Origin of the sequence: Azoarcus indigens (assembly GCF_004361735.1) — a bacterium.
Classification (GTDB): domain Bacteria; phylum Pseudomonadota; class Gammaproteobacteria; order Burkholderiales; family Rhodocyclaceae; genus Azoarcus; species Azoarcus indigens.
Genome location: NZ_SNVV01000002.1, coordinates 113,699 through 169,734, shown reverse-complemented (window position 1 = coordinate 169,734; position 56,036 = coordinate 113,699). Strand labels below are relative to the sequence as shown.

General features: G+C 65.5%; 55 protein-coding genes (1 of these 55 cut by a window edge). 17 read left to right on the top strand and 38 right to left on the bottom strand.

Annotated elements, in window-relative coordinates; all coding sequences use genetic code 11:
• Positions 1–180: 180 nt before the first annotated feature.
• From C7389_RS03655 to C7389_RS03625, 7 genes are all read right to left on the bottom strand, one after another.
• The gene (locus tag C7389_RS03655; protein WP_133588473.1) at positions 181–375 is read right to left on the bottom strand and encodes a YjfB family protein; all 195 of its coding nucleotides are present in this window, start codon (positions 373–375) and stop codon (positions 181–183) included.
• A gap of 18 nt (positions 376–393) precedes the next feature.
• Positions 394–879: a YajQ family cyclic di-GMP-binding protein gene (locus C7389_RS03650; protein ID WP_133588471.1), complete on the bottom strand. Its 486-nt coding sequence runs from the start codon at positions 877–879 to the stop codon at positions 394–396.
• A 24-nt stretch (positions 880–903) separates the two neighbouring features.
• Positions 904–1,227 carry a pyrimidine/purine nucleoside phosphorylase gene (gene ppnP, locus C7389_RS03645; RefSeq protein ID WP_133588469.1) on the bottom strand — a complete coding sequence of 108 codons (324 nt, stop codon included), beginning with the start codon at positions 1,225–1,227 and terminating at the stop codon, positions 904–906.
• 10 nt (positions 1,228–1,237) lie between these two features.
• Complete coding sequence (locus tag C7389_RS03640) at positions 1,238–1,468, bottom strand: DUF2788 domain-containing protein (protein ID WP_133588467.1); 231 nt, start codon at positions 1,466–1,468, stop codon at positions 1,238–1,240.
• 11 nt (positions 1,469–1,479) lie between these two features.
• Positions 1,480–2,709 carry an argininosuccinate synthase gene (locus C7389_RS03635; protein ID WP_133588465.1) on the bottom strand — a complete coding sequence of 410 codons (1,230 nt, stop codon included), beginning with the start codon at positions 2,707–2,709 and terminating at the stop codon, positions 1,480–1,482.
• Positions 2,710–2,850: 141 nt separating this feature from the next.
• Positions 2,851–3,777, bottom strand: a complete 927-nt coding sequence (gene argF, locus C7389_RS03630) for an ornithine carbamoyltransferase (RefSeq protein ID WP_133588463.1) — start codon at positions 3,775–3,777, stop codon at positions 2,851–2,853.
• 14 nt (positions 3,778–3,791) lie between these two features.
• Positions 3,792–4,967: an aspartate aminotransferase family protein gene (locus C7389_RS03625; RefSeq protein WP_133588461.1), complete on the bottom strand. Its 1,176-nt coding sequence runs from the start codon at positions 4,965–4,967 to the stop codon at positions 3,792–3,794.
• A 219-nt stretch (positions 4,968–5,186) separates the two neighbouring features.
• Here C7389_RS03625 and C7389_RS03620 point away from each other — a divergent pair, with 219 nt between their 5' ends.
• The gene (locus tag C7389_RS03620) at positions 5,187–5,471 is read left to right on the top strand and encodes a DUF3579 domain-containing protein (protein ID WP_133588459.1); all 285 of its coding nucleotides are present in this window, start codon (positions 5,187–5,189) and stop codon (positions 5,469–5,471) included.
• Between the two features lie 81 nt (positions 5,472–5,552).
• Here the strand turns inward: C7389_RS03620 and rpsT are convergent, their stop codons facing one another.
• Complete coding sequence (rpsT, locus tag C7389_RS03615) at positions 5,553–5,819, bottom strand: 30S ribosomal protein S20 (RefSeq protein ID WP_004298664.1); 267 nt, start codon at positions 5,817–5,819, stop codon at positions 5,553–5,555.
• A 187-nt stretch (positions 5,820–6,006) separates the two neighbouring features.
• On the opposite strand from rpsT, the gene murJ reads away from it, so the two are divergent.
• Entirely contained in the window at positions 6,007–7,545 is a 1,539-nt protein-coding gene (gene murJ, locus C7389_RS03610; RefSeq protein WP_133588457.1) for a murein biosynthesis integral membrane protein MurJ, read from the top strand.
• A 79-nt stretch (positions 7,546–7,624) separates the two neighbouring features.
• Positions 7,625–8,254 carry a YbhB/YbcL family Raf kinase inhibitor-like protein gene (locus tag C7389_RS03605; RefSeq protein WP_133588455.1) on the top strand — a complete coding sequence of 210 codons (630 nt, stop codon included), beginning with the start codon at positions 7,625–7,627 and terminating at the stop codon, positions 8,252–8,254.
• 22 nt (positions 8,255–8,276) lie between these two features.
• Here C7389_RS03605 and C7389_RS03600 read toward each other — a convergent pair whose 3' ends face one another.
• From C7389_RS03600 to C7389_RS03570, 7 genes are all read right to left on the bottom strand, one after another.
• The gene (locus C7389_RS03600; RefSeq protein ID WP_133588454.1) at positions 8,277–9,533 is read right to left on the bottom strand and encodes a 6-phosphofructokinase; all 1,257 of its coding nucleotides are present in this window, start codon (positions 9,531–9,533) and stop codon (positions 8,277–8,279) included.
• An 85-nt stretch (positions 9,534–9,618) separates the two neighbouring features.
• Positions 9,619–10,272 carry an adenylate kinase gene (adk, locus tag C7389_RS03595; protein WP_133588451.1) on the bottom strand — a complete coding sequence of 218 codons (654 nt, stop codon included), beginning with the start codon at positions 10,270–10,272 and terminating at the stop codon, positions 9,619–9,621.
• Between the two features lie 111 nt (positions 10,273–10,383).
• Positions 10,384–11,154 (bottom strand): 3-deoxy-manno-octulosonate cytidylyltransferase, encoded by a 771-nt coding sequence (gene kdsB, locus C7389_RS03590; RefSeq protein WP_133588449.1) that lies wholly within the window; start codon positions 11,152–11,154, stop codon positions 10,384–10,386.
• A 13-nt stretch (positions 11,155–11,167) separates the two neighbouring features.
• The gene (locus C7389_RS03585) at positions 11,168–11,356 is read right to left on the bottom strand and encodes a Trm112 family protein (protein ID WP_133588447.1); all 189 of its coding nucleotides are present in this window, start codon (positions 11,354–11,356) and stop codon (positions 11,168–11,170) included.
• Positions 11,337–12,350 carry a tetraacyldisaccharide 4'-kinase gene (gene lpxK / locus C7389_RS03580; protein WP_133588445.1) on the bottom strand — a complete coding sequence of 338 codons (1,014 nt, stop codon included), beginning with the start codon at positions 12,348–12,350 and terminating at the stop codon, positions 11,337–11,339. The genes C7389_RS03585 and lpxK overlap by 20 nt, the downstream gene beginning before the upstream one ends.
• Before the next feature lie 6 nt (positions 12,351–12,356).
• Positions 12,357–12,779: an ExbD/TolR family protein gene (locus C7389_RS03575; RefSeq protein WP_133588443.1), complete on the bottom strand. Its 423-nt coding sequence runs from the start codon at positions 12,777–12,779 to the stop codon at positions 12,357–12,359.
• A gap of 9 nt (positions 12,780–12,788) precedes the next feature.
• Positions 12,789–13,397 carry a MotA/TolQ/ExbB proton channel family protein gene (locus C7389_RS03570; RefSeq protein WP_133588441.1) on the bottom strand — a complete coding sequence of 203 codons (609 nt, stop codon included), beginning with the start codon at positions 13,395–13,397 and terminating at the stop codon, positions 12,789–12,791.
• A gap of 314 nt (positions 13,398–13,711) precedes the next feature.
• On the opposite strand from C7389_RS03570, the gene xseA reads away from it, so the two are divergent.
• The 4 genes from xseA to tal all read left to right on the top strand — a co-directional run bounded on the left by xseA (position 13,712) and on the right by tal (position 17,842).
• The gene (gene xseA, locus C7389_RS03565) at positions 13,712–15,124 is read left to right on the top strand and encodes an exodeoxyribonuclease VII large subunit (protein WP_133588439.1); all 1,413 of its coding nucleotides are present in this window, start codon (positions 13,712–13,714) and stop codon (positions 15,122–15,124) included.
• Between the two features lie 166 nt (positions 15,125–15,290).
• On the top strand, positions 15,291–15,875 hold the full coding sequence (locus tag C7389_RS03560) for a superoxide dismutase (protein ID WP_133588437.1): 585 nt from the start codon (positions 15,291–15,293) through the stop codon (positions 15,873–15,875).
• A 95-nt stretch (positions 15,876–15,970) separates the two neighbouring features.
• Positions 15,971–16,720 (top strand): pseudouridine synthase, encoded by a 750-nt coding sequence (locus C7389_RS25320; RefSeq protein ID WP_246034613.1) that lies wholly within the window; start codon positions 15,971–15,973, stop codon positions 16,718–16,720.
• A gap of 42 nt (positions 16,721–16,762) precedes the next feature.
• Positions 16,763–17,842, top strand: coding sequence for a transaldolase (tal, locus tag C7389_RS25315; RefSeq protein WP_246034612.1), 1,080 nt, complete (start codon positions 16,763–16,765; stop codon positions 17,840–17,842).
• A 27-nt stretch (positions 17,843–17,869) separates the two neighbouring features.
• On the opposite strand, the gene C7389_RS03550 is transcribed toward tal, so the two are convergent.
• The 15 genes from C7389_RS03550 to C7389_RS03480 all read right to left on the bottom strand — a co-directional run bounded on the left by C7389_RS03550 (position 17,870) and on the right by C7389_RS03480 (position 34,636).
• Positions 17,870–18,178: a DUF3135 domain-containing protein gene (locus C7389_RS03550; RefSeq protein WP_162851652.1), complete on the bottom strand. Its 309-nt coding sequence runs from the start codon at positions 18,176–18,178 to the stop codon at positions 17,870–17,872.
• A gap of 150 nt (positions 18,179–18,328) precedes the next feature.
• The gene (locus C7389_RS03545; protein ID WP_133588433.1) at positions 18,329–20,224 is read right to left on the bottom strand and encodes a chemotaxis protein CheA; all 1,896 of its coding nucleotides are present in this window, start codon (positions 20,222–20,224) and stop codon (positions 18,329–18,331) included.
• Between the two features lie 65 nt (positions 20,225–20,289).
• On the bottom strand, positions 20,290–21,174 hold the full coding sequence (gene cheZ / locus C7389_RS03540) for a protein phosphatase CheZ (protein ID WP_133588431.1): 885 nt from the start codon (positions 21,172–21,174) through the stop codon (positions 20,290–20,292).
• A 33-nt stretch (positions 21,175–21,207) separates the two neighbouring features.
• Entirely contained in the window at positions 21,208–21,609 is a 402-nt protein-coding gene (cheY, locus tag C7389_RS03535; protein ID WP_133588429.1) for a chemotaxis response regulator CheY, read from the bottom strand.
• A 32-nt stretch (positions 21,610–21,641) separates the two neighbouring features.
• Positions 21,642–22,598, bottom strand: a complete 957-nt coding sequence (locus C7389_RS03530) for a chemotaxis protein (protein WP_133588427.1) — start codon at positions 22,596–22,598, stop codon at positions 21,642–21,644.
• Positions 22,599–22,632: 34 nt separating this feature from the next.
• Positions 22,633–23,598, bottom strand: coding sequence for a chemotaxis protein (locus tag C7389_RS03525; RefSeq protein ID WP_133588425.1), 966 nt, complete (start codon positions 23,596–23,598; stop codon positions 22,633–22,635).
• A gap of 156 nt (positions 23,599–23,754) precedes the next feature.
• Positions 23,755–25,371, bottom strand: a complete 1,617-nt coding sequence (locus C7389_RS03520) for a methyl-accepting chemotaxis protein (RefSeq protein WP_246034611.1) — start codon at positions 25,369–25,371, stop codon at positions 23,755–23,757.
• Between the two features lie 199 nt (positions 25,372–25,570).
• Complete coding sequence (locus C7389_RS03515; RefSeq protein ID WP_133588422.1) at positions 25,571–26,563, bottom strand: chemotaxis protein CheB; 993 nt, start codon at positions 26,561–26,563, stop codon at positions 25,571–25,573.
• 5 nt (positions 26,564–26,568) lie between these two features.
• Positions 26,569–27,534: a CheR family methyltransferase gene (locus C7389_RS03510; RefSeq protein ID WP_133588420.1), complete on the bottom strand. Its 966-nt coding sequence runs from the start codon at positions 27,532–27,534 to the stop codon at positions 26,569–26,571.
• 191 nt (positions 27,535–27,725) lie between these two features.
• On the bottom strand, positions 27,726–28,769 hold the full coding sequence (gene motB, locus C7389_RS03505) for a flagellar motor protein MotB (protein WP_133588418.1): 1,044 nt from the start codon (positions 28,767–28,769) through the stop codon (positions 27,726–27,728).
• A 70-nt stretch (positions 28,770–28,839) separates the two neighbouring features.
• Positions 28,840–29,694, bottom strand: coding sequence for a flagellar motor stator protein MotA (gene motA / locus C7389_RS03500; RefSeq protein ID WP_133588416.1), 855 nt, complete (start codon positions 29,692–29,694; stop codon positions 28,840–28,842).
• A gap of 168 nt (positions 29,695–29,862) precedes the next feature.
• Positions 29,863–30,420, bottom strand: coding sequence for a flagellar transcriptional regulator FlhC (gene flhC, locus C7389_RS03495; protein ID WP_133588414.1), 558 nt, complete (start codon positions 30,418–30,420; stop codon positions 29,863–29,865).
• Between the two features lie 9 nt (positions 30,421–30,429).
• Entirely contained in the window at positions 30,430–30,747 is a 318-nt protein-coding gene (gene flhD / locus C7389_RS03490; protein ID WP_133588412.1) for a flagellar transcriptional regulator FlhD, read from the bottom strand.
• 124 nt (positions 30,748–30,871) lie between these two features.
• Positions 30,872–32,605, bottom strand: coding sequence for a putative bifunctional diguanylate cyclase/phosphodiesterase (locus C7389_RS03485; protein ID WP_246034610.1), 1,734 nt, complete (start codon positions 32,603–32,605; stop codon positions 30,872–30,874).
• A 45-nt stretch (positions 32,606–32,650) separates the two neighbouring features.
• Positions 32,651–34,636, bottom strand: coding sequence for a GGDEF domain-containing response regulator (locus C7389_RS03480; RefSeq protein WP_133588776.1), 1,986 nt, complete (start codon positions 34,634–34,636; stop codon positions 32,651–32,653).
• A gap of 312 nt (positions 34,637–34,948) precedes the next feature.
• Between C7389_RS03480 and C7389_RS03475 the strand changes: the two genes are divergently transcribed.
• Positions 34,949–35,494 carry an NUDIX hydrolase gene (locus C7389_RS03475; protein WP_133588410.1) on the top strand — a complete coding sequence of 182 codons (546 nt, stop codon included), beginning with the start codon at positions 34,949–34,951 and terminating at the stop codon, positions 35,492–35,494.
• A gap of 148 nt (positions 35,495–35,642) precedes the next feature.
• The gene (locus C7389_RS03470; protein ID WP_246034609.1) at positions 35,643–36,275 is read left to right on the top strand and encodes an HNH endonuclease; all 633 of its coding nucleotides are present in this window, start codon (positions 35,643–35,645) and stop codon (positions 36,273–36,275) included.
• 24 nt (positions 36,276–36,299) lie between these two features.
• Here C7389_RS03470 and C7389_RS03465 read toward each other — a convergent pair whose 3' ends face one another.
• The gene (locus C7389_RS03465; protein ID WP_133588408.1) at positions 36,300–37,061 is read right to left on the bottom strand and encodes a GntR family transcriptional regulator; all 762 of its coding nucleotides are present in this window, start codon (positions 37,059–37,061) and stop codon (positions 36,300–36,302) included.
• Positions 37,062–37,387: 326 nt separating this feature from the next.
• Here C7389_RS03465 and xdhA point away from each other — a divergent pair, with 326 nt between their 5' ends.
• The 6 genes from xdhA to C7389_RS03435 all read left to right on the top strand — a co-directional run bounded on the left by xdhA (position 37,388) and on the right by C7389_RS03435 (position 46,043).
• Positions 37,388–38,902: a xanthine dehydrogenase small subunit gene (gene xdhA, locus C7389_RS03460; protein WP_133588406.1), complete on the top strand. Its 1,515-nt coding sequence runs from the start codon at positions 37,388–37,390 to the stop codon at positions 38,900–38,902.
• A complete protein-coding gene (gene xdhB / locus C7389_RS03455; protein WP_246034608.1) occupies positions 38,889–41,315 on the top strand; it encodes a xanthine dehydrogenase molybdopterin binding subunit in 2,427 nt (808 codons plus the stop codon). The genes xdhA and xdhB overlap by 14 nt, the downstream gene beginning before the upstream one ends.
• Entirely contained in the window at positions 41,312–42,343 is a 1,032-nt protein-coding gene (gene xdhC / locus C7389_RS03450) for a xanthine dehydrogenase accessory protein XdhC (RefSeq protein ID WP_133588404.1), read from the top strand. The genes xdhB and xdhC overlap by 4 nt, the downstream gene beginning before the upstream one ends.
• A gap of 91 nt (positions 42,344–42,434) precedes the next feature.
• On the top strand, positions 42,435–44,006 hold the full coding sequence (locus tag C7389_RS03445) for an ABC transporter ATP-binding protein (RefSeq protein ID WP_133588401.1): 1,572 nt from the start codon (positions 42,435–42,437) through the stop codon (positions 44,004–44,006).
• Positions 43,999–45,069: an ABC transporter permease gene (locus C7389_RS03440; RefSeq protein WP_133588399.1), complete on the top strand. Its 1,071-nt coding sequence runs from the start codon at positions 43,999–44,001 to the stop codon at positions 45,067–45,069. Before C7389_RS03445 ends, C7389_RS03440 begins: the two co-directional genes overlap by 8 nt.
• 41 nt (positions 45,070–45,110) lie before the next feature.
• Complete coding sequence (locus C7389_RS03435; protein ID WP_133588397.1) at positions 45,111–46,043, top strand: ABC transporter permease; 933 nt, start codon at positions 45,111–45,113, stop codon at positions 46,041–46,043.
• A gap of 104 nt (positions 46,044–46,147) precedes the next feature.
• Here the strand turns inward: C7389_RS03435 and C7389_RS03430 are convergent, their stop codons facing one another.
• The 4 genes from C7389_RS03430 to C7389_RS03415 all read right to left on the bottom strand — a co-directional run bounded on the left by C7389_RS03430 (position 46,148) and on the right by C7389_RS03415 (position 49,638).
• Entirely contained in the window at positions 46,148–46,471 is a 324-nt protein-coding gene (locus C7389_RS03430; RefSeq protein ID WP_133588395.1) for a DUF3325 domain-containing protein, read from the bottom strand.
• Positions 46,468–48,519, bottom strand: coding sequence for a PepSY-associated TM helix domain-containing protein (locus C7389_RS03425; protein ID WP_133588393.1), 2,052 nt, complete (start codon positions 48,517–48,519; stop codon positions 46,468–46,470). Before C7389_RS03425 ends, C7389_RS03430 begins: the two co-directional genes overlap by 4 nt.
• Positions 48,516–48,830, bottom strand: a complete 315-nt coding sequence (locus tag C7389_RS03420; protein ID WP_133588391.1) for a hypothetical protein — start codon at positions 48,828–48,830, stop codon at positions 48,516–48,518. Before C7389_RS03420 ends, C7389_RS03425 begins: the two co-directional genes overlap by 4 nt.
• A 244-nt stretch (positions 48,831–49,074) precedes the next feature.
• The gene (locus tag C7389_RS03415) at positions 49,075–49,638 is read right to left on the bottom strand and encodes a hypothetical protein (protein ID WP_133588389.1); all 564 of its coding nucleotides are present in this window, start codon (positions 49,636–49,638) and stop codon (positions 49,075–49,077) included.
• Positions 49,639–49,824: 186 nt separating this feature from the next.
• Between C7389_RS03415 and C7389_RS03410 the strand changes: the two genes are divergently transcribed.
• Both C7389_RS03410 and guaD read left to right on the top strand, forming a co-directional pair.
• Complete coding sequence (locus tag C7389_RS03410) at positions 49,825–51,468, top strand: methyl-accepting chemotaxis protein (RefSeq protein WP_133588387.1); 1,644 nt, start codon at positions 49,825–49,827, stop codon at positions 51,466–51,468.
• Between the two features lie 111 nt (positions 51,469–51,579).
• Positions 51,580–52,890, top strand: a complete 1,311-nt coding sequence (gene guaD, locus C7389_RS03405; RefSeq protein ID WP_211168166.1) for a guanine deaminase — start codon at positions 51,580–51,582, stop codon at positions 52,888–52,890.
• Positions 52,891–53,020: 130 nt separating this feature from the next.
• Here the strand turns inward: guaD and C7389_RS03400 are convergent, their stop codons facing one another.
• The 3 genes in view from C7389_RS03400 to C7389_RS03390 are tightly spaced (at most 31 nt apart) and all read right to left on the bottom strand, a layout consistent with a single transcriptional unit that may run on beyond the window.
• Positions 53,021–53,878 (bottom strand): glycerophosphodiester phosphodiesterase, encoded by an 858-nt coding sequence (locus tag C7389_RS03400; RefSeq protein ID WP_162851651.1) that lies wholly within the window; start codon positions 53,876–53,878, stop codon positions 53,021–53,023.
• A 31-nt stretch (positions 53,879–53,909) separates the two neighbouring features.
• Positions 53,910–55,664: a metallophosphoesterase family protein gene (locus C7389_RS03395; protein WP_133588381.1), complete on the bottom strand. Its 1,755-nt coding sequence runs from the start codon at positions 55,662–55,664 to the stop codon at positions 53,910–53,912.
• 21 nt (positions 55,665–55,685) lie between these two features.
• A protein-coding gene (locus C7389_RS03390; protein ID WP_133588379.1) for a methyl-accepting chemotaxis protein crosses the window boundary here: on the bottom strand, positions 55,686–56,036 show its 3' end. It continues 1,341 nt past the right edge of the window; 351 of the gene's 1,692 nt are visible here — the last part of the coding sequence; the start codon falls outside the window, past its right edge; it ends in the stop codon at positions 55,686–55,688.

Here is a 56,036-nt window from a genome sequence, read left to right as displayed (position 1 = left end):
GCGGAGACACCTTGGTGTGACATGAAAGCCCATCTCGAAAATATGCTATTAACATTAATAGACAAAATGCATATTTTTGCAAATGATTTTCATGAATTCGAGGATGCCTGCCTCGATTCCAGATGTCTCAAAACAAAAAGGCCCATCCTAAGATGGGCCTTCGAGAAAACGGGGGCCGGATCAAGCGTAGGTATCGATCACGCCCCCCGTAGCGCCCACCGGGCCAGAAGGCGTAGGTGGCAACGCCGCAAGCAGCTGCAGGGCATGGGTCTCCTGCACATCCATCGCCTTCTTGAGCACGGACACCGAGACCTGCGTCTGCAGCTGGGATGCCGAGTTCGCACTCGCGGCGGCCGCTATGGAAGAAACGTCCATCTCTCTCTCCTGCAATGATCAATCGCGAAAATTACCGAACTGCAGCGGAAAGTCCGTGACATCCTTCCTCACGATTGCGATCGCGTCCTGCAAGGTATCCCGCTTCGCCCCGGAAACACGGACGGCGTCTCCCTGGATGGCGGCCTGAACCTTCAGCTTGCTGTCCTTGAGTAACTTAACGACCTTTTTTGCCAATTCTTGATCGACACCCACGCGAACCTTGAGTTCCTGCTTCACCTTGTTACCACTGACCTTCTGCAGGTCGCAGTATTCCAGGCAGCGGATGTCAATCTTCTTGGCGGTCATCTCGGGGAGCAGGATGGCCTTCATCTGGTCCAACTGGAAGTCGCTGTCGCCAAAGAGTGTCAGCACCTTGTCGCCCTGCTCCACTCGAGCATCGGTTCCCTTGAAGTCATAGCGCCCGGATATCTTGCGGTTGGCCACATCTACCGCATTACGCAGCGCAACGAGGTCCACCTCGGACATGATGTCGAATGAGGGCATGGCGACTACTCCTGTGCGGCCTGCTCAGCCGAAATGGCAGATGTAGTGGTAAGGCTCACCCGCCACTTCGATATCGAAGCTGGAGTTGCCCGGCACATTGAAAGACTCGCCAGCGGCATAGCTCTTCCACTCGCTTTCACCCTTCAATCGCACACGGCAGCTTCCTGCCACCCCTTCCATTATTTCCGGTGCGCCGGTGTTGAAGGTCAACAACGCCGGGAGGATTACACCCACCGACTTCTGGGTGCCGTCGGCGAAGCGGATACCGTGGCTGACGCACCTGCCGTCGAAATACACGTTTGCCTTGGTGGTCACGGCCACACCGTCAATTTTCTCAGTGACGCTCATGAAGCCCTTCCTATTCAATGCCCATCAATTTCTGGATGATCCCCTTGGCGACGAACCCGACAAAACCGACACCCAGGGCGATGAACAGCCACATGGTGCCGTACTTGCCGGCCTTGGACTCCTTCGCCAGGTTGCCGATGATGAACAGCATGTAGAGGATCAGCGCGGTAAAGCAGATCTTGAGCGACAGATCCTCGAACTCCGCGACTGTCAGACCAAATATCAGCGGCTCGCCATTCATCCCGTCCTACCTCAGCCCCGTTTGGACTTGGCGTTCGCGGCGATGCGCATACGCAGGGCATTGAGGCGGATGAAGCCGTTCGCGTCTTTCTGGTTGTATGCGCCCTGGTCATCCTCGAAAGTGGCGATGGTGGGGTCGAACAGCGAATCCGTCTTGGAGTCGCGTGCGACCACGATCACGTTGCCCTTGTAGAGTTTGACCCGCACCCAGCCATTCACCGTCTGCTGCGTGGTATCGATCAGGGCCTGCAGCGCCCGCCGCTCCGGGCTCCACCAATAACCGGTGTAGATCAGACTCGCGTAGCGTGGCATCAAGTCGTCCTTGAGATGAGCGACTTCACGATCCAGCGTGATGGACTCGATGGCGCGGTGGGCCTTCAGCAGGATGGTGCCCCCCGGGGTTTCGTAGCAACCGCGGCTCTTCATGCCGACATAGCGGTTCTCGACGAGGTCCAGCCGGCCAATGCCATGCTTGCCGCCGAGCTCATTGAGCTTGGCAAGCAACTCGTGCGCCTTCATGCGAACACCATCGATCGCAACCAGGTCACCCTTTTCGAACTCCAGATCCACGTACTGCGCGGCATCCGGGGCAACTTCCGGCGAGACGGTCCAGCGCCACATGTCCTCTTCCGCTTCCGCTGACGGGTTTTCGAGGTGGCGGCCTTCGAAGGAAATGTGCAGCAGGTTCGCATCCATGGAATAGGGCGAACCCCCCTGTTTGTGCTTCATTTCGATGGGAATACCAGCCTTCTCAGCATAGGCAAGGAGCTTCTCGCGGGAGAGCAGATCCCATTCGCGCCACGGGGCGATCACCTTCACATTCGGCATCAGCGCGTAATAGCCGAGTTCGAAACGGACTTGGTCATTGCCCTTGCCGGTGGCACCGTGGGACACCGCGTCGGCGCCGCTTTCCCGTGCAATCTCGATCTGGCGCTTGGCGATCAGGGGGCGGGCGATGGACGTGCCCAGCAGATACTCGCCCTCATACACCGTGTTGCCGCGGAACATCGGGAAGACGAAATCGCGCACGAACTCTTCGCGCAGATCGTCGATGAAGATGTTCTCCGGCTTGATACCGAATTTCAGCGCCTTCTGGCGCGCTGGCTCCAACTCCTCGCCCTGGCCGAGGTCAGCGGTGAAGGTCACCACCTCACACTGGTAAGTGTCCTGCAGCCACTTGAGTATGACCGAGGTATCCAACCCGCCCGAATAGGCAAGTACCACTTTCTTGACGTCGCTCATTGTCCTGTCCAATCTTTGCATCCGGGCACCCTCGGCACACCGGCGGTTAGCAGCAGTTCCGCGTTGATTCGACTCCCCGCTCCGACGCGGCCGAAGCGGGGATGCTCCTCCAGGGCTCCGCCCTCGAAATACGTGGCCGGATCAGTCCGACTCCACCCGTCCTAGCACCAGATATTCCATCAATGCTTTCTGCACATGAAGGCGATTTTCCGCCTCGTCCCATACCACGGATTGCGATCCGTCGATGACTTCGGCGGTAACCTCCTCGCCGCGATGTGCCGGCAAACAATGCATGAAGAGCGCTCCCGGCCGGGCGACGGCCATCATCTCCGCATCCACGCACCAATCGGCGAAGTCCTTCATCCGGGCCTCGTTCTCAGCTTCAAAGCCCATGGAAGTCCACACATCGGTGGTGACGAGATCAGCGCCCCGGCAGGCTTCCATAGGATCCTCGAATTGCTCGAAGTGACCGGTGCCGTGCAAACCGGCGCGCTCCGGCTCCACCTCGTAGCCCGGCGGCGTGGAAACGCGGACGTTGAAGTCCAGCACTTCCGCGGCCTGCAGCCAGGTATTGCACATATTGTTGGAGTCGCCCACCCAGGCCACCGTTTTGCCCTGGATGCTGCCGCGATGCTCGATGAAGGTGAAGACATCCGCCAGGATCTGGCAAGGGTGGTACTCGTTGGTAAGGCCGTTGATGACGGGAACGCGAGAGGCCCCGGCGAAGCGCTCGATGATCTCTTGCTCGAAGGTCCGGATCATCACGATATCGCTCATGCGGGAGATGACCTGAGCCGCATCCTCCACCGGCTCGCCACGCCCTAGTTGAGAGTCGCGGGTGTTGAGGTAGATCGCGGAGCCGCCCAGTTGCTGCATGCCAGCTTCAAAGGAAAGACGGGTTCGGGTGCTGGCCTTCTCGAAAATCATCACCAGCGTGCGATCGAACAACGGATGGTAGGGCTCGTATTGCTTGAACTTGGACTTGATCCACGCGGTGCGGCTGAACAGGTACTCGTACTCCTCGCGGGAAAAATCCTTGAATTGCAGATAATGCTTGTTAGCAGTCATGTAGAGCGCCTTCCTTACCCCTGCGACAGGAAGTCGCGAATCAGCGGAGCCAGCCCTGTCACCAGGTTCTGCGCATCCTGAGAGGTGAATGTCAGCGGCGGCAGCAGTCTTACCACCCGCTCCGCCGTCACGTTGATCAATAGGCCGACCTCCAGACCGCGCGCAACCAGCACGCCGCAGGGCCGATCCAGTTCGATCCCTATCATCAGCCCCTGCCCCCGGATGTCGACGACTCCGGCAACACCTTTCAGAGCTTCTCCCAGCGTGCGGCGGATTTCCTGCCCGATGCGTTCCGCATTGGCGAGCAAGCCGTCGTCAGCAATCACGTCCAGAGTCGTCAGCGCAGCTGCGCAGGCCAGTGGATTACCACCGAACGTGGTGCCGTGATTCCCCGGCCCCCACAGGTCGGACGCAGGGCCTCCGGCCAGGCAGGCGCCGATCGCTACCCCGGAGCCCAGCCCCTTGGCCAGCGTCATCACGTCCGGCTGCACACCCGCCTGCTGCCAGCCAAACCAGGAGCCCGTACGCCCAACGCCACACTGAACTTCATCGCAGATCAGCAACCATCCGTGCTGATCACACACGCTTCGCAGCTCGCGCAGATAGCTCGCGTCGGCAATGCTGAGCCCGCCCTCGCCCTGGATTACCTCCAGCATCACTGCAACTACGCTGTGGTTATGCTCGGCGATCTGACGAACCGCATCGATATTCCGATATGGAACGCGGACAAAACCGCTCACCAGCGGCTCGAAGCCCGCCTGGGCCTTACGATTGCCGGTGGCGGACAGCGTTGCCAGCGTACGGCCATGGAAGGCGTTCTCCATGACCACTATCGTCGGCAGCTCCACGCCTTTCTTGTGCCCGTAAAAACGAGCGAGCTTGATCGCAGCCTCGTTGGCTTCGGCACCGGAATTGCAGAAAAAAACCTGCTTCATGCCTGAGAGTGCCGTAAGTCGCTCGGCCAGTTGCTCTTGCAAGGGAATCCGGTACAGGTTGGAAGTATGAAGAACCTTGCCGGCCTGGGCTGCGATGGCAGCCACCAGGCGCGGATGGTTGTGGCCAAGGGTGGAGACGGCAATGCCGGAAAGCGCGTCGAGATAGCGTTTTCCCGTCTCGTCGTATAGCCATGCGCCGTCGCCGTGCGTAAACGCGACCGGCAGGCGTGCATAGGTATTCATGACGTGGGACATGGAGGACCCCTATCGGGACGAAGCACAAAAAACGCACGGCGGCTGACGCCGCCGTTGGGGAAAATAGACGGAGATGGTAAGCCAAAAGCACGACCGAAGTACAGATCACCCCACTGCCGCAAGGCATTCGTACCTAGGCATTTCTGCTAGAATGCGTCCCGTTTTTCCGCGGAGCCCGCAAGGGGCGCCCTATTTTTCTGAAGCCACGATGCGTGACACATGAACCAGAAAATAGAAAGCTTTGTCATCATCGGGGTCACCTGCGAGGGGAAGAAGTTCCGCCCCAGCGACTGGGCCGACCGCCTCTGCGGCATCATGTCCGCATTCGGCTCGGACCACCGGATGCGTTACTCCCCCTATGTGCGTCCAGGCTGCACGCTCAAGGGCGACAAGACAGTCCTCGTCGACCGCCGCCTCTATGAAGTCGAGCCGCTGGCTTATAAATTCCTAATCAATTTCGCCAACGACAACGATTTGCAGATGGAGCCGCTGGAGCAGCTCTGAGCCCCGCCTCTTCAGGAAGTAGCGACAGGCAAAAAAAAGCGACCCGCAGGTCGCTTTTTCTACATCCATGCAGCAGCCGAATCAGGCAGCCATCGCCTTGACAGCGGCGGAAAGACGGCTCTTGTGACGAGCAGCCTTGTTCTTGTGGATGATCTTCTTGTCGGCGATGCTGTCGATGGTGCTCATCGAGGTGCGGAAGACCGACTGGGCAGCAGCCTTGTCTCCACCCACGATGGCCTTACGCACGGCCTTGATCGCAGTACGCAGACGCGAACGCAGGCTGGCGTTATGAGCGCGAGCCTTGGTCGCTTGACGAGCGCGCTTGCGAGCTTGTGCCGAGTTGGCCATAGATTCGATTCCCGTTGGTTGGTGGTTCTTGAAAGCCCGCGAGTCTATCCGCTTTCAAACGCCAATGCAATAGAGATTGCAGGTAGCCGCAAACGCGCAATTGGGGGCAGAGCAGCTATCATGCGCAGCGCTCCAGCCGCGGCCTCGCTGCGCGGCCAGCCTTTCGCGCCCGAACTCCAGAACACTTATGAACCTGCTTCGCGCCCTGGCCACCGTCAGCGGCATGACCTTGCTGTCCCGCATCCTCGGCTTCGTTCGCGACTTTGTCGTCGCCCGGGCCTTTGGCGCCGGCATGGCAACCGATGCTTTCTTCGTCGCCTTCCGGCTGCCCAACCTGCTGCGCCGCATGTTCGCGGAAGGCGCATTCTCGCAGGCCTTCGTACCCATCCTGGCGGAGTACCGCAACCGCCAAGGCCATGAAGCCACCCGCACACTGGTGGACAAGGTAGCCACCCTGCTGGGGCTGGTCGTTGCAGGGGTGGCGCTGCTCGGCATCCTCGCCTCCCCGCTGATCATTTACATCTCTGCGCCCGGCTTCTCGGACGACGCAGAAAAGTTTGCCCTTACCGTCGAGCTCACTCGCATCACTTTCCCCTACATCTTCTTCATGGCGCTGGTGGCGCTGGCGGGCGGAATCCTTAATACCTGGAGCAAGTTCTCCATCCCCGCCTTCACCCCCGTCCTGCTCAACCTGAGCTTCATCGGCATGGCGCTCCTCGCTGCGCCCTACTTCGATCCGCCAGTCCTGGCCCTCGCCTGGGCAGTCTTCATCGGCGGCCTGCTGCAACTGGCCTTGCAACTACGACCGCTTGCCAGGATCGGCATGCTGCCCCGCTTCCGCCTCGACCTCTCCGACCCAGGCGTACGGCGCATCCTCAAGCTGATGGCACCCGCCCTGCTCGGTGTCTCCGTCAGCCAGATATCGCTCCTCATCAATACGATATTCGCGTCCTTCCTCGAGAGCGGCAGTGTCTCCTGGCTCTACTACGCCGACCGCCTGATGGAATTTCCCTCCGGCCTGTTGGGCGTAGCCCTGGGAACCATCCTGCTGCCCAGCCTGGCCAAGCTGCATGCGGACGACAAGGCCGAAGCCTTTTCCTCGCTGCTCGACTGGGGGCTGCGCCTCACGCTGGTGCTCACCCTGCCCGCCGCGCTGGCGCTAGCACTGCTCTCCACGCCGCTGATCGCCACCCTATTCCACTACGGCGCCTTTTCCAGCGGGGACGTGCTGCAGACGCGCAACGCCCTCGTCGCCTACAGCGTCGGCCTCACCGGCCTGATTCTGGTGAAAGTGCTCGCCCCAGGCTTCTACGCCCGGCAGGACATCCGCACGCCAGTGAAGATCGCCGTCATCACCCTGCTGGCCACTCAGGCGATGAACCTGGCTTTCATCGGTCCGCTGCGGCACGCCGGGCTGGCACTCTCCATCGGCCTGGCCTCCTGCCTCAACGCCGGCCTGCTGTTCTACGGCTTGCGCCGGCGGCGCGTCTATATACCCCAGCCCGGCTGGGGCAGCTTCGCGGCCAAGCTCCTGGCGGCCCTGCTCACGATGGCGGCCATACTTTGGTTTGGCAGCGGCACCGAAACATCCTGGCTGGAGGAGACCGGTCAGCTGCGGATCATTCGCCTGGCAGCCATCGTACTTGCCGGCGCCGCGGGCTACTTCGGCATGCTCTTCTTGCTGGGATTCCGCCTGCGCGACTTCCGCAAGCGCAGTGCAAGCTGAACAGCCCAGACCGAAAACGACGCCCCTTTTCCGGGAAAGCTAGAATCAGTTTCCCCTGACGCAATCGAGGAGTACAGGCATGAAACTCAGCAGCCCGAATTTCGCCGACGGTGCCCCCATCCCGGAAGAATTCGCCTTTGGCCGCAAGCCGGCCGAGGGCCATGTGGAACTGAGCAGCAATCACAACCCGGCCCTCGCCTGGAGCGACCCGCCTCCGGGAACGCGCTCTTTCGCCCTCATCTGCCATGACCCGGACGTTCCCAGCCGCGGCGACGACGTAAATCAGGAAGGCCGCAGCGTGCCGCCAGATCTGCCGCGGGTGGACTTCTTCCACTGGGTCCTGGTCGACCTCCCGGCCGACCTGAGGGAGATCGCCGGTGGCAGCTTCTCCGACCGCGTTACCCCCAGCGGCAAGCCCGGCCCGGCGGCCCTTCTCGGCACGCGCCAGGGCGTGAACGACTACACCAGTTGGTTCGCCGGCGACGAGAAAATGGCGGGCGACTACTACGGCTACGATGGCCCCTGCCCACCCTGGAACGATCTGCTTCGCCATCGCTACGTCTTCACGCTGTATGCGCTTGACCTGGAGCGCTGTCCGGTCGAGGGACGCTTCGACGGCGCGGACGTGCGCAAGGCGATCAGCGGCCATATCCTGGCCGAGGCCAGCCTCACCGGCCTATACACCCTCAACCCGGCAGTGAAGCTGTGAGGCGCATTCGCCGGGAACGCCCTCAGGCCGGATAAGGCGGCAAGAGCCGGGGAACCATCGGCAGCGCAGGCAGACGGTAATCCGGCAACCCACCCAAGGTCGTCGGCGGCAATTCACCCTCGATCAGAGGCCGCAGGTGGCGCAGCCCCTCCGCGGAAACATGCAGACCGTCCGCCCGCAGGAATCCGGCGGGCAGGCGACGCTCCAGATTGGCGATGGCGGCCACATCCACCACCTGGATATCCCAGCGATAGGGCCGATCGCTCAGCCGGCGGATCGCCGGCATCACGCCATCCCGTCCTTTCAGCGCATAGCCCACTGCCGCCTCGCCCACCGCGAGCGCCTGAGCGTGATCGGTGGCAGAACGCCAGTGCCCGGCGGCCCGCTGCAGATAGTCCGGGATAGACCAGTGGTACTTGTAACCCAGCCGCTCCCCCACCAGCCGAGCGATGCACTGCCCTGCCCCGCCCAGCTGGATGTGGCCGCCCGCATCCTGCCCCTGCTCCATCACCAGGCTGCCATCCGCTCGCTTCAACCCTTCGGCCACGGTCACCGCGCAGTAACCGATGCGCTCGACCACAAGCCGGACCTCGGCGAGAAAAGCCACCTCGTCGAATGGCACTTCCGGGACCAGTATGAGGTGAGGCGCCTGGTCCGGCCCCTGCGCCGCCAGCGCAGTCGCCGCCGCCAGCCAGCCGGCATTGCGCCCCATGACCTCCATAACGAACACCCGCCCCCGCCGGCTGCTCATTGCCGCGAGATCCAACCCGGCCTCCAGCATGGAGGTGGCCAGATATTTGGCCGCCGAGCCGAAACCGGGCGAGCAGTCGCTGCCCTCCAGGTCATTGTCCACCGTCTTGGGCACGCCGATGGCCCGCAGGGGATAGGCCCGGGCCCGTGCGGCGGCGGATATCTTGGCCACCGTCTCCATCGAGCCGTTGCCACCGTTGTATAGAAAGGCACCGATGCGGTGAGCGGCAAACACGTCGAACAGGCGGTCGTACTGGGCAGGGTTATCAGCCAGCGCATCCAGATCGAACCGGCAGGAACCGAAGGCGCCGCCCGGGGCCTGCGCCAGGCGGGAAAGGTCGTCATCCGACCAGCCGGCGGTATCCACCAGATCTTCGCCCAAGGCGCCGAGCACCCCATGGCGAGCCGCCAGCACCCGGCCTATCCGGGGCCCTGCGGCCCTCGCCGCCCGGATGGCCCCGGCCGCACTGGCGTTGATCACGGCGGTAACACCGCCTGCCTGGGCATAAAGAAGATTGAACGCGCTCACTTCACCGTCCGCACCAATGAAAACGGCCGGCACCCGTCAGGAACCGGCCGTCGAAAACTCCCGCCTACTCAGGCGGGAGCCGGAATCACTTCAAGGCATCCAGCGCACGGGCGGTGATCTCTTCCACCGAACCCAGGCCAGAAATCTTGCGAACCTTGGGCGCCGCCTTGTCGCCCGAGGCTTCCCACTTGGTGTAGTAGTCCACCAGCGGCTTGGTCTGAGCATGATAGACCTCCAGCCGCTTCTTCACCGTCTCTTCACGGTCGTCGTCGCGCTGGATCAGCTCTTCGCCGCTCACGTCGTCCTTGCCGGCCACCTTGGGCGGGTTGTACTTGACGTGGTAGGTGCGGCCGGAAGCCAGGTGCACCCGGCGGCCACTCATGCGCTCGACGATCTCGCTGTCCGGCACGTCGATCTCCAGCACGATGTCGATCGGCACGCCTGCGTCCTTCATCGCATCTGCCTGTGGAATGGTGCGCGGGAAGCCATCGAACATGTAGCCGCCCTTGCAGTCGTCCTGCTGCAAGCGATCCTTCACCAGGCCGATGATGATGTCGTCGGAAACCAGACCGCCCGCATCCATCACCTTCTTGGCCTCCACGCCCAGGGGCGTGCCAGCCTTTACCGCCGCGCGCAGCATGTCCCCGGTGGAAATCTGGGGAATACCGAACTTCTCCTTGATGAAATTCGCTTGCGTACCCTTGCCGGCTCCCGGCGGTCCCAACAGAATCAAACGCATACATCCTCCAGGTGCTTGAATGGGCCCCACACGGGGCCACTCGTTATGAATTTCAGGAGGCCGAAACTTAACCGAGCCGTTTCAACCGGTCAAACAGAATTCCGCACTTTTTCAAGCATTTGCGGCAAAGATCTGACGCACCCGCGCCAGGTCCTCCACGGTATCCACACCCGCCGCCGGCGCTTCATCCAGCACTACCACACCAATGCCGTGGCCATGCCAGAGCGCCCGCAATTGCTCCAGCGCCTCCCACTGCTCAAGCGGAGACGGCACCAGTTGCGCGTATTGCTTCAGGAAACCCACTCGATAAGCGTAAAGTCCGACATGTCGCAGCATCGGCAGCCCCGGCGGCAGCGCCGAGCGATCGGCCAACCAGGCATCCCTCGCCCACGGGATAGGCGCACGTGAAAAATACAGCGCGCGGCCACGGCCGTCGCATACGACTTTCACCACATTGGGATTGAAGGCCTCGGCTACATCTTTCAGCGGATGGGCAGCGGTGGCGATCGACGCCCCCGAATCCGCCGCCAGCGCCTGGGCCACTGCGACAATCAGTTCAGGAGCGATCAGCGGCTCATCACCCTGAACATTGACCACGATATCCCCGTCGTCCCAGCCCTGCAGCAGGGCCACTTCTGCGAGGCGGTCGGTTCCACTGGGATGATCCGGTCGGGTCATGATCGCCTGCCCGCCCTCGGCCCGAACCGCTGCATAGATGCCTTCGTGGTCGGTGGCGACCCAGATTTCGGCGGCGCCGGCCTGCCGAGCACGCTCCAGCACCCGCACCACCATCGGCTTGCCCGCGATATCCAGCAAGGGCTTTCCGGGGAGGCGCATCGACGAATGACGGGCAGGGATCACCACCCGGAAGGAGGTCGTCATGGCCAGCCCTTCTTCAGCGCAGCGCGTCTACTTCTTCGGCGGAAAGGCTGCGTGCTTCGTCTTCCAGCATGACAGGAATGCCGTCACGGATGGGGAAGCCCAGACGGTCAGCCTTGCAGACCAGTTCCTGCTTGTCCTTCAGGTAATCAAGGGGGCCCTTGCAAACCGGGCAGACAAGAATCTCAAGCAGTCTGGCGTCCATTACTCAGCTTCTCCAGGATTCGGTCGGCGGCACCCGAACCGATGCGGGCCTGCACCGGAAACTCCCAGCAGTCCGCGATAGCGAAAGGCGCGCATTTTACCGCATCCTTGCTGGTCATAATCTTCACATCGCCGGGGGCGAAAGCCAGATCTGCCGGCACAAAGGCATGATGGTCGGGAAAGGGGTGGCGCACTACGTCCAGCCCCATGCTCTCCAGTTGGGAGAAGAACCGCTCGGGGCGACCGATACCTGCCAGGGCGTGGATCACTCGCCCCTGGAAATGCGCGGCAGAAACCCAATACCCTGTGTCATCCAGAGCACGGAAACGCTCACCTGAAAGTTCCATCGGAAAGACGTTTCCAATGCCAATCCGCGCGCGTAAACCGTCAGAAAGCACACCGTGGGCGATGACCAGATCCACCTCCCGCAGGCGGGACAAACCCTCGCGCAGCGGCCCCGCCGGCAGCGGCCAGCAATTGCCCAGCACCACTTCGTCCACCACCGCAATCTCGACATCACGCGCAAGGCGATAGTGCTGCATGCCATCGTCCGAAACGATCACATCGCAGCCAGGGTGGGCTTGCAGCAGCAGGGCCCCGGCAGCAGGCCGATCCCTGCCAATGGCGACGGGGCACCCGGTAAGACGCGACAGCAGCAACGGCTCGTCACCGTACCGTTGCGCCGCTCCATCAGTCGGCACCAAACAGGGCCCCTCCTCCGTTCCCCCGTACCCCCGGCTGACGATGCCCGGCCGGTATCCGTGCCGCCGCAGCACGCCGACCAGCCATTCGACCACCGGCGTCTTGCCACTGCCGCCCACAGCGATATTTCCCACCACCACGACGGGCACCGGCAATCGCACCTCCGCCGTGAGACCACGGCTGAAGGCGAAACGACGCAATGCGGAAAGGCCGGAAAACAGCGTGGCCAGTGGCAGCAAGCAAGCACCCGCCACGCCGCGCTCTTGCCAGAATGCGGGAGAGGCCGCTGGCATGCCGATTTATTGGGGAGGGTTCTGGGTTGCGAAAGTGATGTGCGCCAACCCTACGCGCTGGGCTGCCTGCATGATGTCGATCACGCTCTGATGAGCCGCCTTGGCATCGGCACTGATGACCACGATGGGCTCCTTGCCGGGCGGCACCGCTTTGCCCAGCGCCCCAGCAATGGCATCGATGTCGCGCCCGACCACTGGCTGTCGATTGACCAGCACATCACCGCTGGCGGTCACCGCCACCGCAATCTCGTTGGCTACGGTGTCACTACCCTCGGAGGCTGCGGAAGGCAGATTGATTTCCAGCCCGGACACCTTGGAGAAAGTCGTCGTCAGCATCAGGAAGATGATGATCACCAGCACCACATCGATCAGCGGGATGAGGTTGATTTCTGGCTCCTCCTGCCGACGGCCCAGGCGGCGGAATTTCATCGCCCTGCCTCACGCCTTGCGGTCGCCATGGGCTACCTCGACCAGTTTGACCGCCTGTTGCTCCATGTCCACCACGAAGTCGTCGATCAGACGGCGGAAGTGACGCCAGAAGATCATCGCCGGGATGGCGATCACCAGCCCGAAGCCGGTGGTATAGAGCGCGATGGAGATGCCCTGGGCCAGTTGCGCCGGGTTGGCGCCGCTGGAGCCCTGAGAGGCAAAGATCTCGATCATGCCGACGATGGTGCCGAACAGGCCAAGCAAAGGGCTGATGGAAGCGATGGTTCCCAGCGTGGTAAGGAAACGTTCCAGGTCGTGCACCACCGCCTGGCCGGTCTCCTCTATGGCCTCCTTCATGACTTCGCGGGAGCTGTTGATGTTCCGCAGCCCCGCAGCCAGCACACGACCGAAAGGAGAATGCGCCGACACGCGCTCCACCATTTCCGGCGACACGCCACGCTGACGGAAATCAGCCAGAACGTTATCCAGCAGGCCCGGGGGCACGACCCGCGCCCGGCGCAGCGAGATGGAACGCTCTATGATCAATGCAACAGCTACGACGGACGCAAGCAGCAGCGGCCAGATAGGCCAGCCGACGGCCTGGATGATCGCGAACACGCGGAAAAACCTCGCTGAGGGAAAGGCGGAACTCTAGCGCCCTTGGCTCCGTGCCGGCAAGCGAGCCCGTCATAGCGAACGTGAAACGAACTCCCGCATCAATCCACAAAAGCTGTGGATAACTTTGTGGGTTATTTCCGAAATCTTCCCCAACTCCCCGTCGCACCAAACACCTGCCTCCTCTGCCAAAAAATAAGCAAGGGATTAATCCATATATTTCATGCACTTAAAAATCATCCCTGTGCCATCAAGGACTTGCAGATTACGGCTTGACAGGCAGACTTCCCTGTGGATTCCGCTACAATCCGCCGCCTATGTCGAACGACCTCCTTCTCACGGACAGTGCCGGTTTTGCCCCACGACCACAGGTCCTTAGCGTCGCCGCGCTGAACCGCCTGGCGCGCGAGACCCTGGAAGCCTCGATTCCACTCCTGTGGGTGGCGGGCGAGATTTCCAACCTCACCCGCGCCTCGTCTGGCCACCTCTATTTCACCCTGAAAGATGAACAGGCCCAGGTGCGTTGCACCATGTGGCGCAACCGCGCGCAACTGCTCGCTTTCCGGCCGGAGAACGGCATGCGGGTGGAAGCGCGTGCGCTGGTCACGCTGTACGAGGTACGTGGCGACTACCAGCTGAGCATCGAAGCGCTGCGGCCGGCTGGCGTCGGCAATCTGTACGAAGCGTTCAACCGGCTGAAGGACAAGCTTGCGAACGAAGGCCTGTTCGATCCGGCCACTCGCCGGCCCCTGCCCCGCCACCCACGCGGCGTGGGCATCGTGACGTCGCCGGCGGCGGCCGCGCTGCAGGACGTGCTCTCCACGCTGCGCCGGCGCGCAGCGCATCTCGATGTGGTTCTTTACCCCAGCCCGGTCCAGGGCGCTGACGCCGCTGCACGGCTGACCGCGGCCGTGATCCAGGCCGGCGCCCGTGCAATGGCGGACGGGGTGGATGTCCTGCTGCTGGTTCGCGGCGGCGGCAGCATCGAGGATCTCTGGAGCTTCAACGATGAAGCTCTCGCCCGCGCCATCCGGGCCTGCCCGGTACCGGTGATCAGCGGTGTCGGTCATGAAACGGACTTCACCATTGCAGACTTTGCCTCCGATCTGCGTGCCCCGACGCCCACCGGTGCGGCCGAACTTGTCACTTCCGGCTACGTGGCCGCCCAGCAGACGGTTACGGCTTTGGCCCCGCGGTTGCAACGCGCGGTCGGGCGCAAACTGGAAACCCTGTCGCAGCGGCTGGACCGCAGCGCCCTTCGCCTCACTCACCCGCAAGACCGGCTGCGTCGCGCTGCCACCGACCTCAGCAGTCTGTCCCAACGCCTGTGGGCGGCCCTGCAGCGCTCGGTGGAGAAAAAACGCGAACGGCACGCCCAACTCCAGCTGAGACTGACGTCCCGCCAGCCTGAGATCGCACTAGCAAGGGAACGCTGCGAGCGCCTCGCTCAACGCCTGCTGCTCAGCGCTGAAGTACTGCAACGCCGGCGCCGGGAGCAGCTGGCGGCCCTGTCGGCCCACCTCCTGCACCTCGCTCCGGAAGCGGTGCTGGCCCGCGGATACAGCATCGCGCGGGATGGAAAGGGGAACATTCTCCGCTCAGTCGGAAAGCTGACGCCAGGCGACGCGATCGAGATAGAACTTGCGCATGGCAAGGTCGATGCCAAGGTCCTCGCAGCCAGGCCGGACATTGGCTCTCCACCTTGCCCGGAGCCTCCCACGGGTCCATGAAGAAAGAGCGGCATAGCAGCGGAGCGCATATGCTTTTGCTGCCATGCGGGTTTCGGAAACCCGCGCTTGCGCTTAACATCGGCGCCTGTCGGGATTGTCACGCTGGCTCAATCCTGACTAGAATCGTCGGACTTTCCACCCCCGAATCAAAAAACAGGAGAGATCAATGGAACACACATTGCCCCCGCTGCCTTACGCCAAGGATGCCCTCGCTCCGCACATTTCGGCCGAGACGCTGGAGTTCCACTACGGCAAGCACCATCAGGCCTATGTCACCAACCTGAACAACCTGATCAAGGGCACCGAATACGAGAATCTGGATCTCGAAGCCATCATCAAGAAGGCTCCGGCCGGCGGCGTGTTCAACAACGCGGCCCAGATCTGGAACCACACCTTCTTCTGGAGCAGCCTGAAACCGAACGGCGGCGGCGAACCCACTGGTGCCCTGGCCGATGCCATCAAGGCCAAGTGGGGCTCCTTTGATGACTTCAAGAAGGCTTTCTCCGCCTCCGCCGCCGGTAACTTCGGCTCTGGCTGGACCTGGCTGGTGAAAAAGGCTGACGGCTCCGTCGATATCGTGAACACCACTGGCGCCGGCTGTCCCCTCACCACCGCTGACAAGCCTCTGCTGACGCTGGACGTGTGGGAACACGCCTACTACATCGACTACCGCAACCGTCGCCCGGACTTCATCGCCACCTTCCTGGCGAGCCTTGCGAACTGGGAATTCGCGGCGAAGAACTTCGCCTGATCCGCACCCGGCGGCGATTTGCCGCCCGTTGCCCAGAAGCGACCGGAACACCGGTCGCTTTTTTATTTTCCGCACTCACCGCCGAGCTCCGCGCCATGCTGGAAATCCTCTACCAAGACGACGGGTTGGTCGCCATACACAAACCCTCCGGCCTGCTGGTGCATCGCAGCGCCCTGGACGCCCATGAGGAGCGTTTTGCGGTCCAATTGCTTCGAGACCAACTGGGCCGCAGGGTGCATCCGGTGCATCGGCTGGACAAAGGCACGTCCGGTGTCCTGCTGTTCGCATTGGACAAGGAGAGCGCCAGCGCCCTTAGCCGTTGCTTCGAACTCGGCGAGGTAGAGAAGCGCTATACCGCCATCGTGCGTGGCCATCCCGCAGAACAAGGCTGCATAGACCACGCACTCAGCCGCCGGCACGACCCTGCTGAGCGACTGCCAGCCGGCGCCAGCGACACTCCGCAGCAGGCGGTGACCCGCTACCGCAGGCTGGCGACAGCCGAACTGCCCTACCGGGTGGACCGCTATCCCAGCAGCCGTTACGCCTTGTTGGAACTATGGCCGTTGACCGGCCGGCGTCACCAGATCCGGCGCCATCTCAAGCACATCGCCCACCCCATCATCGGCGACTCCACCTTCGGCAAGGGCCAGCACAACCGTTTGTTCCAGCAGCTCTTCGGCAGCCAGCGTCTGCTGCTGGCCTGCACCCGCATGGCCCTTACACATCCTCACACAGGTGTCTACCTCTCCATCCAGGCAGCACCAGCGGCAAATTTCGCCTCGGTCGCCCGCGCACTGGGTTGGGATAAAGCGCTCGCCTCGCTTTCGGCGGGCCCGGATTCGTAGCAGAATCGATGCTTCCGTCCAAACAGCCTGTTCGACAACGTCATGAATCCCCTGCTTCAAGTCCGTCAGCACGGCCAGCAGATCTGGCTGGACAACCTCTCCCGCACCCTGCTCAACGAGGGCCAGCTCGCCCGGCTGCTGAGCGACGACGGGGTGGCTGGCATCACCACCAATCCGGCGATCTTCCAGAAAGCAATTGCCGGCGGCCGCTATTACGAGGACGACCTCACCGCCTTAAAGAAGGAAGCGCTGAGCGCGGAACAACGTTACGAGCGACTGGTGGTTCCCGACGTGCAGCGCGCCTGCGACATGCTGCTGCCCTTGTTCCGCGACAGCGGGGGCGCGGCGGGCTACGTCAGTCTGGAAGTTTCGCCCGGGCTGGCAGCGGACGCCCCCGGCACCGTGGCTGCCGGCCTGCGTCTGGCGAAGGAAGTGGCGCGCCCCAACCTGCTGATCAAGGTGCCAGCCACCCCGGCCGGCCTGGAGGCCATTGAGGCACTCGTCGGTCACGGCGTCAGCGTGAACGTCACCCTGATGTTCTCGCTGGCTCATGTGGACGCTGTAGCGCTCGCCTACATCCGGGGGCTGGAACGGCTGCGCGCGAGTGGAGGAGATCCCGGCAGCGTCATGTCTGTCGCCAGTCTTTTCCTGTCGCGGGTAGATACGCTGGTGGATCGCCAACTGGAAACCAAAGGCAGCGCCGAGGCCCTGGCGCTACGCGGGACCAGCGCAGTGGCCACCGCCAAGCTGGCCTATGCGCGCTACCGCGAGCGTTTCCACGGTCCGGAGTTCGCTGCCTTGCGGGCTGCCGGAGCACGCCCCCAGTACATGCTGTGGGCCAGCACCGGCACCAAGAACCCGGCCTACAGCGATCTGCTCTACGTCGAGCCACTGATCGGGCCGGAAACCGTCAATACCCTTCCGGACGGCACGCTGGACGCGTTACGGGATCACGGCAAGGTGGCCTCCACGCTGGCCGAGGGGATCGAGGAGGCCCGCGCCCACCATGCTGCGCTAGCCGGCTGCGGTATAGATTTGACCGCCGCAGGAGAACAACTGCAGAAAGAAGGGCTTGCCCAGTTCGATGAGGCCTTCGCCAAGCTGCTTGCGGTAACCGCCTGAGAGCCCCTGACTCAGCCGTCCGCAGCCTCAACGGCATTCGTCCAGCTGCGCCATCACCTCGCGCAGGCGGGCGGTTGCAAAGTCCAGTTCCAGACTTTTCCGGCTTAGTGTTTCCACCCTGTCCTTCATCAGGCAGGTGATTCCGCGTACTGCACGCATGGGGGAGCCGGACGACATCCGCACACAGTCGATGAAGCGCTGCATCTCGCGCAAACGCTTTGCCTGCGGAACAGGGTGCTCGGAGATGAAGCGATCTATCGTGCGCCGGCGCGCCTGGAAGAAGGCAGCCGGGTCATTCTTCGCCAGCTCGCTCCATTGATCGAAATCGAACTCCACGATGTCTCCTCCCCTGCGGGCCGGCCGCGAACCGGCCTGCTCTGCTTTCATCGTAGGCAAGGGGTGGAGCAGGAACAAGCGCCAGCATTGCTGGCGCGATAAGGAAAAAAGGCGCCTCCAGGCGCCTCTCTCCCTTATCGCAAAGCCAGTTCAGGCAAATGCCGCCACCGACTGCCGCATCAGTGCGGCCCGCGCGACACCGCGCTGCTCGCCAGCGCCGCCCAGCAGTTCCTTCATGTCGAGGATGAGCACGATCTGACCATTGGACAGTGTCGTCACGCCTGCCACACCCTTGGGACGGAAGTCGTCCAGAGACTTGATCACCGCATCTTCCCGGCCGGCGAAACTGTCTATGGCGAGGATGAAAGACAACTCCGCCGTCTGCATGAGAACGCCATACTCCGGCGTGCGCTCCTGGCTCCAGCCCAGCAGGCTGGACAGCGGCAGGATAGGCAGGACTTCGCCGCGCACCACCATGGTTGCCCGCCCGCCAACTTCCTGGACCTCCTTGGGATCGACCGGCAGGATCTCGCGCACCATGGACAACGGCACCGCAAAAGGCTGTTCACCCAGGCGCACCAGCAGTACCGGCAGAATGGCTAACGTCAGCGGCAGGCTGATGACGAAGGTGGTGCCCTTGCCCTGCTGCGAGCGGATATCGATGGAGCCGTTAAGCTTCTGGATGTTGGTGCGGACCACATCCATACCCACGCCACGGCCAGATACGTCGGAAACCTTGGCCGCCATGGAAAAGCCCGGGAGGAACACCAGGTTGTAGCTCTGGCGCTCGTCCATGGTGTTGGCTTCCTCGTCGGTGATCAGCCCTTTCTCCACCGCTTTGGCCCGCAGGCGTTCGGCGTTCATCCCGCGGCCATCGTCCGCCACCATGATCACGATATGGTCGCCTTCCTGGCGGGCTTCCAATCGAACGATGGACTTCGTCGGCTTGCCGTTGGCCACGCGTTCCGAAGACTCTTCCACACCATGGTCTACCGCATTGCGGATGAGGTGGATGATGGGGTCCGACAAGTCCTCGATCATGGTCTTGTCGATCTCGGTTTCCTCCCCGGCGAGCACCAGTTCCACATCCTTGCCAAGATTGCGGGCCAGATCGCGGGCAATCCGCGGATACTTCTGGAACAGGCGGCCAATGGGCTGCATACGCGTCTTCATGACTGCGTTCTGCAGATCGGAGACCAACAGGTCGAGCTGGCTCACTGCCAGATCCAGCGCATGCAGCGTCTCGGTGTCGTTGCGGCCGCTGAGGATGTCGCTGCGCAGGGCGTTCAGGCGATTCTTGGTCAAGCCGATTTCGCCGGAGAGATTCAGCACCTGGTCCAGTCGCGCAGTATCCACCCGGATGGAGTTGTCGCGCTGGCGCTCACCTTCACGGCGGCCGGCAGGCGGCGCAGCTGCAGTAGGCTTGTCGCTGGCACGCCGCCCCAGCGCCGATTGCACGACCTCCTCCAGCGGCTTTTCCATGACCGCCTGCACAGGGTCCGGCGCCCGCACTTCGGCAACCGGTACCGGCAGACCGGTCACCGCGTTATAGAGCAGATTCCAGTCGGGTTCGTTGGCCGTGCCGCTGGCGCGGGGGGCCGCAGGGGGCGGTGTGATCGCCGGTTTGGCCGGCGCCGGAACAGGGGCTGCAGCCTCACCCGAGATCGTTGCCTTCAGGCCTTCGATCAGGGCGGCGTCGGCGGCGGGTGGCTGCGAGCCGCGCTCAAGGTAGCCGAACATGTCGCGTACCGCCGCGGTGGCAGCCAGGATCACGTCCATGCCCTCGGGCGTGACCGAGAGCTCACCGTTGCGCAGCTTGTCGAACAGGTTCTCGGTCAGGTGGCAGAGGGTGACGAGCTCCGTCGCATTCAGAAAGCCCGCGCCGCCCTTGATGGTGTGAAACCCGCGGAAGATGTCGTTGAGCAGGCCTCTATCGTCCGGCGAACGCTCCAGGTCGACAAGCTTGTTGTCAACCCCGGACAGCAGATCTCCGGCTTCGATCAGGAAGTCCTGCAGCAAGTCTTCCATCCCGGCAAAGTCACTCATGGCTCTCAGGCTCCAATTCTCGTTCGGGGGCGGCCGCCGATCCCGGGTGATTCCGCGTGGCAGGCTCAGAAGCCCAGGCTCTCGAGCAGGTCATCTACCTGTTCCTGGCTGGTCACCACGTCGTCGCGGCCTTCGCTGTTGATCACAGGCCCGTTCATCAGGCCGGTGTGCGCATCGGTGCGCTTTTCGTTGGGTGTGATCTCCAGCAGGACCTGGAGCAGTTGGCTCTCCAGGGTCTGGGCCATGTCGACCACTTTCTTGATGACTTGGCCGGTGAGGTCCTGGAAATCTTGCGCCATCATGATTTCCATCAACTGCGCATTGGTCTGGCGGCTGCCATCGGCGACGCCACCGATGAAATCACGGGTTTCGGCAGCCAGCGACTTGAACTCGTCTACCGACAATTCGTTCGCGTAGAGGCGATCCCACTGGGCCCGCAAGCTCTCGGCATTCGCGCCGAGGCGCTCCTGGATCGGCTGGGCGATGTCTGTAGCATTGAGCACACGGCTCGCCGCCTGCTCGGTCATTTGCGCGATGTAGCTCAGACGCTGGCGGGCGTCGGGAATCGCTTCCGCCACCTCCTGCAGGGCATGATCGAAACCAAGTTGACGCAGGGTGTCGTGGACTTGCCGGGTCATCTGTCCAATCCGGGTGAAAACGCCCTCGATCTTGTCGGCGCCGTCTTCCTCCTCCGTCCCGGCGACGACGCTGGCAACGGCGGCCCCGGCAGCCGGCTTGACGGCCGGTGCTGCGGGAGCGGTGAACTCCGCGGCAACGGAGTCGAACAGCGCTTGCAGATCATCGCTGTCGCCAGTGTCGCCGCCCGCGGGCGCGGCCACCGGGGCAGGCGTCGGCGCAGGCTTCACCGCCGGCGTGGAGGCAATGCTGTCGAACAGGGCTTGGAGATCGTCCGAATCACCGGACTCGTCGAATTTTGCTTTCTTCACCATCTTCGGGCTCCCTTGTCGATGCGGCCAGCCCGTTCAGGCCACGGCACTCTTGCCGAGCTTCTCGAAGATCTTCTCAAGCTTCTCCGCCAGCGTCGCCGCGGTGAAAGGCTTGACGATGTAGCCGCTGGCACCCGCCTGGGCGGCAGCGATGATGTTCTCCTTCTTCGCCTCGGCGGTAATCATCAGCACCGGCAGATGCTTCAGGTGCGGGGTCTGGCGTATCGTCTGCAACAGGGTCAGCCCGTCCATGTTGGGCATGTTCCAGTCGGTCACGACGAACTCGAACTGCGAACTGTTGAGCTTCTGCAGCGCAACCGCGCCGTCCTCAGCCTCCTCCACGTTGGTGTAACCCAGTTCCTTCAGGAGGTTGCGGACGATGCGCCGCATGGTTGAAAAGTCATCGACGACGAGAAATCGCATTTTGGGGTCGGCCATCTTGTTTCTCCGGTTTCCTCAGGCTGCCGCGGTCAAACCTGCCGCGCCTTCAAGAGAAGGGGGCGCAGGGTATCCGCAAGCACATCGGCGTCGAATTTTGCCACGTACGAATCGACTCCGACCCGTTTTCCCATGGCGCGGTTGGCCTCGGAGGACAGGGAGGAGTGCATCACCACCGGGATCCCCTCGAAGCGCGCATCGTGCTTGATGTTGCGGGTCAGCACATAGCCATCCATCTCCGGCATCTCGGCATCCACCAGGATGAGATCGATCTCTTCACCGACATGCCGCCCCATCTGTTGAGCATGACTGGCCATGCCTTCCAGCCGCGTCCAGGCCTCCAGGCCATTCTGCGCGTGCTTGTGGCGTACCCCCAGCTTGTCCAGGACTTCGGCGATCTTGCGACGTGCCACGGCGGAGTCGTCGACGAAAAACACATTCACCTCGTGGCCGTTGCCCAGCGGGGCGATGTTGCCGACCACTGCTTCACCGAAGGTATTGGCGAGAATGGTCTCCACATCGAGGATGGACACCAGCTTGCCGTCGCCCAGTTCAGTGATCGCGGTAATGAAGCTATGGACGTTGGAAGAGACGTTGTCCGGCGTACGTACCTTGTCCCACTCCACGCGGATGATGCGATCGACCTCGTCCACCAGGAAACCCAGCGTGCGCTTGCTGTACTCGGTGACCATCATCGAGCCGCCGAGCGGGTCGCCGGCCTCTCCTAGGCCGAGGATCTTGGCCAGCGAGAGCACCGGGATGACATTGCCGCGCAGGGAGATCAAGCCTTCGACACCAGCCGGCATGTTGGGCGCCTTGGTGATGAAAGGCGTCTTCGACACCTCGCGCACCTTGAACACGTTGATGCCGAAAGTTTCGCTGGTTCCCAGGGAGAACAGCAGGATCTCCATGCGGTTGGAGCCGGCAAGCATGGTGCGGCCATCGACCGTGTCCAGCAGGGCGGGATCCTTGCGATCCAGGTTGAGCATGAGCGTTACCTCGTTATTGTCGGACGCCGTTTTTTCAGGCGTCTTCGGCGCCGCCGCGATTGAGCAGGCGGCGCAGGGTCACTGCCAGGCGTTGGGGTTCGAATTTCGGGACGTACTCGTCCACACCGACGGAGCGGCCGAGTTGCTGGTTGGACATGCCGGAGAGCGAGGAATGCATGATGACCGGCACACCTTCGAAGCGCGGGTCGGACTTGATCTGCTTGGTGAGGATGTAGCCATCCATTTCCGGCATCTCGACGTCGGTCAGCACCATGCTGACCAAGTCCTTGACCTTGCGGCCAGTGGTCTCGGCATGGGCAGCGACCTTCTTCAACTCCTCCCAGGCCTGCCGGCCATTCACCGCGCCGACGTACTTCACCCCGAGCGCATCCAGCGTCTGGGTGATCTGCCGACGCGCCACCGAGGAGTCGTCGGCGAAGAACACCGTATGCTCGCTGCCGCGATCCATCGGCTCGATGTCCTTGAACATGAAGGCGTCGTCGTAGCGGGTGGTCTCGGACAGCACCTTCTCCACGTCCAGCATCATCACCAGCTTGTTGCCCGGGAGTTCGGTTACCGCGGTAACCAGGCCGCCCATATTGGCAGTGAGCATGTCGGGCGGTACCCGCATCTGTGCCCAGTCCAGCCGCAGGATGGTATCCACCGCCTCCACGAGAAAGCCCTGCGTATGGCCGTTGTACTCGGTGACGATCATGATTTCCCGCGGTGACTCGGCACCGATGCCTACATACTTCGCGAGATCCACCACCGGCACCAGCACGCCGCGCAGACTCACCATGCCCTCCACGGAGGAAGGCATCTCCGGGGCGGCGGTGATGGTCGGCGTGCGCATCACCTCGCGGACCTTGAAGACGTTGATGCCGAAGGTTTCCCTCCGGCCGGTTCGGTTGTCCGTCCCGAGGGTGAACAGCAGGATTTCCAGTTTGTTGGTACCCGCGAGGCGGGTACGGGCATCGATGTTCTTCAGCAGATCGGACATTTCACTCTCCGCATTGGGCGGCTTTTATCTCGCGACCCGCAAATCGCGAGCAGCTTGGGCAGTTTATCGACCGGCGCGGCGCGGACTTGAGAAATCCTTCGCGTCCCAGCTTCGGAGTCGCATTCTCGCACCTTAAATTGGGCATGGTCAGCCATCTCATGCACGGTAACCGATGCGGAAACCGCCCCAGTGACGTCCATTTACATAAACCGGGGCGGAAATGTCGTGCATGATTTCGCCGGTATCCCGCCGGTAGGTCTGGATCAGGAACTGCAGCTGGTGGGCACCGCACTGTTTTCCCACCGGGTCATCGAATATGCGTTTGGATCGATTGCCGACGAAGTCTTTGTCGTAATCACCGGTCAACGGCTGCGAAAAGCGCGTGTTGTGGGTTGGCACGTAGCCCTTGTGGTCGCAGCCTATCGCATAAACCACCTGCGGATTTTCCTGCAGCACCGCCTCTTGCAGACGCGGAAAGACACGGTCCGTCAGGGCGTCGAAACCAGTGTTGTATTTCTGCGGTCGGGTTGAGGGAATCGCCCGGTACTCCGGCTCGAACAAGGCCTGTTCGGTGACTTGTCCGGCGGCGAGCGCCTCTTCCAGGATTTTCCCCATCTCCTTCGCAGCCCGCACAGCCATGTCCGGCATGCGGCGGTGTACCTGCATGGCCTGCTCGCCAGCCGCACCCAGCTTGAACACCTTGCTGATCTCGTGGAGGTTTACCGCCAGGCTTTCCAGTTCCTTCGCCTCGCCTAGCGTGCGTTCGGCCCCACTCGAGTTGCGGTCGGCCATCTCGACGATGTCGCGCACGTGCTCCGCCACGCCGCTGGCTTCCCGCCCCTGCTGGGCGATGGCGATGGCGATCTCGTCTATCCGCTCCATGGTGCGCTGGGCGCCCAGGTTGATGCGCTCCAGCGCCTGGGCTGCCTGCTGCGCCAACTCCGCGCCCGCCTCCGCCTGCTGGCTGCCGGAGCGAATGGAAGCGATGGCGCTGCGGGTTTCCTCCTGTATGGCCCCTATCATCGTGGTGATCTCACCGGTGGCCGCAGAAGTGCGCTCCGCCAGCTTGCGTACCTCGTCGGCAACGACTGCGAAGCCGCGCCCCTGCTCGCCCGCGCGGGCCGCTTCGATGGCCGCATTAAGCGCGAGCAGATTGGTCTGATCGGCAATCTCGCGGATGACCTTGACGATGCCGCTGATGGCTTCCGAGCGCTGGCCCAGCGCGTCGATCACATGCGCCGAGGCATCCACCGAGCGGGCGATGCTGGCGATCTCGGACGAAGCATCCCCGACAATGCGCGCCCCTTCACGCGACAACTCCCGCGCCTCCTGGGCATTACCCGCCGTCTTGCCGGCACTTTCGGCGACTGCGGTCACGCCGGCCGTCATCTCCTGGATCGCCTGCCCCATGCTCTCCGAGGCCTGGCGCTGCGCGGAAGAACCTTCGGCAACGCTGCGCGCATGCCCGGACAGCGAATCGGCCGCGTCGGCAACCCGCTGGGCGTCGAAGATCACCTTGCCGACGATAGCCTGGAAACTTTCGATGAGAAGGTTGAAGCGGGCAGCGCAATCTCCGACCTCGCCCCCGGAGACAGGGGCACGGCGGGACAGATCGCCATCGCGCTGCATGCTGCTCAAGGTGTCGGAGAACGCCTCCAGCGGCCTTCCCCAGCGCCCTTTCGCCATCAACCAGACAATGCCCCCGGTCAGCGTACCGACCAGAACCAAGGCCATGACCGCCATGACATCCAGCGTGGCCGCCACAGCAAGCACGGCCACGCCTCCGAGGCAGGACAGAACGCCTGCCAGAACCGCTATCCTGACAAAACCCATCTCGCAAGCCCCCTCACCACGGTCATCGCCGCGTTCTCGTTCAGCCGCCCTCCCTCACCGGAATGCGGCCCCTCTTCCTACCAGCGTCTATCGGCGTCGACATCTTCTTCTTGAGCCGCCCTTCGCCCATTCATCCTAGTCAATCTGTATGAAGAGGCGAGGCCAGGCGTTGCATCAGATGGTGGGCAATAGCGTTCAATGGCAGAACTTCCCGGGCGGCACCCAGCGCCACCGCCTCCCGCGGCATACCGTAGACCACACAGGACTGTTGATCCTGCGCAATCGTCCACGCTCCGGCATGTTTCATCCGCAGCAGCCCCTCTGCGCCGTCCTTGCCCATGCCGGTGAGCAGGACGCCGATGGCGGCCGCCCCCACCTCGGCCGCGGCTGACCGGAACAGCACATCCACCGATGGCCGGTGACGGTTCACCGGCTCAGACCTCGCCAGTTCGCACTGGTAGCCACCGCCGCTGCGGGCGATGGAGAGATGGGAGTGCCCGGGCGCGAGATAGACGGTTCCAGGCTGCAGGCGCTCGCCGTGTGCGGCTTCCTTCACATGCAAGGCGCACAGGTCATCCAGGCGCTTGGCGAAGGAGGGCGTGAACATCTCGGGCATGTGTTGCACCATCAGTACCGGCGGCATCTGGGCCGGCAGCCCCAGCAATACATCCTTGATCGCCTCGGTACCGCCGGTGGAGGCACCGATGAAAACAATGCGGCCCGGATAAGCGCCAAGCCGCCGGGGCAATGAGGGCCCCGCCGTCGGCCCGCCCCCAACGGCTCCCACGTTGCGCGAAGCCTCTCTCAAGCGCTCCGCCAACAGGCGGCCGTACTCCGACAGTTCGGCAGGGGAACGCGCGCCTGGACGCGGCACATGGAAGGCGCCCGTTTCCCCCAGGGTCAGCACGGCGATGCCACGCACCGCTGCCGCCCGGGTCTGCGCCTTGCCGGGCAAACCCTCTCCAACCAGCAACACATCCACCTGCCGGCGTTGCGCCTCCGTTGCGGTTATCAGCTCCGCCGCGCTGCCGACCAGCCGCAGGCCTGCCTGCTTGCCGATCAGGTCCGCAAGCTGCGTCCGGGTGATGGCTGAGCCCTCGCAGATGAATATCCGAGTCGGCCTGCCTTCCATGGAACTCAGCGCAGCGGCGCGTCTGCCCGCTGATAGACGGTGCGTCCCCGCGACCGGAACAGGTCCGCGGCATGCATGAAGCTCTCGGAATGGCCGGCGAACAGCTGCCCGTCGGGCCGCAACAAGGGCTGAAAACGCTTGAGGATGCCGTACTGGGTAGGCTTGTCGAAGTAGATCATCACGTTGCGGCAGAAGATGGCGTCCAGCGGCCCCTGCACCGCCCAGTTCGCCTCCAGCAGATTGATGCGGCGGAAGGTGATGAGCCTGCGCAGTTCCGGCCTTACCTTGACCACGCCGTCCTGGTCCCCGGTCCCGCGCAGGAAGAATTTGCGCAGACGTTCGGGCGACAGTCGCTCCACCCGCTCCTGCCGGTAAGAGCCGGCCTCGCCATGAGCCAGCACCGCGGTGTCGATATCGGTCGCCAGGATCTGTACCGGCGGATTCAGGCTGTCGAAGGCCTCGCAGGCGGTGATGGCCAGGGAATACGGTTCCTCTCCGGTCGAAGCCGCGCAACACCAGATCTTGATGGTCCGCTTCTCCGCCACCTTCTTCAGTTGCTCGGCCAGGATGTCGAAATGGTGGGCCTCACGGAAGAAGGAGGTGAGGTTGGTCGTCAGCGAATTGACGAAGGTCTCCCACTCGCTGCGATCGCGCTCCAGCCGGGTGAGGTACTGGGCGAAAGTGCGATCACCGCAGGCGCGCAGACGCCGCGCCAGCCGGCTGTAGACCATGTCCTGCTTGGCCGGCGACAGGGCGATACCGGCATGCTGATGGATGAGCTTGCGCACCTTCTCGAAATCCGAGGCGGTGAACTCGAACTCCCGCTCCCGACCCGCCCCGAGCGCAGGAGGGAAGCCGGGTGCCGCCGCGCCCAGCGGCTTGTGTGCTGCGGCGCTGGGCGTACTACTGCCAGATGCGATGCCGGACGGCGATCGCGGCGGCAGGCGTGAGGAACCACCGGATGTGGTCATGCTGGGCACTCCCTGGATACATTCTTTTTGCCGCGGTCGTCGGGCCCCGACAGGCACACCGGTCGCCGTCCGAAGCATCCGGCCGATGCCGGGCGCGGTATTTCGGGCCAACGCGGCATGCCCTGCGGCCCCTTCAAGATAGCTTCGAACCGGCCGTAACGCTTCGGGCTGCGAGACTTCGGTCAAGGCGCTCAGCGCATGCCGCCCAGCGGCGGATCAAGACGCGAAGTCCGCGCCCCGTTCCCCAAGGGGCCTGCCGGAGCCGGCGCCTGCTGCTCGATGTTCTGCCGCAGGGCGCCACCATCGACAGGCGCCCCGCTATTTACCTCCACCTGGCCGCCTTCCGTGCGCAAGGACTCCTCGGTACGCTTATTCAGCACAACGATGCTGATGCGGCGGTTCATCGGGTCCAGCAGGTTCTCTTTGTTCAACGGGATGGTGTCGGCCAGGCCGACCACTCGGACCACCTTGCCCATCTCCAGGCCGCCGACGATCAGCTCCCGGCGCGCAGCGTTGGCGCGGTTGGATGACAATTCCCAGTTGGAGAAGCCACGGTCGCCGCCGGCGTATTGCGCGGAGTCGGTATGGCCGGACAGCGAAATGCGGTGATTGACGTCGTTCAGCGCCCGGCCGATGTCGCGCAGCAGATCGCGCGTGTAGGGCCGCAGATCGGCGCTCGCGGTGTTGAACATCGGCCGGTTCTGCTCATCCACCAGTTGTATACGCAAGCCTTCCGTGGTGATGTCCATCAGGATCTGATTCTTGAACTGGCGCAGCAGCGGATCCGCCTCGATGATGGCCTCTATGCGTCCCTTCAGGTCCAGCAGTCGCACCCGCTCACGCCGGGTTTCGGTTTCCTCGGCCGGCACCTCGGCGGTCGGCGTTTCGCGGCCGCGGGCAGCGTCCAGGTTGATTGTCCTGCGGCCTTCGAAATCGCCCCGCTTGACCTGGCCCAAGGAGCGCGTGAGGTCCTCGCCGCCGCCCTTGATGATGCTGGAACTGTCGCCGGAGCCTTCGCCGCCATCCATCGCCAGCTTCAGCGGGTTCTGGAAGTAGTCCGCAATGCCGACCAGATCGCCCTTGGCGGTGGAGCCGAGCAACCACATCAGCAGGAAGAAGGCCATCATCGCCGTCACGAAGTCGGCGTAGGCGATCTTCCAGGCGCCGCCGTGGTGACCGCCGCCGCCCTTCTTGATGCGTTTTACGACTATGGGCTGCTGGGTATCGTCGCTCATGCCTCATCCCGTCCAGGCGCGCCACAAGAATGCAAACGGTTCGAAAAACGAATCGCCATTGCCTGACGCCTCAACCCTTGCGGTTCTTGAGTTCCTGTTCCAGCTCGGTGAAACCCGGCCGCTCCGTGGAGTACAACACCTTGCGTCCGAACTCGATAGCCACCTGCGGCGCGTAGCCATTCATGCTGGCCAGCAGCACCACCTTCATGCACTGGTAGATCTTGCCGCCCTCTTCCACCTTCTGCTCAAGCTGGCTGGCAATGGGGGCAACGAAACCATAGGAAAGCAGAATGCCGAGGAAGGTACCTACGAGCGCGCCGCCGATCATTTTCCCCAGCACCGCCGGCGGCTCGCCCACCGAGCCCATCACGTTCACCACCCCCATCACCGCCACGACGATACCGAAGGCGGGCAGCCCATCTGCCATCTTGGATACGGTGTGAGGCGCCAGATGCGCTTCCTGGTGGTGAGTCTCGATCTCCATGTCCATCAGGTTCTCGATCTCGAAGGCGTTGAGGTTGCCGCCCACCATCATGCGCAGGTAATCGGTGAGGAACTCGACCACGTGGTGATCGGAAGTGACACTGGGATACTTGGAGAAAATCGGGCTGGAATCCGGGTTCTCGATATCGTTCTCGATCGACATCAACCCTTCCTTGCGGACCTTGGCCAGCAGTTCGTAGAGCATGGACAGCAGGTCCACATACAGCGCCTTGTTGTAGGGCGATCCCTTTACCGCCCCCCCCAGGGATCCCAGCGTCGCCTTGATCGTCTTTCCGCTATTGCCGGAAACGAAACCGCCAATCATCAAACCGATGATGGCGAGGTACTCCATCGGCACCCACAACGCCCCCAGGCTGCCGTGCACAGCATAGGTGCCGACCGAGGCGGCAAGGATGATGACGTAGCCAATGATGAGAAACACCGCGAACTCCAGGAAAACGCCGCGAAAGAGTGGGCACTGCGTCGCATTGTATCGGTCCGGATAACGGAAACTTGAAGCAATCCGACAAAAGAAAACGGGCTGTCCGCTACGTTCGGACAGCCCGTGTGGAGAATCTCACGCCGGCCCCTGTCGCCAGCGTGGGGCGCCTCAGACCGAAGCAGCTTTTACCCGGGTCTTGCGGGTCGGCACCGCGCGCTTGCTCTTGCCGGCACGCGAGGGCATGTTGCACAGGCCGCAGACGAAGTTGGCAGTGGGATCGTAGGCGTGCGCCACATAGTGGCCGCCACAGCAACTGCACGGCGCCATCTGCAGCAGGTCCGCATCGAAGAAGCGCACCAGGGTCCAGGCGCGGGTCAGGCTAAGCGCCGGCTCCATCTGCTCCGCTTCGATGTGGTCCAGGTAGAGGTGGTAGGACTTGATGATGGCATCCAGCCCTTTCAGCCCGGCGGCCTCGGCGAAATAGCGATGGAAACCCATGAACAGCGACGAATGCACGTTCGGCTGCCAAGTCATGAACCAGTCGGTGGAAAAGGGCAGCATGCCTTTTGGGGGCGAAACGCCGCGCACTTCCTTATAGATTTTCAACAGCTTTTCACGGCTGAGGCGGGTTTCCACCTCCAGCATCTGCATGCGCGCGCCTAGCTGGACCATCTCAACCGCACGGCGGATGTCTTCGGCCTCGTCGATGATGCGCTTGTTCTTCATTGCTCTCTCCTAGGCCGTCTCACCCAGCGTCTTGCCGGCGGCGATGATGGCCGCATGCAGGCTGGAGGTAGCCGGATCCCGCCCTTCCCCCGCCATCAGACGAAGCAACTGGGCATCGTCGAAGCGGAAGCTGGGCATCAACATCTGACTGTTTGCCATCCGCACCAGCTTGGCGGCGGACAGGCTTTCGATCAGGTCGGCGACCTCCTTGGTCACGCCCAATCTGAACATCGCAGTCTCCCTGTCGCTACGCAGCATCTGCTGGGCCAGCATCAGGTAGGCAAGATTCAATTCGCGTATTTCGGCCTGAAAATCGGGGCGATCCATCGTTTCCTGCTCCCTTTCAGGTAGAAGTGCTCAGAACTTAAAGTAAATTGTGAGCAATCGCAAGCGCGGAGCAAGGAAAAGCCCGTCTGCCCGTGTGGTCGAAAAACAACAGACGGGGCCTTACTCAGTCCGCAACACCCTGGAGCAGGAAGGGGAAAGACTCCGGCGGCACCGGCCTGCCGTAGCGAAAACCCTGGAAACTGTCGCAGCGCTCATCGCGCAGCATCACTTCCTGCTCCCGGGTTTCCACGCCTTCCGCCACCGTGGCGAGATGCAGGCTGCGCGCCAGCACAATGATGGCGCGCACGATGGCTGCGTCTTCCTCGTCATGGCTGACGTCGCGCACGAAAGATTTGTCGATCTTGATGACGTCTATCGGCAAGCGTTTCAGGTAGGAGAGCGAGGAGTAACCGGTCCCGAAGTCGTCTACCGCCACCTGCACGCCCATGTTCTTCAGGGCACGCAACATGCCGGCCGCGGATTCGACGTCGCTCATCAACGAGCTCTCGGTAATCTCCAATGTCAGGCAAGCGGGCGGAAAACCGCTGGCGTTCAAGGCCTCGCTGACCGTCTCGAGCAGGCGCGGTTGGCCGAACTGGACAGCCGACACGTTCACCGATACCCGGAACGCAGCATGGCCGGCGTCCTGCCAGGCCTTGCCCTGCCGGCAGGCCTCGAACAGCACCTGGCTGCCGACCTCGGTGATCAGCCCTGTCTCATCGGCCAGCGGAATGAAGCGATCCGGCGTCAGCAGGCCCTGCTGCGGATGCTGCCAGCGCACCAGCGCCTCGGCGCCCACCACTGCACCATCGGTGGCACGTACCAGCGGCTGATAGAAAAGGCGCAGCTCATTCCTCACCAACGCATGGCGCAAGTCCGCCTCCAGCGCCAGGCGCTCCACCGAGGCGGTATTCATCGCCCGGTCAAAAAAACGCAGGCCCTTGCCGCCCTTGCGCTTGGTCTGAGCCACCGCGGTTTCGGCGTTCATCAGCAAGGTGTAAACCGAGTCGCCATCGCGCGGCACCATCGCGATGCCGATGCTGGCTGTCAGGAACAGTTCCACCTTGTCTTTCAGGAAGGGCTGTTCAAAGGCGGTGAGTATCCAGCGCGCGGTGACCTCTATCTGCGCCGGATCGCCGACGCCGGGCAGGAATACGCCGAACTTGTCGCCCCCCAGCCGCGCCAGTGTGACTTCTGGCGCCAACCCCTGGGCGAGGCGCTCTCCCACCTGGCGCAGGATGGCGCTGCCGACCTCGTAGCCAAAGCTGGCGTTGATCCGCATGAAGCGGTCCACATCGACGACGAATACCGCCCCCACCGGCGCACGGGCGCGCTGGCGGCAATCGCCCAGCCAGTCGGTGACCTTGCTGCAGAACAGATGATGGTTGGGCAACGCAGAGAGGCCGTCGAAATTGACCAGCTCACGAATTCGGTTGTCGGCGGTGCGCACCGCGCGCCGGGCACTCACGCCGCGCAGTTCCCGTTCTATCACCGGCACCAGGCGCTCATAGTCGCCCTTGGCGATGAAATCATCCACGCCTTCGTACATCGCCGACACCGCCTGACGGTCGGATATCTGGCCGGAGTGGATGATGAAGGGCACATCCTGGCCGCTGCGCTTGAGCACCTCGAGCGCAGCCAGCGAGTCGAAGCCAGGCATGTCGTGATCGGCAAGGATCACGTCCCAGCTATCCGAAGCCAGGGCCGCGGCCATGTCCAGCTCGCAGTCCACCCGGCGGTAGTCGATCCTCACCCCCCGCCGACCCAGTTCGGCGCGCACGAGGAAGGCGTCGTCATCAGAATCGTCCACGATCAGGACCCGTACCGGCTCGTCCTGACGCAGCAGGCGCTCATCCATGCGGTCCATCCGTCTTCCCTGTTTCGTCATTGCATTGGCCAGCTGTTACACCGCCAAGCCGGCCGTGCCGGCAGAAGACTCGTCGGAACCTGCGCCCTGCATCGACGCCACCAGGTTCCGTCCCCGCTGTTTCGCCTTGTAGGCGCCCTGATCTGCGCGCTTTATCAGCGCATCCACATCTTCCATCGATGCATCCCGCACCGCGACGCCGACGCTGATGGTCAGCTTCAGGCGCGGACCACCGGTTTCCACCACCAACGCCTCCACCGCCTCGCGCAGCCGCTCGCCGCATACCATCGCGGCGTCCAGTTCGGTGTCCGGGCAGATGACGATGAACTCGTCGCCACCGGTTCGGCAGATCACATCCTGCCCGCGCAATGCCACCCTCAACGCGTCGGCCGCCTGGCGCAGCACCATGTCACCGACATCGTGACCGTGGCTGTCGTTGATCTGCTTGAAGCCGTCCAGGTCGATCAACATGCAGGAAAGCGGCCGGCGGTTGCGGGTGGAGGCGATCCACTCCTGCTGGATGCGATCGATCGCATAGCGCCGGTTGGGGAAGCCGGTGAGCGCGTCGGTCAACGCGGCTTCCTGCAGGCGGCGGTTGGTGATGGCCAGTTCGGCAGCGAAGTGGCGGATCTCTTCACGGTCGCGCTCCAGCTCCTGCTGCAGGCGCACCACCCGCTGGCCGGCGCGCAGTCGCGCATTCAGCACCCGCGGGCGCACCGGCTTGACGACGAAATCGTCGGCGCCGGCCTCGAAGGCCTCTACCAGACGCTCGTCATCTTCCACCTGGGTAAGCAGCAACACATAGATGCCGCGCCCCATCTTCGTGGCCCGCAACGCCCGCACCAGTTCGAGTCCATCCATTTCCGGCATGGCCCAGTCCAGCACCATCATGTGCGGCTGAACTTCGAGCGCCAGTTCCATGCCTTCCCGCCCGTTGCCGGCCTCCACGACCAGATGGCCGGCGGCCTCCAGCAGACCGCGCAGTTCGCGACGGACGGCCGGCTCGGCGTCCACCACCATGACCCGCATCCCGCTCTCGACCAAGGGCGTCGCCACCGGCTGGACAGGCTGCGGCGCTTCGTTGCGGGCCTGCGCGGCGGCCGCCCCTTTCTGTACCAGGCTGCCGAAAGCCGGCGGCGCCACCGACTCCAACTGCAGCAGCTTGCTCCACTCCAGCCATTCCCGGCCGATGCGCTCGCAGGCCGCAGCGAAGTCGTCGCGGCCCAGGCCCAGACGGGTCGCGAGTTTGAGCACCGGCGGCATCAAGGCCGCCTGGTCTACCTCGGAGGCCAGGCAAATCTCCGTCAGAGCCCGCGAAAGCACCAGGCATTGCAGCAGCCCCTCCTCCCTGCCGCCCGCGGCAAAACCTGCACGTTCGGCCTGCTCGAAGTAGAGCACCGGCTCGGTGAACACGACCGGTAGCCCCCAGTCCGCGAGCATGGCAGCGCTCAACTCGTTATGGGTGAGCGCGAAGGATTGCTGTTCCAGGTCGCTGAGCCGCAGTTCCGGGAAGCGCTGGGACTCCAGCAGCAGGCGGCCGTAGTCGGTGGGATAAAGCGTAGCCAGCGCCAGTTCCCCCACCCGGGCGAGCAGCCCCAGGCTGAAGGCCTCATCAGCCGCAATCACCCGCAAGCGCTGGGCAACGACTTGCATGGACAGAGCCATCAGCAGAGAGGAAGACCAGAAGCGCGCGTAATCGAAACCCACGCAACCGCCCTTGCGATAGCTGGACAAGAGCGAGAAACCCAGCGCCATCGTCCGCACCGCCGGAAGCCCCAGCACCATCAAGGCTTCTTGAACCGAAACCACGGCACGGCGGTGGAAGGAGACCACGCCATTGGCGGCCTTGATGAGGCGGCCGACAAAAGCAGGGTCGCTCTTTATGACCCGCGCCAGTTCGGCCATGGAAACTTCTTCCGCCTGAGTGAGGCGGATGATTGCCAAAGCAACGCCCCGCGGCGACGGCAGATCGCCGGTCGCCTTCAGTTGCTCGAACCGATTCATGTCGATCGGAGGCGGCATGGATTCCTTTATTGCGCGATTGTCTTCATGACTATTGGGATTCTGCCTGGGCTCTAAACAGGGGCCATCGCAGTCGCCGCGGCACTTTACCTTGGCAATACGCAGGCCGTCGAGCCGTGTTGGCCGCAAGCTTTCGAAGAGCGCGGGTGGCGACTTCCGGCTTGGCACCAATAAAGCGCATTCACTAAGCCAAAAGGCACGGCAAGGAGCGCACTTCCGCATGGCGGTTCGCCGCGCATAGCCTGGGTTGCACAGACGGGTGCGCCCCGTTCCGGCTAAAATCCCACCTTACTCCACGCAAGCAGCCCGACGATGAAGTTCTGTTCCACCTGCGGCGCCACCGTCGAATTCCGCGTTCCCCAGGGCGACTCCCTTCCCCGCCATGTCTGCGGCAGTTGCGGCGACATCCATTACCAGAACCCCAAGATCGTCGTCGGCGCACTGCCCGAATGGGAAGACCGCATCCTGCTGTGCCGCCGGGCGATAGAACCGCGGCTGGGCAAATGGACGCTGCCGGCCGGCTTCATGGAAAACGCCGAGAGCACCGCTCAGGGTGCCGCGCGGGAAACGCTGGAAGAGGCCTGCGCCCGCATCGAGGTCGGCGACATCTATACCTTGATCGACGTGCCGCACATCAACCAGGTGCACATCATCTATCGCGCCCGCCTGCTGGATCTGGATTTCCGCCCCGGCGAGGAATCGCTCGAGGTGGCTCTGTTCCGGGAAGCCGACATCCCCTGGAACGAGATCGCATTCCGCACCATCGCAATGACCATGCGCCACTATTTCGAGGACAGGCGCAGCGGGCGCTGGAGCTTCCACACCGGCATCGTGACGCCGGACATGCCGCTGCCCTGAGTGCTGCAGCACCAATCCGATCCTGTCCCGGCTTCAGGCAGGGCGGCGGCACTTGCGCGCGCCGGTGAAAGTCTGTTCTGATTCAAGAACGCGTGCCGCAGCACGAAGAAACCGGGCCCAGGGCGCGCACCACCGTGATGGAGGAAGCGTGCTGATCGAAAGCCCGATGACGCTCATGGAACCCGAAGTGCTGCACCGGCACGACGAGGGGCACCATCCGTGGATACTCTCGCTGGACGCCAACGGCACACCACACCGCTGGATCTCCTGGCAGGCCGCCTGCCACTACCATGCTCGAGGCATGGTCGCCTGGAGCCTGGGCGAGCGCGAATTCCACTTCCTCGGCGGCATCTCCCGGGCCACCGGCGAGCGCTCCGAAATCACCACCCAGAGCATCATCGCCATCAAGGGCCGTCTATTGCGCCCTGGCGCCCTGACCCAGGTGCCGCCCTTGAACAACCGGGAACTGTTTCGCCGCGACCGCCACCTCTGCGCCTATTGCGGCCACCGCCTGCCCGGCAGCCAGCTCACCCGCGACCATGTGGCGCCGGTCTCCCAGGGCGGACGGGACATCTGGATGAACGTGGTCACCGCCTGCCGTCCCTGCAACCAGCGCAAGAGCGGGCGCACGCCGGAGCAGGCGCGCATGGCGCTGCTGTATGCGCCCTACGTGCCGAACAAGGCGGAATACTTGATCCTCTGCAACCGCAGCATCCTGGCGGACCAGATGGACTTCCTCACCCGCCACATCCCGCGCCAGAGCCGCCTGCGCCTGCCCTGAGCCGGGAGTGCCGCACCGCCGGGCTCAGCGCGCCGGCGCCAGTCCGAGCATCGCAGCGATGTCGGCCTCGCCGCTGGCCGCGCGGAAGCCGCTCTCCAGCTTGGCTTCCAGATGGTTCAGATGGGCGTTCATCAGCGTCACCGCCCGTTCCGCATCGCCGACCGCAATCGCTTCGATGATGGCGGAATGCTCGTCCAGCGCGCAGGACGGCGTATCACTGCCCTTGTAGGACAGCACCACCAACGGTGTGCGCGCCACCAACTCTTCCAGAAAATTGGCCAGCACCGAATTGCCGGCAAGCCGCGCCAGCAGGCGATGGAACTCCACCGACAGCCGCAGCCCGGCACGCATGTCGCCACTGCGATAGGCAGCCTGCTCGCGCTCCACCAGCGCCTGCATCTCCGCCAGGCCGGCAGGCATGGCCACCGCGGTCAGCGTGCGCACCAGCGCCGCCTCGATGACGCGGCGCGCGGCGAAGATGTCGCGCGCCTCGGCAACCGTCGGCGTCGCCACGAACACGCCGCGGTTCGGCCTGTGCTCCACCAGCCGCGCACTCTCCAGCCGCGCCAGCACTGCCCGCACCAAGGCGCGGTTCACCTTGAAGGCATCCGCCAGGGCCTGTTCCTTCAACTGCATGCCCGGTGGCAGACGCTGGTCCAGCACCGCGTTACGCAGGGTGTCGAACATCCGTTCCGCATCCTGGCTGCCGGCACGCGGCGTCTTGCCGAGGACCAGGGACTCGACGCTGGCGTCTTGGGGCGGGGATTTCAGGGAAGAGGCGTCCAATTCGGCATGCTCGAAAAGGGATGGCGGAGTTTGGAAGTCGGGTGGGGCATTGTCAACAATTGGGCCTCACACTTTAGGCCATCTCGTCCGCCCCCAGCCCGCGCCTCACGCCTCGCCCGCTGTTGGTGCATCGATCCCGGACAACGCACCAATACGGCGTATAAATCTTTCGAAATATCAGTCGATTGCGGCCACCTAGATTGTTGACAATATTGTCCGCCCCCGCCAAATTGAAAAACGTTCGAACGCGCCTCTCTTCCCATGAGCCCACATCCCGCCCGCACCGCAGGTTTTCTCTACTGCACCCTGCGCTGGAGCTACCCGCGATGAGCCAGACCATCCGCTTCCTGCTCGATGGCCGCGAGGTCCAGGTCACCGGCCTGCCACCCACCACCACGCTGCTGGACTGGCTGCGGGAACACGCCGGCCGCAGCGGCACCAAGGAAGGCTGCGCCGAGGGCGATTGCGGCGCCTGTACCGTTGTGCTGGCCGACGCGCACGAAGGGCGGCTGCGCTGGCAGGCGATCAATGCCTGCATCCGCTTCCTGCCCACAGTGCATGGCAAGGCGCTATTCACCGTGGAGAGCCTGCGCGCGGCAGACGGCGCGCTGCATCCCGCCCAGCGCGCCATGGTGGACTGCCACGGCTCCCAGTGCGGCTTCTGCACGCCGGGCTTCGTCATGTCCCTGTTCGGCCTTTACCAGACGCAGGCCCAACCGGACGATAGCGCCCTGGCCGACGCCCTTTCGGGCAACCTTTGCCGCTGCACCGGCTACCGTCCCATCCTGGCGGCGGGCCGGCAAATGTACGCGCTGCCGGCGCCGCAATCCACGCATCTGCCACCGCCGGCCTGGCGCGACGACCCGGCGGCGGAAGCCGATCTGCTCGCCCGCCTCGCCGCGCTGGACGATGGCGCAGCGCTGCGGATCGACCACCCGGCCGGCCACTACCTGGCGCCACGCAGCGCCGCCGACTTCGCCCGCCAATATGCGGAGGCGCCGCACGCCACGATACTCGCCGGCGGCACCGACGTCGGCCTGTGGGTAACCAAGCAGCTGAAGCCGCTGCCGCTGCTGCTGCATACCGGCGCGGTACGGGAATTCGCCCACGTTGGCGAATACCAGGACGCGCGCGGCACCTGGCTGGAGATCGGTGCCGCCGTCAGCCTGGAGGCCGCCTTCGCCGCCCTGCTGCGGGAATATCCGGAAGCCACCGAGCTGTACCGCCGCTTCGCCTCCCGCCCCATCCGCAATAGCGGCACCCTGTGCGGCAACGTCGCCAACGGCAGCCCCATTGGCGATTCCATGCCGGCGCTGATCGCGGTCGGCGCCGAGGTGGTGCTGCGCCGGGGCGAGCAGTTGCGCAGCCTGCCGCTGGAAGCGCTCTACCTCGACTACCGCAAGAAGGACCTCGCCGCCGGCGAGTTCGTGCAGGCGGTGCGCATTCCGCGCCGGCCGGCGCAGCCCGGCTTCGTCTTCCGTGCCTGGAAGATCGCCAAGCGCCACGACCAGGACATCTCGGCCGTATTCGCCGGCTTCGCCCTGCGGCTGGAGGACGGCATCGTCGCCGACGCCCGGCTGGCCTACGGCGGCATGGCCGGCATCCCCAGGCGCGCCGCCGGCGCCGAAGCCGCGCTGCGCGGCCGGGCGCTGGATGCCGCCACCGTGGCCGGGGCCCGCGCCGCGCTGGCGAACGACTTCCAGCCCCTGTCCGACATGCGCGCCACCGCCGGCTATCGCCTGCAGGTCGCCCAGAACCTGCTGACCCGGCTGCAGCTCGAACTGCAAGGCCAGTTCCCCACCCGCATCCACGACGAGGAGAGCCGCCGTGCAGCCGTCTGAAGCGGTAGATCTCGCCATTCCCGCGGACCGCGCCGCCGTGCCGGCGGTGCAGGGTGCGGTCGGCAGCGGCCTTGCCCATGAATCCGCCGTGCTGCACGTCACCGGCGGCGCCGCCTACATCGACGACCAGCCGGAACTGCGCGGCACCCTGCACGCGGCCATCGGCCTTGCCAGCGCTGCCCACGCCCGCATCCGCCGCATCGACCTCGCCGCGGTGCGCGCCGCGCCCGGCGTGGTGGCGGTGCTGGACGCCGCCAGCGTGCCGGGGCTGAACGACTTCGGCCCGGTGGTGCATGACGATCCCATCTTCGCCAGCGACGAAGTCCAATTCCACGGCCAGGCCCTGTTCGCGGTGCTGGCGGAAGACATGCGCGCCGCCCGCCACGCCGCCCGCCTCGCCGAGGTGGACTACGAAGCGCTGCCAGCCCTGCTGGACGTGGACCAGGCGCTGGCCGCCGGCAGCCGGGTGCTGCCGGACGCCCAGCTGCGCCGCGGCGAGCCGGAGGCCGCCCTCGCTGCCGCGCCGCACCGGCTGGCCGGCAGCGTGCGCCACGGTGGGCAGGACCACTTCTACCTGGAAACCCATATCGCCTACGCCATCCCGCAGGAGGACGGCACCACCCGCGTCCATTCCTCCAGCCAGCATCCGGGCGAGGTGCAGCTACAGGTCGCCCATGCGCTGGGCGTGGATGCCAAGGACGTGGTGGTGGAATGCCGGCGCATGGGCGGCGGCTTCGGCGGCAAGGAGAGCCAGCCGGGACAGATCGCCGCCATTGCCGCCATCGGCGCCCGCCTCACCGGCCGGCCGGTGAAGCTGCGGCTGGACCGCGACGACGACATGGTGCTCACGGGCAAGCGCCACGATTTCCGCATCGATTGGGAAGCCGGCTTCGACGACGACGGCCGCCTGCTCGCGGTGCGCTTCATGCAGGCCACCCGCGCCGGCTATTCCGCCGACCTCACCGGCGCCATCGCCGACCGCGCCATGTTCCATGCCGACAATGCCTACTACCTGGAGCATGTCGACATCCTTTCCCACCGCTGCAAGACCCACACCGTCTCCAACACCGCCTTCCGCGGCTTCGGCGGCCCGCAGGGCCTGTTCGGCATCGAGGAAGTCATCGATGCGGTCGCCCGCCACCTGGACCTCGACCCGCTCGCGGTACGCAAGCGCAACTACTACGGCCTCGGCGAGCGCGACCTCACGCCCTACGGCCAGAAGGTCGAGGACAACGTGATCGCCGAGCTCACGGCCGAGCTGGAGGCGGACTGCGACTACGCCGCCCGCCGCGCCGCGCTGCGCGCCTGGAACGCCGCCAGCCCGGTGATCAAGCGCGGCATCGCGCTCACGCCGGTCAAGTTCGGCATCTCCTTCACCGCCACCCACCTCAACCAGGCCGGCGCCCTGCTCCACGTCTATACCGACGGCACCGTGCTGCTCAACCACGGCGGCACCGAGATGGGCCAGGGCTTGTTCACCAAGGTGGCGCAGGTAGTGGCGGAGGAACTGCAGATCGATGTCTCCCACATCCGCGTCACCGCCTCCGACACTTCCAAGGTGCCCAACGCCTCCGCCACCGCCGCCTCCAGCGGCGCCGACCTCAACGGCAAGGCGGCGCAGCAGGCAGCACGCAAGATCAAGGCGCGGCTCACCGAATTCGCCGCCGCCCGCTACGGCGTGCGCGAGGACCAAGTGGTATTCCGCGCCAACCGGGTGCACATCGGTAACGCAGGTAACGGCAACGGCACTGCCACCGGAAAACCCGGCGCTCCGCTCAGCCTCTCCTTCGCCGAGCTCGCCAAGCAGGCCTGGATGGGGCGCATCTCGCTGTCGGCCACCGGCTACTACCGCACGCCCAAGATCGCCTACGACCGCGAAACCCTGTCCGGCCGGCCCTTCTATTACTACGCCTACGGCGTCGCCTGCTCCGAGGTCGCCATCGACACCCTCACCGGCGAATCCAGGGTGCTGCGCACCGACATCCTGCATGACGTCGGCCGCTCGCTGAATCCGGCGATAGACCTCGGCCAGGTCGAAGGCGGCTTCATCCAGGGCATGGGCTGGCTGACCAGCGAAGAGCTGTGCTGGAGCGCCGACGGCCGCCTCACCACCCACGCGCCCTCCACCTACAAGATTCCGGCGGTGTCGGACGTGCCGGAGATCTTCAACGTCCGCCTGTGGGAACGCGGCTTCAACGCCGAGGATTCCATTTTCCGCTCCAAGGCGGTGGGCGAACCGCCCTTCATGCTGGCGCTGTCGGTGTGGCATGCGATCAAGGACGCGGTCGCCGCCGCGGCCGACTACCGCGTCACCCCGCAGCTGAACGCGCCGGCCACGCCGGAGGAGATCCTGCGCAGCCTCACCGAAGCGCGGCAGCGCGACGTGGAGCCGCCTGCGGGGGCCACGGCATGAACAACCGCCTGCTGCTCGCCGAACTCCAGGCCCGTCTGCGCGCCGGCGAAAGCCTGGTGTGGCTGGGCGTCGCCCGCTGTCAGGGCTCCACCCCGCGCGAGCCCGGCGCCCACATGCTGGTCGGCCGCGATTTCGCCCTCGGCACCATAGGCGGCGGCCACCTGGAGCTGCGGGCGCGGGAGATCGCCCGCGCACAGCTCGCCGCCGCGCCGCAGGCGCCACGGCTGGAGCGCTTTCCGCTCGGCGCCCGCGTCGGCCAGTGCTGCGGCGGCGTGGTCTGGCTCAGCTTCGAGACGGTGACGCCGGCCGACCTCGGCTGGGTCGCCGAAGCCAACAACCTGGCCGCCGCCGACGTCCCCTGGCTGCGCCTGAGCGCGCTGGACCGCCGCCAGGTGGAAGTCCTGCCCGCCAGCGCCGCCGACCAGCGCGCCGAGCTCCAGCCGTTGCTGCAGGCCCTGCCCCAACGATCTGGCGACCAGGCCCTGCTGGCCGACATCGGCCCGGCGCTGCTGCTGGAACGCTTCCGCCCACCGGAGCTGCACCTCGCCCTGTTCGGCGCCGGCCACGTCGGCCGCGCGCTGGTGCAGGTGCTGGCGCCGCTGCCGCTGCAGGTGAGCTGGATAGACCCGCGCGAAGACGAATTCCTGCCCGCGCTGCCAGCCAACACCCGCCGCCTCCTCAGCGACGACCCGCTGGCCGAGGTCGCTGCCCTGCCGCCGGACAGCGCAGTGCTGATCATGACCCACAGCCATGCCCTGGACCTGGAGCTGGTGCGCGCCTGGCTCGCGCGTGGCGACTTCCGCTTCCTCGGCCTCATCGGCTCGGCCGCCAAGCGCGCCCGCTTCGAAGCCCGGCTGCGTGCCGGCGGCAGCAGCGAGGCCCAGCTCGCCCGCCTGGTTTGCCCGGTGGGTGCGCCCGGCGTCGGCGGCAAGGAGCCGGAGGTAATCGCGATCGCCGTCGCCGCCCAGTTGCTGGCCCTGCGCCGCCAGGCCAGCAGCGCCACCCACAAGACCCGCCGGGTCGCCTAGACTTGTCGCCCTCGGACGCTGGCCGCCGCAGTTCCGCCGCCCGGCCGCGCCCGTTCGTTTCCCCTGTCGGCCCTCCGGAGCACAACAATCCATGACGACTAGCAGCCTGCCGCCCACCGCCCGGCTGGCCCTGCACGGCATCCGCAAGGTCTATCCTGGCGTGGTCGCCAACGACGGCATAGACCTCGCCGTCGCCCCCGGCGAAATTCATGCGGTGCTGGGCGAGAACGGCGCCGGCAAATCGACGCTGATGAAGATCATCTACGGCGTCACCCGCCCCAGCGCGGGCGAAATCCGCTGGGAAGGCCAAGCGGTGACGGTGCGCGACCCCGCCCATGCGCGCGAACTCGGCATCGGCATGGTGTTCCAGCACTTCTCCCTGTTCGAGACGCTGACGGTGGCGGAGAACGTCGCCCTCGCCCTGCCCGGCCGGCCGGAGCTGCGCGAGCTCTCCCGCCGCATCGAGGAAGTCTCCGCCCGCTACGGCCTGCCGGTGGACCCGCGGCGCACGGTGCATGCGCTGTCGGTGGGCGAGCGCCAGCGGGTGGAGATCGTGCGCTGCCTGCTGCAGCAGCCGCGCCTGCTGATCATGGATGAACCCACCTCGGTACTGACGCCGCAGGCGGTGGAGAAGCTGTTCGAGACCCTGCGCCGGCTCGCCGCCGAGGGCTGTTCCATCCTCTACATCAGCCACAAGCTGGACGAGATCCGCGCCCTCTGCCACAGCGCCACCGTGCTGCGCGGCGGCCGCGTCAGCGGCCACTGCCGGCCGGCGGAGGAAACCCCGGCCTCGATGGCGCGGATGATGATAGGCAAGGACCTGCCCCACTGCGAACACGGCCCCGCCCAGGGCGGCGGCGAGATACGCCTGCGCCTGGCCGGCCTCTCCCACGCCAGCGACGACCCCTACGGCGTGGACCTGCGCGACCTCCACCTGGAGGTGCGCGCCGGCGAAATCGTCGGCATCGCCGGCGTCTCCGGCAATGGCCAGCAGGAGTTGCTGCGCGCCATCTCCGGCGAGGAGCGGCTGGCGGAAAAGCATCCGGTGCAGATCTGCGGCGCCGAGGCCGGCCGCCTGTCCGCCGGCGCGCGCCGCCGGCTGGGCCTGTGCTTCGTGCCGGAGGAACGCCTGGGCCGCGGCGCGGTACCGGCGCTGCCGCTGGTGGACAACGGCCTGCTCACCGCCGCCCGCGGCCAGGGCCTGGTGCGCGCCGGCTTCCTCGCCCGCGGCAAGGCGCGCGCCTTCGCCGAGCGCTGCATCGCCACCTTCGACGTGCGCGGCGGCGGCGCGGACGCGGCGGCGCAGTCGCTGTCCGGCGGCAATCTGCAGAAATTCATCATGGGCCGGGAGATCCTGCAGGCGCCGAAGCTGCTGGTGGCGGCCCAGCCCACCTGGGGCGTGGACGTGGGCGCCGCCGCCTTCATCCGCCAGGCCATCATCGACCTGCGCAACCGCGGCTGCGCGGTGCTGGTGATTTCCGAGGAGCTGGACGAGTTGTTCGAGATCTGCGACCGCATCGCCGTCATCGCCCAGGGCCGGCTGTCGCCGCCGCGCGACATCGGCGAGGCCAGCATGGAAGAGATCGGGCTGTGGATGAGCGGGCTGTGGCCGGGCGCCGGAACCAGTGCGCCGAATACCGCCGGGGAGGCCGCCCATGCTTAGGCTGGAAGCCCGCCCGCAGGCCTCGCGCCTGATGACCTGGCTGTCGCCGCTGCTGGCGGCGGTGCTCACCCTGGCGGCCGGCGGCGTGCTCTTCGCCCTGCTCGGCAAGGATCCGGCGGAAGGGCTGCGGCTCTTCCTCATCGCCCCGCTGAAGGATCTCTACGGCCTCTCGGAGCTGCTGCTCAAGGCCACGCCGCTGATGCTGTGCGCCACCGGGCTGGCCATCGGCTTCCGCGCCAACATCTGGAACATCGGCGCCGAAGGCCAGTTCATGCTGGGCGCAGTCGGCGCCACCGGCATCGCCCTGTGGGCGGGGGAAAGCGAGAGCGCGCTGGTGCTGCCCGGCATGCTGCTGGGCGGCGCACTGGCCGGCGCGGCCTGGGCGGCCATCCCCGCCTGGCTCAAGACCCGCTTCAACGCCAACGAGATCCTGGTGTCGCTGATGCTGGTATATGTCGCCCAGCTGCTGGTCTCCTGGCTGGTGTTCGGGCCGTGGAAGGACCCGCAGGGCTTCAACTTCCCGCAGACGGTGATGTTCGCCGACGCCGCCCTGCTGCCGGTGCTGGTGGACGGCACCCGGCTGCACCTGGGCCTGCTGTTCGCGCTGGCAGCGCTGGTGGCCGCTTATGTGTTCATGTACCGCAGCCACGCCGGCTTCCGCATGCGGGTGGCGGGCGAAGCGCCGGACGCTGCCCGCTACGCCGGCTTCTCCGCCCGCCGCACGATCTGGACCGGCCTGCTGTGCGGCGGCGCCGCAGCCGGCCTTGCCGGCATGGCCGAGGTCGCCGGGCCGATGGGCCAGCTCACCGACAAGCTCAGCCTGGGCTATGGCTTCGCCGCCATCATCGTCGCCTTCGTCGGCCGCCTGCACCCGCTGGGCATCTTCCTCGCCAGCCTGCTGATGGCGCTGCTCTACATCGGCGGCGAGCAGGTGCAGCAGTACATGAACCTGCCCAACTCCATCGCCCTGGTGTTCCAGGGTCTGCTGCTGTTCTTCCTGCTGGGCGCCGACGTGTTCATCCGCTACCGGCTGCGCTTCGGCAGCGAAGCCGCGGGCGCCTGAACCTCCACCTCTCGCAACCACAGACTCCTACCGGGAACCGCATGGAAGGCAATCTCTTCACTGCCGTACTGTTCGCCACCGTGGTGGCCGGCACGCCGCTGATCCTGACCGCGCTGGGCTTGCTGGTGAACGAACGCGCCGGCGTCCTCAACCTCGGCGCCGAAGGCATGATGGCGGTGGGCGCGGTGGCCGCCTTCGCCACCGCCCATCACAGCGGCAGCCCCTGGCTGGGCGTGCTCGCCGGGCTGGTCGCCGGCGCGGCGATGGCGCTGGTGTTCGGCTTCCTCGCCATCACCCTGCAGGCCAACCAGGTGGCTTCCGGGCTTGCGCTGGCCATCTGCGGCGTCGGCCTCGCCGCCTTCGTCGGCAAGCCCTACGAATCGCTGGCGCTGCCGGCGGTGCCGCCGATCCGCCTGCCCTTCATCGCCGACATCCCGCTGCTGGGGGAGGCGCTCTACAACCAGCAGGCGCTGGTCTACGCCTCCTGGGCGCTGTTCTGGGCGGTGCTGTACTTCCTCTACCGCAGCCGCGCCGGGCTGGTGCTGCGGGCAGTGGGCGAGTCGCCGGCGGCAGCGCACGCCATCGGCCATCCGGTCGTACTGATCCGCTACCTGGCAGTGGCCTTCGGCGGCGCCATGGCCGGCGTCGGCGGCGCCTTCCTGTCGGTGTTCTACACGCCGATGTGGGTGGAAGGCATGGTCGCCGGCCGCGGCTGGATCGCGCTGGCGCTGGTGGTGTTCGCCACCTGGCGGCCGCTGCGGGTGATGCTGGGCGCCTACCTGTTCGGCGGCGTCATGGTGTCGCAGCTCTTCGTCCAGGGTGCCGGGCTGCAGATCGACTTCCCCTCCCAGTTCCTGTCCTCACTGCCCTATCTGGCGACCATCGTGGTGCTGGTGGCGATCTCGCGCAATCCGGCGACGATACGGTTGAATTCGCCGCTGTCGCTGGGCAAACCGTATCGGCCGGATGCCTGATTGCGTCGGCGTTGCCAGGAAAAAGCAAAGGGCCGCAAACGCGGCCCTTTTTCCATCCAGCAGTCAGCTCAGCAGCGGCAAGCTTCCCTGACGAGCCTTTTCCTTCACACGAGCAGCAGCAAGGCCACTGCCAGCGCCGCGCCGCCCAGGCCCAGCAGCGGCCGTGGGCGGTAGCTGAGCAGCAGGCCGACGATGAAGGCGGCGACCGTCATCAGGCCGAACCATACCGCGGTGCCGATGGAGGCGCCGTGGTAGTACACCGCCAGCGCCAGCGCCAGCGCCAGCAACGCCCAGCCCAGCGCGCTGAAGCCACGGCGCTTGGTTTCGTCCGGCGCATGGCCGACCACCTGTTTGGCGTGGCGCTCCATGCTCACGCACAGGGCGTTGAAACCGGCCAGCGCCATGGCGAATACGAGGAAGTCCATCATGCTTCCTCCGTCTTCAGGGCAACCGGCAGGCCGGCGGCCAGCTCATCCACCGCTTCCGCCTTCTTCGCCTTGGACGCGCCCGCCGGCCTGGACTTGGTGCCCGGTTTGGCGCGCGGCACATGCAGGCTGACCTTGCGCGCGGCAAACATCAGCAGCGCGCCCAGCACCAGCGCGCAGGCGTCGAAGCAGGCGACCTGCAGCTGGCCGGCGCCCAGGCTGTGGCCCAGGTGCACACCGCCGCTGGCGCCGTTCAGCACCGGCAGCAGCATGGCCAGCACACCGGCCAGGGTCAGCTGTTCCACCCAGGCGGCCTTGTACTTGCGGACGATGGCATGCAGCGCGGCCAGCGCCCAGACGGAGAAGAACACCCGGATCTCCCAAAGATTGCGCTCGGCCAGATCGGCCGGCAGCAGGCGATTGCCCCAGAAGTAGGCGGCGATCGCGATCAGCAGGCCGGACACCGCCGCCACGTTCAGCACCTCGACCAGGCGATGGCCGCGCGGCGTGCGGCCCAGCGCCTCCCTATCCTTCTGGCGGGCGATCACCCACATCGCCAGGCCGCTGGCGACCATCAGCGAACCGAGCACACCGGAGGCGAACAGCAGCCAGCGCGGCAGCGAGGAAGCGAAGCGGCCCATGTGCAGCGCCGTCATCAGGTTCCAGGCGGAGGACGCCGCCGAGCTTTCAGCCACCGGCGGGCGCTCCAGCACCTCGCCGGTGACGCCGTCGAACACCATGCGGCGGGCGGCGCCGCGGCTGCTCAAGCCTTCGGTGCGCGCCTGGCGGATTTCGATGGTGGCGCGGGCGTCGCCCGGGTTGGTGATGGTGATGGCGCCCACGCCCTGCATCGGCCATTCCCGCTCGGCTTCGGCCACCAGCGGCGCCAGCGGCGTCAGCGCGGCCTTCTCGCCGCTGGGCCTGGGCAGCGGCGCGTTGGCGTTACCGCGGCCGCGCATCTCCTGCGCCATCGCCCGGGTGTCGCCGTCGTAGGCGGTGAGCACCGCCGCGGGCATCAGCTGGAAGCCCAGCAGCAGCAGACCGGAGAAGGTGATGACAACGTGGAAGGGCAAGGCCAGCACGCCGGTGGCGTTGTGCGCATCCAGCCAGGAACGCTTGCCCTTGCCCGGCCGGAAGGTGAAGAAGTCCTTGAAGATGTTCCGGTGCACGATGACGCCGCTGATGATGGCGACAAACATGAACATGGTGGCGATGCCGACGATCCAGCGGCCGGTCAGCCGGTCCATGCCGTACAGCTCGAAGTGGAAACGGTAGAGGAAGTTGCCGCCGGCGGTCTGGCGCGGCTGCAGGATCTCGCCGGTGGCGGGGTCCATGATCAGGCGGTTCTGCGCCTGCTGGCCGCCTTGCTGGCGGGCCTCAGCCTGGGCCGGTTCAGCCTGGGGCGCGGCCATCGCCATTTCCCGGCCTTCGCCGCCGCGTTGCGGCCGTGCGCTGCCCGGGCCACGTTCGCCGCCAGTGTGGGCTTCCTGGCGAGGAGCGTTGTCAGCGCGCATGCCTTCACGCTGCATGCCCTCGCCCCGGCCGCCTTCTGCACGGCCGCCTGCTCCACGCCCCTCGCGCTGCATGCCTTCAGCACGGGCGCCTTCCGGCCGATCGCCGCGCCCTTCGCGCTGCATGTCCTGGGCCCGATGACCCTCGCCGCGGCCGGCTGGGCCGCCAGGCGGCTCCAGCCCGGAATCCGCATCGCCGCCCTCTTCGCCCCGGCGGCCGGCGCTGCGGCGTTCGCCCGCGGCCGGCGCTTCGCGCCAGCTCAGGTTCATCACCGGGCTGCGCGGCCCCTGCAGGTTGATGCTCCACTGCTGGGCGTCCGGCGCCTTGCGCTCCAGCACCGCGACCGCGCGTTCCAGGCCGTGGCCGTCGTCGCGGGCGCTGTGCAGCTCAGGCTGCATCCAGGTGGTGATCTCGTTGCGGAAGAAGGCCAGCGTGCCGGTGACGAACACCGCGAACAGCAGCCAGCCCAGCACCAGCCCGGCCCAGGTGTGGAGCCAGGACATCGACTGGCGGAAATGACGGGGTTTGTCGAACCTCATGCCGTAGCTCCCACCGGCAGCAGCCACAACCACAGGCCAAGCAATGCGGCCGGCATGGCGAGGCCGGCGGCGGCCCGGGTGAGGGTTGCCGCACCGAACACCCACAGGGCGGCAAGCATGTGCACCAGGAAGGCCAGCATGATGGCGGTCATCACCGCGTCCGGGCGCGGCAGCGGCAGGCCGACGGCCAGGGTGGCGGCGACCATCGAGGCGAGGCCGTAGCCGCCGAAGAGCGCCATGACCGAGCGCAGGCTGACGTTCAGCCATGGCCGGTGGTCGGCGAAAAAGACAAAGTGAGTGGAAGTACTCATGTTCTTGTTTGGTCCTGAATGAAGGCAAGCGCGGAACGCCGCGCTTTCCATTCCTGAAACGGGCCTCCGGCAGCCCTCTGCTCCTTGCGTCCGACCCGCCGGCGTGACAAGGAGCCGGCCGGTTGGGCGGATACTAAATGCGAATCATTGTCAGCTTGTATCCCATTGTAGGTGCGCTGTACAGCGTTTCTTTGCATCGCAGCAAATCCGTGCCGGTATTGGGCTTCAGCGCCATTTCCGCGTCTCAGAAGCGGAGCGGCGCGTTCAGCGCCGCCCGCCGTTCGTTGCCCCAGAGCAAGTGTTTCCAGCGGCAAAACGGCTGCGGTCGTAATAGGTCTTCATTCAGCGCCAGCCTGAGCGCTTGCCCGCCGGGGAGGCCTGTGTCCCAGTACAGGCCGAGATCCACCAGGCCGTAGCAAGGACTCCAGTCGATACGGCCAGCAGGAGGCGGCTGCGGCCGTCCGGCAGATGCAGCAGATCCTGTAGATGGGCGTTGCGGTCGCTGCGGACGCTGCCCTGCAGCCTGAAGGCCCCGCTGCAGCGCCTCCCGGTAGGCGCGCTCCAGGTCGCGCCGCGGCCATAGGTCCACCGCCCGGCCGCGGGCGATGGTGGCCAGGCAGGCGCGGGGCTCGCGCAGCCGGATGGCGCCGGCGCCGGTGCTGAGGACGCGCAGAAGGTCTCGTGGGTGAGGTCCGCCACCTGCTCCTGGCAATCCGGGCGGCTGCGCAGCCAGGAGAAGAGCCAGGCGGTGATGGCCGGTATAGAGCTGTGCAACCTGGCGGGGAATGGCGGGGTCGGAAACGGTCACGGTCTGTCCTGGACGCGGAACGACCGCTTTTTTAATAAGAATTATTCGTAATATCGAGTGCATCCCGTAAGCTTGGCAAACCTTTTCGCGCGCCGCTTCCCGCCTTTGCACCTAAGACTAAAGTCGCAGCCCGGCGCGCCGTTAGGCGTTGGTACAAATATTCCTGGAAGACTTTCAGAGAGGCCCATGTTCAGTTCAGTCAATTCCCGCCTCATCGCCCTCGGCTCCCTGGCCTGCGCCGGCCTGCTGCTGGTGGGCGCCTTCGCCTTGCTCCAGCTGGCGGCTTTCAACCAGCGGCTGGAGGGCAGCTTCGTCACCGTGCAGCAGGGTTCCACCGACATGCTCACCGCCACTTCCGCCCTGGAAGCTTTTCAGGGCCAGGTGCTGGAGTGGAAGAACCTGCTGCTGCGCGGTAATGACGCCCTGGCCTTCGGCCGCCACCTGAAAGGCTTCGCCGACCGCGAGGCGGAGGTACGCGACCGCCTTGGCGTGCTCATCGGCAACTTCTACAGCGCCGACCGCGACACCGCCCAGCTGGACACCCTGCTGCAGGAGCACGCCGCCCTGGGCGAGCGCTACCGCCTGGCGCTGAACGAGTTCATGGTGAACGAGCCGGAATCCGGCAAGGTGGTGGATGCGTCCACCAGCGGCTACGACAGCGCCTTCAACGACAGTCTGGAGAAGCTGGTGCAGAGGCTGCGCGACGAGCAAAGCAGCGAACTGCAGCGCAGCATCGCCGAATCCGCCGCCGAGTACACCAGCGTGCGCAACATCCTTGCGGCCTTCATCGGCGTCATCGTCATCATCGTGGCGGCGCTGGCGGTGCTGATCGTGCGCCGGGTGAGCGGCTCGGTGAACGAGCTGCAGCTGACCATAGGCCGGATCAGCCGCGACTGGGATCTGCGCACCCGGGTGCAGGTGCAGGGCAGCGACGAGATCGCCCGCACCGGCGAATCCCTCAACCGCATGCTGGCGGAATTCCAGCAGCTGGTGGCCAGCCTCAATACCCACGCCAACCGCATCGGCAGCGCCTCCGCCGAGGTCGGCAGCGCCATGGGGCGTATCAACCAGAGCGCTGGCGTGCTCAACAGCTCCACCGCCACCGTCGCCAGCTCCATCGAAGAACTTACCGTCAGCATCAACCATGTGCGCGAGAACGCCGAGCGCACCCAGGCCATCACCGAGGAATCGGCGCGGCTGGCGGAGGAAGGCGGCGGCGTGATCGAACGCACCTCCGCCGGCATGGTGGCCACCGCCGCCACCGTGCGCGAGGCGGCGACCAAGGTGGAGATGCTGGGCGAGCAGTCGGACCGCATCAGCGACATCGTCAAGGTCATCCGCGAGGTGGCGGACCAGACCAATCTGCTGGCGCTGAACGCCGCCATCGAGGCCGCCCGCGCCGGCGAACAGGGCCGGGGCTTCGCCGTCGTGGCCGACGAAGTGCGCAAGCTGGCCGAGCGCACCTCCGGCGCCACCCAGGAGATCGGCACCCAGATTGGCGAGATCCAGACCAGCGCCCGGGTGGCGGTGGCGGACATGCGCCGCATGGTCGCCGAGGTGAACCAGGACGCCGAGCTGGCGCAGGAAGCCGGCGGTGCCATCGTGCGCATCCGCGACGGTGCCGGCCAGGTGGCGGAGGTGAGCGCCGAGATTGCTACCGCGCTGCGCCAGCAGGCCGCTGCCAGCGACACCATTGCCAGCCAGGTGGAGACCATCGCCCGCTCCAGCGACGAGAGCGCCGAGGCGGTCGGCCGCACCGCCACCGCGGTGAGCGACCTGGAAGCGATGGCGCGGGAAATGAGCGCTGCGGTAGCCCGCTTCACCGTGTAGGCTGGGCGGGCTGGCGATGCGCTCCGGCCATCGGGACCGGCTGCCCGCGCGCTTGCGGGCCGATTGTCAGCAACCTATATTCCAGATTGTTAACAATCAGCCCTCGCCATCATGACCCAGCCCCTGCGCGCCGTTCGCGGTGAAGTCGTCCATTTCCTCGCGGACCCCGCCGATGCCGGCGCGGCAGCGCTGGCCCACTTCCCGGACGGCCTGCTCCTGGTCCGCGACGGCCGCGTCGAGGCCGCCGGCCCGGCGGCGGAACTGCTGCCGCAGCTGGCAGCCGGCACGCCGGTGGAAGACCTGCGCGGCAAGCTGATCCTGCCCGGCTTCGTCGATACCCATGTCCACTACGCCCAGACCGACATGATCGCCAGCTACGGCGAGCAGTTGCTCGCCTGGCTGGAGCGCTACACCTTTCCCACCGAAGCACGCTTCGCCGATCCGGCCTACGCGGGCGAGGTGGCCGCCTTCTTCTGCGACGAGCTGTTGCGCAACGGCACCACCACCGCAATGGCCTTCGCCACCGTGCATCCGGGGTCGGTGGACGCACTGTTCGGCGCCGCCCGGGCGCGGCGCATGCGCCTCATCGCCGGCAAGGTGCTGATGGACCGCAACTGCCCGGACTACCTGCGCGACACCGCCGAGCAGGGCTACCTCGACTCCACCGCGCTGATCCGCCGCTGGCACGGCGTGGATCGCCTGCGCTACGCCGTCACCCCGCGCTTCGCTCCCACCTCCACGCCGGAGCAGATGGCGCTGGCCGGCCGGCTGTACGCGGAGCATCCCGGCGTCTACCTGCAATCCCACGTCGCCGAGAACCAGGGCGAGGTGGCCTGGGTGGCCGAGCTCTACCCGGAGGCGCGCAGCTACCTGGATGTGTACGACCGCTACGGCCAGCTCGGCGAGCGCAGCGTCTATGCCCACTGCATCTGGCTGGACGACGACGACCGCGACCGCATGGCCGCCACCGGCGCCGCCGCCAGCTTCTGTCCCACCTCCAACCTCTTCCTCGGCTCCGGCCTGTTCGACCTTGACCGCGCCCACGCGCTGGGCATGCGCGTCGGCCTCGGCACCGACGTCGGCGGCGGCACCAGCTTTTCCATGCTCCAGACCCTGGGCGAGGCCTACAAGGTGCAGCAGCTGCGCGGCAGCAGCCTGTCGGCGGAGCGCGCCTTCTACCTCGCCACCCTCGGTGGCGCCCGCAGCCTTTACCTCGACGGCGAAATCGGCAACTTCCTGCCCGGCAAGGAGGCCGACTTCGTGGTGCTGGATCCGGCCGCCAGCCCGCTACTGGCCCGCCGCACGGCGCATGCCGACAGCCTCGCCGAGCGGCTCTTCGTGCTGATGACGCTGGGGGACGACCGCTGTGTTGCCGCCACCTGGGTGCTGGGCGAACCGGCCTGGCAGCGCGCGGCCTATTAACCCGGCAGTTGAATACACAACAGCCGTTCGGGCTGAGCCTGTCGAAGCCCGTTCCCCGCGACGCCCTTCGACAGTCTCTGGGCAAACGGTCTTTCTTATTTGATTGCCGGGTTAATAAGGAGGCGCCGCTTCAGCGCCCGGCGCGGAAGCGGTAGTTGCGCTCCAGGGCACGCATCTCGCCAGGGAAATCGGTGATCAGCACGATCTGCCGCTCCAGCAGAAAGCGCATCAGCGCCTGGGCTTCCTCCGCGGGCAGGGACTGCGGCGGACGTTCGCCGGCGGTCCACGCCACCGGCCTGGCACCACTGGCGCGGATCAACTCCACCGCGCCGGGCAGGCACAGCGAGGGCAGCGTGACGTTCACCGTATCCGGCCGCAGCGCGGCGCTCTCCCGCAGGCAGCGCTGCAATTCCTCCAGCCCCAGATCCCACGGCGCCGCCGGCCGCCCCAGCGGGCCTTCGAACAGCGCGCCTATCGGCAGCGCCGGCAGCAGCTCGCGCATCTCCGCCAGGGTGGCCAGATCGAAAGAGCTGTTGAGGAAGTTGTCGTAGTGCCAGCCAGCCTCCACCCGCCGGCTCACTTCGCGCGCCACATGCCGGGCGATGCCGCGGCCCTTGGTTTCGATGTTGACGACAAAGGCCGCGGCGCGCGCGCTGTCCGCCGCATCCCGCCGCCAGGCCTCGACCAGGTCCAGCACCTCCGCCAACGTGGGAATGCCCTGCTCGGTAAGCTCGCCAGCGGCGGATTTGAGCCGCACCGTGTGCAACTCGGCACGGGTGGCGGCGGAGATGGCGCCGCGGCCGTCGGACAGGCGCTCCAGCGTCTCGTCGTGGAAGACCACCAGCTGGCGGTCGCGGGTCAGGAACACGTCCAGCTCGATGCCATCCGCGCCCTGGGCGATGGCGGCGGCGAAGGCGCGCAGGGAATTCTCCGGCGGCGCCTCCAGCCCGCGGCAACCGCGGTGTCCCCAGATCTGCAAAGCCCTCACCTCGTTCTCCCCTGCCGCCTGCCCCCGCCGCTCAGCCGGGCGGCGCCTGGATGGATTCGTGCGGCCACACCCGGCGCGCTGCCGGCGCGTTCCAGTGGGCATCGAACCAGCCTTCGAAGACCTGGATGAAATGCCTGGCGATGTCCCCGTCCAGCTCGCTGCGTTTCTCCGGGTTGCGGATGAACTGGATGTAAGGCGAGGTCGTCCAGGCCTTGCCGTCATTGGAGCACAGGCCGACGAAAAGAATCCGGTCGTCCACCAGGAAACCGTGCATCAGCGGCGCCTCGGCATAGACGCGGCAGGCGAAGCCGAAGTTGTGCTCCTCGATGTATTGCGCCTTGCCGTCGCAGAACTCGCCGATCTCCGTCTCCCGCGCCCTGGCCATCTGCGGCGAGATCAGCGAGCCGGCATTGCGCAGCTGAGTGATGGCCTTGGCGCGGCCATCCACCATCAGCGTGCGCCACTCCAGGCGCTTGCCCCAGCGGCGCGACATGATGTCGTCGCGGATCAGCGCCCAGGTCATCTCCATGTCCAGCGCGATGTTCTTGATGCGGACCGGCGACTGCAGGTCGGACTTGGTGAGCAGTTCGGCGAGCAGGTTATGCACTTCGCGGAAGTTGGCCGGCCCCACCAGCCCGGCGTACTTGCGTCGCGTCGCGGCTGGGGCGGGCCGCACGCCCACCGGCGGCGGGGACCCGGCGCTGCCAGCGTTCTTCTCCGGCAGCCGCAGCGGCATGATGCGCGTCGCCTCGCCACCTTTGGGAATCTCGAAACGCTCGTGGTCCACCTTGATGTCCCAGTTGCGGCCGGCGCCGCGCAGGGCCTTGCGTGGCCACAGTTGCAGGCCGGCGCCGGCCTGATCGAAGCTGAGGCTACCCAGGGTGTAACCGCAGGTGCGCTGGCGGCTGTCGATCTTCGTCCACCCCTCCTGGCTGAACAGGGCAGTGCCCTGCAGGCGCCGCCGCTCGCTGCCACCGCCAACGGAAAGGGCGCTCAGATCGGCCTCGTGCATGTGGCCGAAGAGGTGCAGTGCGAAGGATTCCGGCGGGTAATGGATCTCGCCTTCGAGGTCGTTGCGCGCCTCCGGCCGCAGCCAGCTGGCGGGGTGATGGGTCATCAGCAGGCAGGCGTCGTGCCCTTGCACCCACTCGGGGCCATTGCCGCCGCAAGCAGCGTGGAACTGCCGCAGATTGAGCGCCAGTGATCCTTCATCCATGTCGCCCTTGAGCTGGAGGAAGGCGGTGTTGAGGCCGAGGATGCCGATCTTCAGCTCGCCCTTCTGGAAGGTGACGGCGAAATCACCCGGCAGCATGGCCTCGGCCGTCCCTTCCGGGAGGCGGGGAAGCTGCAGCCCTTCCCACCATTCGCGGTAATTGGCGAAGGCGTCCTCGATCAGGTGGCGGTACGGGCTTTGCGGATCACTCCAGAACTCCGGCCCGACCATGGGGTCGGCCCACAGCCGGGTCAAGGTAAGCAACACCGGGTCTTTCTCGGGAGGGCGCACCAGATCGTGGTTGCCGGGCACCGCCACCAGGCAGGGCCGCTGGCCCAGCTTGCCGAAGTGCTCCCAGAGGCGTGCGAGGAACAAGCCGACCTGGGCGAACTCTTCCTTCCTGCCCTGCTGCGTCAGGTCGCCAGTGAAGCAGACCAGGTCCAGCCCGCCGGCTTCCTTGATGAGGAAGCTGAGATCGTCCCGCAGCGTGCGCTCCACCCGCGGCCACAGCTCGCGCATGCCGGCCACGCCGAGGTGGAGGTCGGTGAGGTGCAGGAAATTGAGCCGCTCCATCTTCCCGCCCTCCCAGCCGGATCAGATCTGCACCCGCGAAATCGCCTCGTTCAATGCCGAAGACACGCCGGCCAGGGCCCTGGAAGAGTCCGCCATGCTGGCGACCGCCTCGGCACTTTCCTCGGCCATCTGCGCAATGTTCTCGATGTTCTGCGAGATGGAAGTGGCGGCGGCGGATTGCTCGTTGGTCGCGTTGGCGATGTCGCCCACCAGCAGCAGGCAGCGCTCGGTGGCATCGCGGATGGAGCCGAGCGCGCCGCGTGCCGATTCGGCCAGGGCGACGCCGCTCTTCACCTGGTCGTCGCCGCGGCGCACGCCATCGACCGCGCGCCGGGTCTCCTCGCGCAGCGCGTCGAGGATGCCGGAGATTTC

What these genes read in the sequence shown, in the direction of transcription:
- C7389_RS03655 (WP_133588473.1), bottom strand. Translation starts at nt 375, where the DNA reads ATGGACGTTTCTTCCATAGCGGCCGCCGCGAGTGCGAACTCGGCATCC.
- C7389_RS03650 (WP_133588471.1), bottom strand. Translation starts at nt 879, where the DNA reads ATGCCCTCATTCGACATCATGTCCGAGGTGGACCTCGTTGCGCTGCGT.
- ppnP (WP_133588469.1), bottom strand. Translation starts at nt 1,227, where the DNA reads ATGAGCGTCACTGAGAAAATTGACGGTGTGGCCGTGACCACCAAGGCA.
- C7389_RS03640 (WP_133588467.1), bottom strand. Translation starts at nt 1,468, where the DNA reads ATGAATGGCGAGCCGCTGATATTTGGTCTGACAGTCGCGGAGTTCGAG.
- C7389_RS03635 (WP_133588465.1), bottom strand. Translation starts at nt 2,709, where the DNA reads ATGAGCGACGTCAAGAAAGTGGTACTTGCCTATTCGGGCGGGTTGGAT.
- argF (WP_133588463.1), bottom strand. Translation starts at nt 3,777, where the DNA reads ATGACTGCTAACAAGCATTATCTGCAATTCAAGGATTTTTCCCGCGAG.
- C7389_RS03625 (WP_133588461.1), bottom strand. Translation starts at nt 4,967, where the DNA reads ATGTCCCACGTCATGAATACCTATGCACGCCTGCCGGTCGCGTTTACG.
- C7389_RS03620 (WP_133588459.1), top strand. Translation starts at nt 5,187, where the DNA reads ATGAACCAGAAAATAGAAAGCTTTGTCATCATCGGGGTCACCTGCGAG.
- rpsT (WP_004298664.1), bottom strand. Translation starts at nt 5,819, where the DNA reads ATGGCCAACTCGGCACAAGCTCGCAAGCGCGCTCGTCAAGCGACCAAG.
- murJ (WP_133588457.1), top strand. Translation starts at nt 6,007, where the DNA reads ATGAACCTGCTTCGCGCCCTGGCCACCGTCAGCGGCATGACCTTGCTG.
- C7389_RS03605 (WP_133588455.1), top strand. Translation starts at nt 7,625, where the DNA reads ATGAAACTCAGCAGCCCGAATTTCGCCGACGGTGCCCCCATCCCGGAA.
- adk (WP_133588451.1), bottom strand. Translation starts at nt 10,272, where the DNA reads ATGCGTTTGATTCTGTTGGGACCGCCGGGAGCCGGCAAGGGTACGCAA.
- kdsB (WP_133588449.1), bottom strand. Translation starts at nt 11,154, where the DNA reads ATGACGACCTCCTTCCGGGTGGTGATCCCTGCCCGTCATTCGTCGATG.
- C7389_RS03585 (WP_133588447.1), bottom strand. Translation starts at nt 11,356, where the DNA reads ATGGACGCCAGACTGCTTGAGATTCTTGTCTGCCCGGTTTGCAAGGGC.
- lpxK (WP_133588445.1), bottom strand. Translation starts at nt 12,350, where the DNA reads ATGCCAGCGGCCTCTCCCGCATTCTGGCAAGAGCGCGGCGTGGCGGGT.
- C7389_RS03575 (WP_133588443.1), bottom strand. Translation starts at nt 12,779, where the DNA reads ATGAAATTCCGCCGCCTGGGCCGTCGGCAGGAGGAGCCAGAAATCAAC.
- xseA (WP_133588439.1), top strand. Translation starts at nt 13,712, where the DNA reads ATGTCGAACGACCTCCTTCTCACGGACAGTGCCGGTTTTGCCCCACGA.
- C7389_RS03560 (WP_133588437.1), top strand. Translation starts at nt 15,291, where the DNA reads ATGGAACACACATTGCCCCCGCTGCCTTACGCCAAGGATGCCCTCGCT.
- C7389_RS25320 (WP_246034613.1), top strand. Translation starts at nt 15,971, where the DNA reads ATGCTGGAAATCCTCTACCAAGACGACGGGTTGGTCGCCATACACAAA.
- tal (WP_246034612.1), top strand. Translation starts at nt 16,763, where the DNA reads ATGAATCCCCTGCTTCAAGTCCGTCAGCACGGCCAGCAGATCTGGCTG.
- C7389_RS03545 (WP_133588433.1), bottom strand. Translation starts at nt 20,224, where the DNA reads ATGAGTGACTTTGCCGGGATGGAAGACTTGCTGCAGGACTTCCTGATC.
- cheZ (WP_133588431.1), bottom strand. Translation starts at nt 21,174, where the DNA reads ATGGTGAAGAAAGCAAAATTCGACGAGTCCGGTGATTCGGACGATCTC.
- cheY (WP_133588429.1), bottom strand. Translation starts at nt 21,609, where the DNA reads ATGGCCGACCCCAAAATGCGATTTCTCGTCGTCGATGACTTTTCAACC.
- C7389_RS03530 (WP_133588427.1), bottom strand. Translation starts at nt 22,598, where the DNA reads ATGCTCAACCTGGATCGCAAGGATCCCGCCCTGCTGGACACGGTCGAT.
- C7389_RS03525 (WP_133588425.1), bottom strand. Translation starts at nt 23,598, where the DNA reads ATGTCCGATCTGCTGAAGAACATCGATGCCCGTACCCGCCTCGCGGGT.
- C7389_RS03515 (WP_133588422.1), bottom strand. Translation starts at nt 26,563, where the DNA reads ATGGAAGGCAGGCCGACTCGGATATTCATCTGCGAGGGCTCAGCCATC.
- C7389_RS03510 (WP_133588420.1), bottom strand. Translation starts at nt 27,534, where the DNA reads ATGACCACATCCGGTGGTTCCTCACGCCTGCCGCCGCGATCGCCGTCC.
- motB (WP_133588418.1), bottom strand. Translation starts at nt 28,769, where the DNA reads ATGAGCGACGATACCCAGCAGCCCATAGTCGTAAAACGCATCAAGAAG.
- flhC (WP_133588414.1), bottom strand. Translation starts at nt 30,420, where the DNA reads ATGAAGAACAAGCGCATCATCGACGAGGCCGAAGACATCCGCCGTGCG.
- flhD (WP_133588412.1), bottom strand. Translation starts at nt 30,747, where the DNA reads ATGGATCGCCCCGATTTTCAGGCCGAAATACGCGAATTGAATCTTGCC.
- C7389_RS03485 (WP_246034610.1), bottom strand. Translation starts at nt 32,605, where the DNA reads ATGGATGAGCGCCTGCTGCGTCAGGACGAGCCGGTACGGGTCCTGATC.
- C7389_RS03480 (WP_133588776.1), bottom strand. Translation starts at nt 34,636, where the DNA reads ATGCCGCCTCCGATCGACATGAATCGGTTCGAGCAACTGAAGGCGACC.
- C7389_RS03475 (WP_133588410.1), top strand. Translation starts at nt 34,949, where the DNA reads ATGAAGTTCTGTTCCACCTGCGGCGCCACCGTCGAATTCCGCGTTCCC.
- xdhA (WP_133588406.1), top strand. Translation starts at nt 37,388, where the DNA reads ATGAGCCAGACCATCCGCTTCCTGCTCGATGGCCGCGAGGTCCAGGTC.
- xdhC (WP_133588404.1), top strand. Translation starts at nt 41,312, where the DNA reads ATGAACAACCGCCTGCTGCTCGCCGAACTCCAGGCCCGTCTGCGCGCC.
- C7389_RS03445 (WP_133588401.1), top strand. Translation starts at nt 42,435, where the DNA reads ATGACGACTAGCAGCCTGCCGCCCACCGCCCGGCTGGCCCTGCACGGC.
- C7389_RS03440 (WP_133588399.1), top strand. Translation starts at nt 43,999, where the DNA reads ATGCTTAGGCTGGAAGCCCGCCCGCAGGCCTCGCGCCTGATGACCTGG.
- C7389_RS03435 (WP_133588397.1), top strand. Translation starts at nt 45,111, where the DNA reads ATGGAAGGCAATCTCTTCACTGCCGTACTGTTCGCCACCGTGGTGGCC.
- C7389_RS03430 (WP_133588395.1), bottom strand. Translation starts at nt 46,471, where the DNA reads ATGATGGACTTCCTCGTATTCGCCATGGCGCTGGCCGGTTTCAACGCC.
- C7389_RS03425 (WP_133588393.1), bottom strand. Translation starts at nt 48,519, where the DNA reads ATGAGGTTCGACAAACCCCGTCATTTCCGCCAGTCGATGTCCTGGCTC.
- C7389_RS03420 (WP_133588391.1), bottom strand. Translation starts at nt 48,830, where the DNA reads ATGAGTACTTCCACTCACTTTGTCTTTTTCGCCGACCACCGGCCATGG.
- C7389_RS03410 (WP_133588387.1), top strand. Translation starts at nt 49,825, where the DNA reads ATGTTCAGTTCAGTCAATTCCCGCCTCATCGCCCTCGGCTCCCTGGCC.
- guaD (WP_211168166.1), top strand. Translation starts at nt 51,580, where the DNA reads ATGACCCAGCCCCTGCGCGCCGTTCGCGGTGAAGTCGTCCATTTCCTC.
- C7389_RS03395 (WP_133588381.1), bottom strand. Translation starts at nt 55,664, where the DNA reads ATGGAGCGGCTCAATTTCCTGCACCTCACCGACCTCCACCTCGGCGTG.